Annotated in this window: 48 protein-coding genes and 1 pseudogene (1 of these 49 only partly in view); 23 read left to right on the top strand and 26 right to left on the bottom strand. The window is 33.1% G+C overall.

The genetic code is table 11. From position 1 onward, the window contains the following. Positions 1–386: 386 nt before the first annotated feature. Genes FYJ80_RS03890 through FYJ80_RS03875 form a run of 4 tightly spaced genes read right to left on the bottom strand, consistent with a single transcriptional unit; the run spans position 387 to position 3,152 of the window. Complete coding sequence (locus FYJ80_RS03890) at positions 387–1,415, bottom strand: hypothetical protein (RefSeq protein ID WP_154424828.1); 1,029 nt, start codon at positions 1,413–1,415, stop codon at positions 387–389. Beyond that, positions 1,416–1,856 carry a hypothetical protein gene (locus FYJ80_RS03885; protein ID WP_154424826.1) on the bottom strand — a complete coding sequence of 147 codons (441 nt, stop codon included), beginning with the start codon at positions 1,854–1,856 and terminating at the stop codon, positions 1,416–1,418. Then, on the bottom strand, positions 1,849–2,895 hold the full coding sequence (locus FYJ80_RS03880) for a hypothetical protein (RefSeq protein WP_154424824.1): 1,047 nt from the start codon (positions 2,893–2,895) through the stop codon (positions 1,849–1,851). Before FYJ80_RS03880 ends, FYJ80_RS03885 begins: the two co-directional genes overlap by 8 nt. Positions 2,896–2,906: 11 nt before the next feature. Beyond that, positions 2,907–3,152 (bottom strand): hypothetical protein, encoded by a 246-nt coding sequence (locus FYJ80_RS03875; RefSeq protein ID WP_154424823.1) that lies wholly within the window; start codon positions 3,150–3,152, stop codon positions 2,907–2,909. A gap of 320 nt (positions 3,153–3,472) precedes the next feature. Between FYJ80_RS03875 and FYJ80_RS03870 the strand changes: the two genes are divergently transcribed. The 15 genes from FYJ80_RS03870 to FYJ80_RS03805 all read left to right on the top strand — a co-directional run bounded on the left by FYJ80_RS03870 (position 3,473) and on the right by FYJ80_RS03805 (position 18,527). Next, the gene (locus FYJ80_RS03870) at positions 3,473–4,444 is read left to right on the top strand and encodes an ATP synthase subunit B family protein (protein WP_154424822.1); all 972 of its coding nucleotides are present in this window, start codon (positions 3,473–3,475) and stop codon (positions 4,442–4,444) included. A gap of 2 nt (positions 4,445–4,446) precedes the next feature. Further along, positions 4,447–5,028, top strand: a complete 582-nt coding sequence (locus tag FYJ80_RS03865) for a DUF4230 domain-containing protein (protein ID WP_154424820.1) — start codon at positions 4,447–4,449, stop codon at positions 5,026–5,028. Between the two features lie 77 nt (positions 5,029–5,105). Continuing rightward, on the top strand, positions 5,106–6,002 hold the full coding sequence (gene cas6, locus FYJ80_RS03860) for a CRISPR system precrRNA processing endoribonuclease RAMP protein Cas6 (protein WP_154424818.1): 897 nt from the start codon (positions 5,106–5,108) through the stop codon (positions 6,000–6,002). Then, positions 5,995–8,292 carry a type III-A CRISPR-associated protein Cas10/Csm1 gene (gene cas10 / locus FYJ80_RS03855; protein ID WP_206360954.1) on the top strand — a complete coding sequence of 766 codons (2,298 nt, stop codon included), beginning with the start codon at positions 5,995–5,997 and terminating at the stop codon, positions 8,290–8,292. Before cas6 ends, cas10 begins: the two co-directional genes overlap by 8 nt. A 2-nt stretch (positions 8,293–8,294) precedes the next feature. Continuing rightward, the gene (gene csm2, locus FYJ80_RS03850) at positions 8,295–8,732 is read left to right on the top strand and encodes a type III-A CRISPR-associated protein Csm2 (protein WP_154424814.1); all 438 of its coding nucleotides are present in this window, start codon (positions 8,295–8,297) and stop codon (positions 8,730–8,732) included. Between the two features lie 3 nt (positions 8,733–8,735). Further along, positions 8,736–9,365, top strand: a complete 630-nt coding sequence (csm3, locus tag FYJ80_RS03845; RefSeq protein ID WP_154424812.1) for a type III-A CRISPR-associated RAMP protein Csm3 — start codon at positions 8,736–8,738, stop codon at positions 9,363–9,365. Then, positions 9,358–10,245: a type III-A CRISPR-associated RAMP protein Csm4 gene (gene csm4 / locus FYJ80_RS03840; protein ID WP_154424810.1), complete on the top strand. Its 888-nt coding sequence runs from the start codon at positions 9,358–9,360 to the stop codon at positions 10,243–10,245. Before csm3 ends, csm4 begins: the two co-directional genes overlap by 8 nt. A gap of 85 nt (positions 10,246–10,330) precedes the next feature. Continuing rightward, on the top strand, positions 10,331–11,278 hold the full coding sequence (locus FYJ80_RS03835) for an RAMP superfamily CRISPR-associated protein (protein WP_206360953.1): 948 nt from the start codon (positions 10,331–10,333) through the stop codon (positions 11,276–11,278). Beyond that, positions 11,262–12,878 carry a type 2 periplasmic-binding domain-containing protein gene (locus tag FYJ80_RS03830; protein WP_154424807.1) on the top strand — a complete coding sequence of 539 codons (1,617 nt, stop codon included), beginning with the start codon at positions 11,262–11,264 and terminating at the stop codon, positions 12,876–12,878. The genes FYJ80_RS03835 and FYJ80_RS03830 overlap by 17 nt, the downstream gene beginning before the upstream one ends. Before the next feature lie 80 nt (positions 12,879–12,958). After that, positions 12,959–13,960: a CRISPR-associated endonuclease Cas1 gene (gene cas1 / locus FYJ80_RS03825; protein ID WP_154424806.1), complete on the top strand. Its 1,002-nt coding sequence runs from the start codon at positions 12,959–12,961 to the stop codon at positions 13,958–13,960. Then, positions 13,960–14,235, top strand: coding sequence for a CRISPR-associated endonuclease Cas2 (cas2, locus tag FYJ80_RS12225; RefSeq protein ID WP_154424805.1), 276 nt, complete (start codon positions 13,960–13,962; stop codon positions 14,233–14,235). The genes cas1 and cas2 overlap by 1 nt, the downstream gene beginning before the upstream one ends. Positions 14,236–14,334: 99 nt before the next feature. Then, entirely contained in the window at positions 14,335–14,532 is a 198-nt protein-coding gene (locus tag FYJ80_RS12220) for a hypothetical protein (protein WP_407921431.1), read from the top strand. Between the two features lie 1,015 nt (positions 14,533–15,547). Further along, complete coding sequence (locus tag FYJ80_RS03815; RefSeq protein ID WP_154424804.1) at positions 15,548–16,792, top strand: WYL domain-containing protein; 1,245 nt, start codon at positions 15,548–15,550, stop codon at positions 16,790–16,792. Further along, complete coding sequence (locus tag FYJ80_RS03810) at positions 16,782–17,714, top strand: WYL domain-containing protein (protein WP_154424803.1); 933 nt, start codon at positions 16,782–16,784, stop codon at positions 17,712–17,714. The genes FYJ80_RS03815 and FYJ80_RS03810 overlap by 11 nt, the downstream gene beginning before the upstream one ends. A 336-nt stretch (positions 17,715–18,050) precedes the next feature. Next, complete coding sequence (locus tag FYJ80_RS03805) at positions 18,051–18,527, top strand: hypothetical protein (protein WP_154424802.1); 477 nt, start codon at positions 18,051–18,053, stop codon at positions 18,525–18,527. A gap of 15 nt (positions 18,528–18,542) precedes the next feature. Here the strand turns inward: FYJ80_RS03805 and FYJ80_RS03800 are convergent, their stop codons facing one another. Together FYJ80_RS03800 and FYJ80_RS03795 are read right to left on the bottom strand one after the other, a co-directional pair. Next, positions 18,543–18,692, bottom strand: a complete 150-nt coding sequence (locus tag FYJ80_RS03800) for a J domain-containing protein (protein WP_154424801.1) — start codon at positions 18,690–18,692, stop codon at positions 18,543–18,545. Between the two features lie 495 nt (positions 18,693–19,187). Then, on the bottom strand, positions 19,188–20,561 hold the full coding sequence (locus tag FYJ80_RS03795; RefSeq protein ID WP_154424800.1) for a hypothetical protein: 1,374 nt from the start codon (positions 20,559–20,561) through the stop codon (positions 19,188–19,190). Positions 20,562–20,662: 101 nt separating this feature from the next. On the opposite strand from FYJ80_RS03795, the gene FYJ80_RS03790 reads away from it, so the two are divergent. Then, a complete protein-coding gene (locus FYJ80_RS03790) occupies positions 20,663–21,256 on the top strand; it encodes a hypothetical protein (RefSeq protein WP_154424799.1) in 594 nt (197 codons plus the stop codon). Here FYJ80_RS03790 and FYJ80_RS03785 read toward each other — a convergent pair. The 3 genes from FYJ80_RS03785 to FYJ80_RS03775 form a co-directional block, all read right to left on the bottom strand. Continuing rightward, positions 21,249–22,301, bottom strand: coding sequence for a helix-turn-helix transcriptional regulator (locus FYJ80_RS03785; RefSeq protein WP_154424798.1), 1,053 nt, complete (start codon positions 22,299–22,301; stop codon positions 21,249–21,251). The two genes, FYJ80_RS03790 and FYJ80_RS03785, sit on opposite strands and share 8 nt — an antisense overlap. 147 nt (positions 22,302–22,448) lie before the next feature. Then, complete coding sequence (locus FYJ80_RS03780; RefSeq protein ID WP_154424797.1) at positions 22,449–23,630, bottom strand: iron-containing alcohol dehydrogenase; 1,182 nt, start codon at positions 23,628–23,630, stop codon at positions 22,449–22,451. Further along, positions 23,621–26,560: a PEP/pyruvate-binding domain-containing protein gene (locus FYJ80_RS03775; protein ID WP_154424796.1), complete on the bottom strand. Its 2,940-nt coding sequence runs from the start codon at positions 26,558–26,560 to the stop codon at positions 23,621–23,623. Before FYJ80_RS03775 ends, FYJ80_RS03780 begins: the two co-directional genes overlap by 10 nt. 186 nt (positions 26,561–26,746) lie before the next feature. Between FYJ80_RS03775 and gdhA the strand changes: the two genes are divergently transcribed. Next, entirely contained in the window at positions 26,747–28,084 is a 1,338-nt protein-coding gene (gdhA, locus tag FYJ80_RS03770) for an NADP-specific glutamate dehydrogenase (protein ID WP_154424795.1), read from the top strand. Positions 28,085–28,144: 60 nt separating this feature from the next. Here gdhA and FYJ80_RS03765 read toward each other — a convergent pair whose 3' ends face one another. The 11 genes from FYJ80_RS03765 to FYJ80_RS03720 all read right to left on the bottom strand — a co-directional run bounded on the left by FYJ80_RS03765 (position 28,145) and on the right by FYJ80_RS03720 (position 39,678). After that, a complete protein-coding gene (locus tag FYJ80_RS03765) occupies positions 28,145–29,080 on the bottom strand; it encodes an ABC transporter permease (RefSeq protein ID WP_154424794.1) in 936 nt (311 codons plus the stop codon). Beyond that, entirely contained in the window at positions 29,073–30,380 is a 1,308-nt protein-coding gene (locus FYJ80_RS03760) for an ATP-binding cassette domain-containing protein (RefSeq protein WP_154424793.1), read from the bottom strand. Before FYJ80_RS03760 ends, FYJ80_RS03765 begins: the two co-directional genes overlap by 8 nt. Before the next feature lie 158 nt (positions 30,381–30,538). Then, complete coding sequence (locus tag FYJ80_RS03755) at positions 30,539–31,282, bottom strand: 6-phosphogluconolactonase (RefSeq protein ID WP_154424792.1); 744 nt, start codon at positions 31,280–31,282, stop codon at positions 30,539–30,541. After that, positions 31,279–32,508: an AGE family epimerase/isomerase gene (locus tag FYJ80_RS03750; protein ID WP_154424791.1), complete on the bottom strand. Its 1,230-nt coding sequence runs from the start codon at positions 32,506–32,508 to the stop codon at positions 31,279–31,281. The genes FYJ80_RS03755 and FYJ80_RS03750 overlap by 4 nt, the downstream gene beginning before the upstream one ends. A 2-nt stretch (positions 32,509–32,510) precedes the next feature. Further along, positions 32,511–33,602: an ABC transporter permease gene (locus FYJ80_RS11725; RefSeq protein ID WP_206360952.1), complete on the bottom strand. Its 1,092-nt coding sequence runs from the start codon at positions 33,600–33,602 to the stop codon at positions 32,511–32,513. Next, a complete protein-coding gene (locus FYJ80_RS11720; protein WP_206360951.1) occupies positions 33,602–34,243 on the bottom strand; it encodes an ABC transporter permease in 642 nt (213 codons plus the stop codon). The genes FYJ80_RS11725 and FYJ80_RS11720 overlap by 1 nt, the downstream gene beginning before the upstream one ends. Continuing rightward, a complete protein-coding gene (locus FYJ80_RS03740; protein WP_154424790.1) occupies positions 34,240–35,361 on the bottom strand; it encodes an ABC transporter ATP-binding protein in 1,122 nt (373 codons plus the stop codon). The genes FYJ80_RS11720 and FYJ80_RS03740 overlap by 4 nt, the downstream gene beginning before the upstream one ends. 71 nt (positions 35,362–35,432) lie before the next feature. Further along, positions 35,433–36,419, bottom strand: coding sequence for an extracellular solute-binding protein (locus FYJ80_RS03735; protein ID WP_154424789.1), 987 nt, complete (start codon positions 36,417–36,419; stop codon positions 35,433–35,435). Between the two features lie 101 nt (positions 36,420–36,520). Then, the gene (locus FYJ80_RS03730; RefSeq protein ID WP_154424788.1) at positions 36,521–37,393 is read right to left on the bottom strand and encodes an apurinic/apyrimidinic endonuclease family protein; all 873 of its coding nucleotides are present in this window, start codon (positions 37,391–37,393) and stop codon (positions 36,521–36,523) included. Next, a complete protein-coding gene (locus FYJ80_RS03725; RefSeq protein ID WP_154424787.1) occupies positions 37,386–38,144 on the bottom strand; it encodes a DeoR/GlpR family DNA-binding transcription regulator in 759 nt (252 codons plus the stop codon). Before FYJ80_RS03725 ends, FYJ80_RS03730 begins: the two co-directional genes overlap by 8 nt. A 1-nt stretch (position 38,145) precedes the next feature. Continuing rightward, positions 38,146–39,678, bottom strand: coding sequence for a phosphoglucomutase (locus FYJ80_RS03720; protein WP_154424786.1), 1,533 nt, complete (start codon positions 39,676–39,678; stop codon positions 38,146–38,148). 395 nt (positions 39,679–40,073) lie between these two features. Here FYJ80_RS03720 and FYJ80_RS03715 point away from each other — a divergent pair, with 395 nt between their 5' ends. The 5 genes and pseudogenes from FYJ80_RS03715 (at position 40,074) to FYJ80_RS03695 (ending at position 47,026) form a co-directional block, all read left to right on the top strand. Beyond that, positions 40,074–40,427, top strand: coding sequence for a hypothetical protein (locus tag FYJ80_RS03715; RefSeq protein WP_154424785.1), 354 nt, complete (start codon positions 40,074–40,076; stop codon positions 40,425–40,427). Between the two features lie 227 nt (positions 40,428–40,654). Then, positions 40,655–44,194, top strand: a complete 3,540-nt coding sequence (nifJ, locus tag FYJ80_RS03710; RefSeq protein WP_154424784.1) for a pyruvate:ferredoxin (flavodoxin) oxidoreductase — start codon at positions 40,655–40,657, stop codon at positions 44,192–44,194. Positions 44,195–44,259: 65 nt separating this feature from the next. Continuing rightward, a complete protein-coding gene (locus FYJ80_RS03705) occupies positions 44,260–44,694 on the top strand; it encodes a GNAT family N-acetyltransferase (RefSeq protein WP_154424783.1) in 435 nt (144 codons plus the stop codon). 593 nt (positions 44,695–45,287) lie between these two features. After that, positions 45,288–46,325, top strand: coding sequence for a M42 family metallopeptidase (locus FYJ80_RS03700; RefSeq protein ID WP_154424782.1), 1,038 nt, complete (start codon positions 45,288–45,290; stop codon positions 46,323–46,325). 34 nt (positions 46,326–46,359) lie between these two features. After that, positions 46,360–47,026, top strand: a pseudogene (locus FYJ80_RS03695) (CatA-like O-acetyltransferase). A 21-nt stretch (positions 47,027–47,047) separates the two neighbouring features. Here FYJ80_RS03695 and FYJ80_RS03690 read toward each other — a convergent pair. Then, a complete protein-coding gene (locus FYJ80_RS03690; protein ID WP_154424781.1) occupies positions 47,048–48,007 on the bottom strand; it encodes a helix-turn-helix transcriptional regulator in 960 nt (319 codons plus the stop codon). 101 nt (positions 48,008–48,108) lie between these two features. Here FYJ80_RS03690 and FYJ80_RS03685 point away from each other — a divergent pair, with 101 nt between their 5' ends. Further along, on the top strand, positions 48,109–48,312 hold the full coding sequence (locus FYJ80_RS03685) for a SlyX family protein (RefSeq protein ID WP_154424780.1): 204 nt from the start codon (positions 48,109–48,111) through the stop codon (positions 48,310–48,312). Here the strand turns inward: FYJ80_RS03685 and FYJ80_RS03680 are convergent. The 5 genes in view from FYJ80_RS03680 to dnaE are tightly spaced (at most 8 nt apart) and all read right to left on the bottom strand, a layout consistent with a single transcriptional unit that may run on beyond the window. Beyond that, positions 48,309–49,121, bottom strand: a complete 813-nt coding sequence (locus FYJ80_RS03680; RefSeq protein ID WP_154424779.1) for an acyl-[acyl-carrier-protein] thioesterase — start codon at positions 49,119–49,121, stop codon at positions 48,309–48,311. The genes FYJ80_RS03685 and FYJ80_RS03680 overlap by 4 nt on opposite strands. Continuing rightward, positions 49,118–49,657 (bottom strand): 16S rRNA (guanine(966)-N(2))-methyltransferase RsmD, encoded by a 540-nt coding sequence (rsmD, locus tag FYJ80_RS03675; RefSeq protein WP_154424778.1) that lies wholly within the window; start codon positions 49,655–49,657, stop codon positions 49,118–49,120. The genes FYJ80_RS03680 and rsmD overlap by 4 nt, the downstream gene beginning before the upstream one ends. Before the next feature lies 1 nt (position 49,658). Continuing rightward, a complete protein-coding gene (gene recG / locus FYJ80_RS03670) occupies positions 49,659–51,695 on the bottom strand; it encodes an ATP-dependent DNA helicase RecG (RefSeq protein ID WP_154424777.1) in 2,037 nt (678 codons plus the stop codon). Next, positions 51,695–52,285, bottom strand: coding sequence for a YggT family protein (locus FYJ80_RS03665; RefSeq protein WP_154424776.1), 591 nt, complete (start codon positions 52,283–52,285; stop codon positions 51,695–51,697). The genes recG and FYJ80_RS03665 overlap by 1 nt, the downstream gene beginning before the upstream one ends. A gap of 8 nt (positions 52,286–52,293) precedes the next feature. Then, positions 52,294–53,905, bottom strand: partial view of a DNA polymerase III subunit alpha gene (gene dnaE / locus FYJ80_RS03660; protein ID WP_154424775.1) — the final stretch only. 1,841 nt of this gene lie beyond the right edge of the window; 1,612 of the gene's 3,453 nt are visible here — the last part of the coding sequence; its start codon lies beyond the right edge, outside the window; the stop codon is at positions 52,294–52,296.

The raw sequence follows: 53,905 nt of genomic DNA, 5'->3' as shown, positions 1-53,905 counted from the left end.
CAGCACCTTTATATGCATCTAGAATTCTGATAGCTGGAAAAGGTAGCAGTCTGCCACCTCAGCTACAGATTATTTTTCTTCTTCTGCCTAGCTAAGAGGAAATGTCCACAAAATGAATTACACTCCCTTTCCTTGTGGCGATTCTGTATTTTGCAATTAATAACATTTCCCCAAAATGGACCAGGCCTGTCTAAAATAGGGATGTAATAATTAACCAATTGTCAAGAATATTTGGAGATAGAGAAAAATAATGATTGTAACACTATTTGCAAAAAACTATTTATAATCTCCTACACATTCGATGAGGCAATATAATGAAACTCTTCTAATTATTGTAACAGGTGCTCCAATATGGAGCACTGATTCTTTCCTGTAGTTTGAAATAATCATTCATAATAATCACTATCCTCTGTTAATAAAGCAGTATTATTACCCTCATCATTTTCTTCTTGATTTATGTATTTTCTATTTGCAATCGAATTAAAAGTATCACAAATATTCTTTAGATTAGTTATTACGATAGGAGAAACTGAAATTTTTGATCCTGAAAATGCTTCTTTTGGGTAAATGAAAAAGTCTGATTGTTTAACATTTTCTATTACGATATTGAAGTATTCATTTGTTAAATTTCTCATCCTTTCAACATCATGAATTTTATCAACAGCAGAATATAAATATTCAATATTCTTAGTAATTACATCTACATTTTTTTTCATGCAGGATACTATTTCAGAACATTGGTCTTTTATTTCATGTCCCTTTTCGATAGTTGATAATATTGCAGTACCAACAGCAATGATACCAGTTGCTACTGCGACAGCACTTTTTGCTTTACTACTAGAAAATAAGGTACTAATACCTAATCCACCCATAACGATATCAGTAACTAGCTCATAATCATTTAAACTATCAATTGCTTTTAGCATATCTTGGCTATTGTAACCAGGCGGTAGGGTAATTGAGTTAATTTGTTCTAATTCAATAGGTTTTAGTTCAACCTCACCAGCATCAATATAAGAAATAAACTCATTAATTTGTATTATCTCTGAAACAGCATTTTTTACATTTTTTGTTAGAGAATTATTTATTTTTATTCTTAATGAATCTAAGATAGTTAACTTTTCTAAAACTTGTTTATGAAGGTTTACCACTTGTTTTGCAGCCTCTTCAAAAACCATGCGTTTATTAATGATTTGGGTAGCTTCTTTAAGATAGTTTGCTACATCTTCTTGGATGCAAGTAGTATTATCTAATAATTCTCTGTTTAATTCTTCGTAATCATTTTCTTTATTGATAGATGTAAAATTGCAAAAAATATCCTCTGCATAAGTTCCTTCTATATCAATAAAAGATGGTGCATGACAGCTATTACTACCAATTCCAAATTTATTAATAATTAACTGAGAATTATACATCTAATTAATCTCCTTATAATCTTCTTCATTAAGAATTGCGTCATTACTATGTTTTCTTAACTTTAATTTGCTTTTTTTATTTTTGTTTGAATAAGCTTTTGAAATAGCCTCAGACTCATGATCTAGAGATGCTAGAAGATTGTTTAGATTATCACTATCTAGAAGCAATCCAGATGAAAGTGCTGAATCTACAATTGTATCAGTTTGATCTTGTAATCTAGTTATTTCTTCATGAATTTGGTTAAGCTTTACATTCTCATTTACAAAATCATAATGTAATTTAACTAAATTTTCCTGATGCTTATTCTGTACCTTTGTTAATACTTTTTCTTGAAAGTTAACAACTATATCTGACGACAGAATAGAATTAACACCTATCTTTGTTTGAATTTCTAGATCTTTATATTCATCCTGATTATTTGGGATAATATTATTACTCATGATTTTTTACCTCCAAGTAACATCTAGCTAATATGTCGCTTTTCATCAGATATATATTGTTGTTTATCGAGTAAATAAGATTCTTATAATAACTAAGATTGCACTTTCTTTGTTTTATATCTTCGAGAACTTCATAATACTTATTAATTGCAAAATAAATATCCTCTATATTAGTCTCCTCATCATCTTGTAATAACATAGTTTGATACTTATCATATATTGAAAGAATCTCTCCAACTGGCCATGAGCTTATAGGAAACAAAAGAAGTAATTCTTTATCAATATTAGTAATACGAGAGTTTGGTAAAAAATAGTAATTTTCTAGGAATTTTTGTTCTACATTGTTTAAAAAATCAGATAGATACTTTGTATATAAACCACAATTTTCCTCTGTAATTTTATTTTTTATTTCTTTTATTTTATTTGCAGTATCTTCATGAGATTGAATAGTAACAAAAGAATATGGTTTCAAGTGTCGTATTTCGTTAACAATTTCTATTATTTCAATAGAAAAAGGGTTTCTAGATACTATATGATTTATTTGATTTATTATTTCATCATTAGAGGTACTGATTCTACTAATAATATTACAGTCTGAAATATAATCTTTTTGAAGTTGATTTATATTTGAGTAAATTAAATCAATATTATTTAACCTACTTTCCCAAGTTTCCAAACACAATTTATTATATGATGTTAAAAAGCCACAATTTAAGCATATTCCATCTACAATAGTGGTTGGGTCCTTTTTGCCAAAAACAGGACATCTATAAAGATATTCCCTTTCACTACTTTTTCTAAATTTAGAACAAGGAGTAGGCTCATAAGTTGTACTGTCAACCATTGTACAAACCTTTAAAAAATCATAAAAAATACAATTAGGAGAAGAAGGTAATTGAATGAAATTAGTTGATAATTTCATTTCAGTATTTAAGGTTATAAATTTCTTTTTCGCTTGACGTCTATATATGTGTTTTAATATAGACAATATTAAGAATAATAAAACTAAAAGAATAGCTATAAGTAAGTATGTGTTCATTAATAATACTCCTATACAAAAGTACCTTTTCTTGGATTATTTCTGTTGTTTGCTTCTCGAAGCAGTTCAAAAAGCAATAAAATTCCTATTATTGTGATAATTGGAGCAAAAAAGCCAATAATAGCGCCAATAATTACAAATACAATGGATATTTCTTCGGTTAAATCCTGATTTCCTATAAACACAATAAGCATATATAGAGCATATCCTTCGATACCACCAAGGATTGCACCTCCAATCCTTTTCCATAATTCCATATAAAACTCCAAACCTAGATTTGGCTTGATTTTATTATGTATGTGTCTCAAATATTGAGACTGATAATTCATTTCTCTTAAAAAAAGGGGAAAATGCTACTTTTTTTCCACGATTCGCATTTTGCTATGACTCATTATTTGAATGTCAAAAGACAAAAGCCAAAGCCAGTTTTATCCAGGGAATCCCACAGCGGGTAAAAAAGGCTAGATGCTTACGGGACATCAAGGCGTTAAGAAAGAATAAAGCCATCATTGGAAATCTTTTTTAGAGGGTTCGATTCCCTCATGTTCCATAAAACTATTTAAAGGAGATATTCAAAATGAGAAAGCAAGGAATTATTTCATTAGTTTTTATCCTCGTTTTTAGCATCCTAATTTTAATAATTGGATGTGAAAGTGATTTTTCCATTGCACTTGAAGAAAAAACATCAAATGTTGATTCTTCAAATACTCATTCTTTGGATAATCCTAAGCTACAAGAAGTTGTAGATGACGTAGCATTACACCATAAGAAGTACATAGCAGAATATAATCAATTTGCTACTGATCTTGAATTTATCTTTTCTGAATACCAAAAAGATATTACTACAGCGTATCTAAATGCATGCACTAAAATTGATAGACTTTTTGCTGGTTATCAAGAATCTATTCCAAATTTTGCAAAGGATATTACAAGTCTTTCTAGTACCTGCAATATTTTTTTAAGAAAAATAGTCAATGTTTTTTCTTCAAATAATAGTGTTGAAAACTATGTAAAAGATTCATTTTCAAAAAATGTATTTGATGAAAAAGATCTAGAAAGAGAAATTGATTGTATCATTAAAACAATGCAAGCATATATGTGTAATGCTAGAACTAGATTCTGGACAGATGTTGCATCATATCTTAATCAGCAAACTACATTTTCTAAGATAGATATAAAGATATTAGAATCTGAAATAAAAATATCAGGACTCTCATCCCTCAATAATTCTTTAGGTAACAAAATAGGAGATTATGAGGCATGCGTTTTTACCTTTGGCGGAGTAACTCTTGCTGTACTCACAGTTACAACAGCCTTACCAGGATTGGTTGATGATGCAATCGTTATGGTTGGAATGATTGGTGCTTCTCTAATTCAGAATAATGAACGTCAAAAAGAAATAATATCTTGTTATTCTGAAGAGCTAGAAAACATTAAAAATATGATTCTTAACGATGAAAATAAAGGTCTTCTTGCTATATATGAAAAAGCTATAGCTGAAGCAGAAAAAGAAAAAAATTGCCTTATAGATGCAATAAAGGAGAATTAAGTATGAATAATATTATCAAAATATTAATTGCTATTATTTGTATTTTAATTATTGCTTCATTACTTTTTGCATCCATCTATAAGAAAGAAGTAAAAGTAGGAGATATTATTACTGATTTTACTCAACTAAATAAATTAGAAGTTTATAAAGCAACAATGAGCACTATTATTGATATTGAACAAGGAAAAAATAGTGTTAAAGCAGAAATTATTGGGGATGTTATTATTACTGTCGATTTTAATAAAGCGCTAATTAAATCTATGGATAATGGAAGAAAAATCTTCTTTAGTTTACCAACTCCTGAAGCTAATAAGTGTTTAATTCATGAGGAGCTTTCTTCTCCTAAAAGTTATAAAATCACAAATATTTCAAAAATTAAAGATTTATTTAGTGAGAATTCTTTAGGAGCTGATTTATACAAAGTAGCATTAGAAGAGGCACAAATAGAAATAAAGAATAAAGTCATGGATGATAATATTATTATCAATGAGGCAAAAAGGATAACAGAGAATATCATTTCTAATTTATGTGCTAATTTAGGTGTTGTTCCGTTGATACATTGGAAAGCTGATATTTTAATTTGATAATTAAGACCTATGCATCATTATTTTTTGTCTAGTAAAATCTTGAATGGATAGAATAATAGGTTATCATATTTTATATGAATTACTTGGAAATACAATGCCATTTACAATTTGAAAAAGAGATTACATGGTTCGGATATCCAGAAACAATATTGCGCAGTGTATTAGGTGCTAATTTGCATAGGATGTGTTGTATTGTAAAAAATCAAAGTAAATGTTCTGATTGTGTTTTAAAGGACAATTGTGTATATTCTTGGATTTTCGAGTCACACATCAATAAAGATAGTTTATCATTAACAGGTCGTGATAAAGCCCCTCACCCTTTCATTTTAGAATATGATCAAATTAATCCTTATGAAGGAATTATTAATATTACCCTTTTAGGTAAGTCAATGTATTTCTCTCCATTTATTATAAATGCTTTTATTAAAGCAGGAGAAAATGGAATCGGAAAGGAAAGGATAAAATATACTATTACTTCATTAACTAGTGATAGTGTAGAGTTTTTTGGAAACCGAACAGAAATAGAAGCACATACAAAGAAATGGGATATTAACGAAGATAATTCTGATAGCAGAAAAATAGTAGGTATAGAGTTATTAACACCATGCAGAATAAAAAGTAATGGGAAATATATAAATAGAATTTTGATTCAAGACGTTTTAAAATCAATATTAAGAAGAGTTATTACTTTAGAAGAATTGTATGGACAGCCTATAAAAATAAACACTTTAGATAATTTTCCTTATTCTATAGAAAGAGATCAAAGGTGGGTTGAAAGAAGGTATGTTTCATCAAGAACTTCTACTGTTATGTCATTGGGTGGAGTAGTTGGAAAAATTCATTTTTCAGGAGCCTTAACTAATGAACAAAAAAACTTGTTAAGAGCAGGGGAGCTTTTTCATATTGGAAAAAATGTTGCTTTTGGTTTAGGCCGGATAAAACTACTATATGGGGAGGAAAATGATGATTAGTATTAAAGAACAGTATGAACTTTTATTCACTACGTTGTTCCGAGACATTGGTATATTTAAAAGATTAGCATTTGTAACTGAAGAAACAACAATAGAAAACTATTCTGATTATTCCTATTCTTTTATAAAAGAAGATTTTATTCCTAATTTGGCTAATAGCCCAATGAGGGAATATTTAGATTGGGAGAAAATAGCTGAAGACGGTTTAAATCCTACTTCTTATAACTATAATATTATTAAAGAAGCATCAAAAATTGTAATGGGAGGCTTAGATGTAATAGAGAATAATAAGCCAACTACAATATCCCCGGTTTTTACAAAAGTGTATCTCAATAATAATGGTATAAATAGTGTATTTAAATATCCCCTAAGGAATCTTACTTCTGCTGAAAGTTTTCCATTTCCTGTGAGAGGTGATAGTGGTTCAATTGATATTAAAGGTTACTGGAATAAATTTGTATCATCATTAGTTGTAATTAAAAATATTCAATCTCCTCTTGCTCTACTATCAAAGATGAAGGACCTCATTTTTGAATGGTGTTGGTGCATACCTTATTCTCAAAATAATGGCAACGAAGATATATCAATTTATGATCATTGTAGTGCTACAATGGCTATGGCTTTATCTTTAGCAATTGCCGGAGAAATTGAAAAGCCATTTAGAATAATAGTTGGAGACCTATCAGGTATTCAGAAATTTATTTTCCAATCGAAAAATCAAGTTTTCCATGGTGCAGCTAGAACCTTTAGGGGCAGATCTTTTATTATCAGTGCATTAAGTACAGCCTTTAAATTAGGCTTATGCAACAAAATAGGAATAATTCCATTTGTTGATTTAATTGATGCAGGTGGAAGATTTACCTTTATATTGCCAAATATTGAAGGTGTTGAAGATATAATATCTGCTTATCAAGAAGAAATTGAAATTTTCCTTTTTAAGAAATACTTAGGTACTCTTTGTCTTGTAATGGATTATAGTTTAGCTGTGGGGAGAGATGTCCTTGAAATAAGTGACAACCCTCAAAATACTCCTTTTAAGAACTTGCTTGCAGAGACTGCTCGACTATTGTCTGTTCAAAAAATAAGAAAATTTAGTAAGGCTTTAGCTAAAGTAGGATATGTATTTGAGGATGAGATAATAGAAGGAAAGAGATGTGAAGCTTGTGGAATACGCACAGAAAGAGATAATGGGCTTTGCCATGAATGTCATGAGCAAATGACTTTTGGTGGAAAATTACCAAATGAAAGTATTATTTCTTTTTCTCTATCACAGAAAGAAAATGAAATAGAAATTCTTCCTGGAGTAAAAATGTTTTTAGGACAAGGTGATAGAGAAGATTTATCTTTTGCTTTGCCTTTCAAGAAAAAACAAAGTACTCAATATCCAGTATGGCGCATTAATATGCATATTCCTAATATGGAGTTTTCTGATATAGCAAAAAAATCTTTGCAGGAAGTGAAGATAAATGATGAAGTGAAGCTCTATGGTAATCCTCTCCTTTCTTATATAAAGATAGATGTTGATAATTTAGGCGAAATATTTATTAATGGAATGGGTAATAATGCTTATACACTTACAAGATATACTACTCTTTCAAGAATGTTAAGCCAATTTTTCAGTATGCATATTGCTTCTATTTTAGATGAAGAACAATTCAAGTATGCTTATACAATTATTAATGGTGGTGATGATATTTTTATCGTTCTCCCTTGGAATAAAACCATTCCATTTTTATTGAGATTAAAAAAGGATTTCTCTTTATTTTGCTGTGATAATAAAAAAATACATTTCTCAGCAGGTGTTGCAATAGAAGATAGTAATACTCCTTTTTCTAAATGTAATAGAAATGCAGAAGATGCTGAGCATCAAGCTAAAAATCATGAGGATAAAAATTGCGTTTCCTTGTGGAACCATGTATACAATTTTGGCCAATTATCATTATTAAATGAAAGTATTAATAAATTACTTTCATTTTGTGATTACACCAATCCTGTTATTTCAAAATCATTTATATATAGGAATTTAATGTATATGAATGATTGGATAAATGAAAAAAATAAAGGTAATGCAAAGAAATATGAAATAATACCTAAATTCAAATATGATTTAGCAAGAACGTATGAAAGAAATAAAAAAAATGAAAAAATAAATGAAGTTGTATATTTCTTTATGGATGGCTTTAATAAATCTGTTGCTTCACCAAATGAGATTGATGCTGAAATATATAGAGATACATTAGTTACAGTAATTTATGAAAGAAGAATATTCAATGAAATAAGGGAGGATTAATTATGGGTTTAGAAATGAACGAGGAATTATTATTAAAAGAACCTGAAAAGATTGCAGATTCTATTTATAAGAATAAGAGTCCAAGTGATACACAATTGAGAAAGTTTTTTGATGACTTTATGGTTTTAAAGAAGCATGCGGATGCTATTTGTTCTTCTTCCGATGAAGAAAAAGATAATAAGTTTAAAAAAGAAATCTTACCTTTAATAAAATTTTCTAAAATAAAAATTGCTTATGCTGTAAGTAGATGCGATAAAAGAGAGTTTTCTAGTTATAATGATTTTTATAAAAAAATGGAAGAATATATAAATAAAATAGAAACAATGAGTGATTTTGTTGTTTTCTTAAAATTTTATGAGGCAATTATTGCTTTTGTTAAATATAAAAGAACTTTTGATTCAATGGAGAAAGATAACTCAAAAGGAAATAAAAGGAGGTAAGTTATGTCAATGAGGATAAATAAAATTACAGGTCAAATTAAAATAGTTACAGGATTACATATTGGCGCTGGAAATGATGAAGTCCATATTGGTGGTGTTGATTCTGAAGTAGTTAGGGATCCATTGACTGAACTTCCATATATTCCAGGTTCCTCTATCAAAGGAAAGATGAGAACTTTGCTCGAGTTAAGCGAAGGCTCTATAACAAGTGATGGAAAACCATCAAGTATTAAACAATTTCCAAATAGCCTTATTCCAATACTATTTGGCGATATGACAAGTGATGAGCTTACAAGGTTGCTTTTTAGAGATGCAAAACTTTCTAGTGAAAGTATTAATACCTTAAATAGTTTAAATATTCTTCCAACAGAAGAAAAACATGAAAATACTATAAATAGGTTAAATGGTGTAGCTAATCCGAGAAATATTGAAAGAGTTATCTCGGGATTAGTTTTTGATTTTGAAATCATTCTTAGGGTTTTCAATGAAGATGATGAGAACAAGTTTTTAGAAATGATAAAGATGGGAATCACACTCTTGCAGCTCGATGCTTTAGGAGGGCATGGTAGTAGAGGCTATGGAAAAGTAGAGTTTATTAACTTAAAATACAATGGAGAGAGTTTCAGTGTATAAAAAAATTAGAATTGAATATTTTTCTCCTTTTTCTTCTATTCCAACTGCAGACCAGTTATTTGGACAAATTGTTTGGGGTTTATCAGATATAAAAGGAGAAGATATTGCAAGTGAATTTGTAAAAAATTCTCCGATTAGAATATCTTCTGCTTTACCTGAAGGATTTTTTCCAATTCCTATAATACCTACTAAACGTAAAGAAAATGTAGATGCTGCAGAATTGAGAAAAAAGGTAAAGAAGAATAAAGATCTTCATTGGATTGGTCTTGAAGATTTTAAACTCATGCAATTAGGTATTAAGCAGCTATCTGATTTAGATTTATTTTTGAGGCAACCTTCCATTAAATCTGTTGAGGAGACTAGAGTATCAATTGATCGCATATCAATGAAAGCTGCAGAAGGACAATTATATACAGACAGTTATTTGTGTCCAATAACACTGGTTGCATATGTAGAATTTTTAAATATTGAGAGATTTTCTCCTAACAATTTATTAGAAATATTAGATTTACTTTCTACATATGGATTGGGAGGAAATAAGAATATAGGAAGAGGAAACTGTCGAATTTCACTAGTCGACTTGAGTGAAATTGAAAATCAAATTTTCTCTTTTAAATGCGATGAAAGTATATTCATGACATTGAGTAAGTGTGCTGGAAATAATCTAAATCCATTATCATACAAAATAGAAGTTTATTCTGGAATTGTAGGAAGATTATATTCCAATAAAGGCTTTTTCAATAAGCGTCCAATAGCACTATTTGATATTGGTTCTACTTTTTACGCAGGAGAAGGAGAAATTATCAATAATGTAAGTACAGATTCAAAGATTTCTACTTATGCTTATGCTTTTCCTGTGAGGTTAAAATATGTCGGATGAAAACATTGTTTATACTAAGGTTTATGATGTAAAGATAAATATTATTTCTCCTGTTGTAATTATCTCAGGTGATAGTTATGGCCTTATGGAGGTTTTCCCTATAAACAGAAATGACTTAACTGGAAAAATCTTAGATATGAATAAATTACTCTCAAAATTAGATAATTATAGTATTAATAAGCTAATTGATAGTTTTACTGCAAAAAATTTCAAAGTAGCAAGAAATCTTATTGAGAGTAACTTAAAAACAAATGAATCTTCTGTTTTATTTACTAAATTAGCATGGGAGCGTTTATATAACCATCCGGAGCAAGAGGTTGGAAAGGTTGTTACCGATATTATAACAGGAAAGCCTTATATCCCTGGATCAAGTATAAAGGGGGCACTTAGAACAGCCTTTTTAGAGAAAAAAAGAAGACTAGGAAATATTATTAAACCAGAAAAAAACGATAAGGTATTTGAATGGTCAATAGTAGGAAATACAAATGGTATTTTAGGTGATCCATTTAAGAATATAATGATATCAGATTTTTTTATTGAAAATTCCAATTTGGTAATTGGTGATTTAAAAGTAGGAACTGGTATTCCATCATATTCTGGTATGACTGACGCATGGTGCCTTCATAATAAAAACTCTCAGAAATCAAAAGATGTAATTGCAAAAGGCTCAATAGTTGTTAAATATCCTAACGGTGTTGCGAAAGTATCGATGAATGGATTGTTAAAGAGCTTATCATTTTATGATGATAAATTCCTAAAAAAAGAGGTTTGGAAAAAGGATGTAGGTGCACAAGAATTATGGCAAAGGTGTAAAAAAGAGAGTAGAAACGAGGGAGAATATTTTATTCGATTAGGACACTATACAGGTATTGAGAATAAAACATTTGATTTACCTATAGAGACTAGGAATGGTTTAGTTAATACAATTAACATAACAGGTGGAAAATCTCGTCCTAAAACAATGGATAATACTTATCCTCTTGGTTTTTGCCTGATTTCAGTAAAGGAGAGAAAAGATGAGGCTAATAATTAATTTGGGAAATTCTGATTTAATAGTTCGAGAAAGTGGAAATGGTAATAAGTATTTGCCATGTAAAGAAAATAACAATTGTTTTGTACAAAGAGTTCAAACTATTGTTGAGGCTTTAAATGGAAATGATTCCCTAGACATTAATGAAGATGGTCGTTTAAATTCTCCTATTTATGTAAAAGTAGCTGATGATAATGATCATACTTTTACAGTAATAGATTTTCCTATCTTGAAAAAGGAGATTCAAAAAGCATTTGAACTGTCTGATGAAAGACCTTTAAATGTTACTGTTTTTGTTACTGAACAAGAAGATGAATCAAATAATAATCTAGATACAAAAGATTTAGCTAAAATACTTAGTGGAATATATGGAAAAACAATGTTTCCAGAAGTAAACTTTGAATTTAAAGTCATTTCATGTAATCCATCTGATTATTCTGCAGTTCATAATGAATATAGCCAATTTTTTATAGAACAAAAGTTTGAAAATGTTATGGTTGCAATAGCTTCAGGTACACCAGCAATGAATCTTGCATTGGCAACCTGTTCTATTAGATATTGTAAGAATGTTAAGCAATTTTACTCTTCAAAAGAGAATGAAGGCAAAGATACAAATCTTTTCAAATTAAATTATTTTTCTGACTCAGAATTTTTAGTCGCTAAAGAAAAATTAATTAAAATATTTGAAGGTGGTGATTATTCTGCTGCAAAAATTCTTGTTTCAGAGCCACCTTTATCATACATTGATGGGATTGATAAATTTATTGACTATTTTGATAAAAGAAGAAACTACCAATTTAAAGATGCTTATGAAGCATATTTAGAATTAACTAAAATTAGTAGTAATACATATGGAATGTTGAAGAATTGTTCAGAATCTCTTAATAAAATGGATTATTGCATTAATAGCGACAATAAAGAATTGGATATTAAAAAAGATGAATCAGTATTAGTCCTTTATGAATCTCTTCAAAATGCTAAATTCTTCTATTTAAAAGAACAATACTTCACTGCTGTGGCATTTCTAAATGCTTTTCTTGATATGATGACAAGTTATATTATTGGAAAAGCTCTAGATTTTAATTTAATTTATAATGGTGTTTGGTATAAAGGTTTAGACTCTTTATTAGAAAAAAAAGTTTTTATTAATGAATTAGTAAAAACAAATTTTTCAAATGAAATTTCTCAATGGTACAAAAATGAAGGAAAACCTGAAATATCATTTAAAGAAAAAAAATATTTAGTTATAAGAATGTTAAGTAAATTACCAAAAGAATCTATAAATATTAATCGTGAAACATTAATTAATTTCGGTAATTTATATAATTGCCAAAAACAATTTAAAGCATTCAGTAATATTAGAAATTCTTTACCAATTGCACATAGCCCAAAAAGTATAAGTAAAAAAACTATAGAGAATAGTTTAAGTGATTATTATGGAAATAATTATACAATATCTGGGGATAATAAATTTTTAAGTGTAATTGATGTATTTAAAAGTATACTTATTAAATCTGCTAACGGGTCTTTTGATAACCAATTTAATGATTATAGAGATATTGGGTTAGATATATTAAAATCACTATCACTAAATAATGATTAAAGAAATGTAACAATATTTCCATATTAGTATTTCATTGATATGTTAAACCTCTTTATGAAAAGCGTCATAAGGAGGTTTATATGTTAACAGCATATATAACAAAAGAAGCAGGAAAAATAAAAGCAAGCAATAAAACATTAATTTTTGAAGGGATTGATGGTAATAAAACAACAATATACCCAGATAAAGTAGATAGAATGTTAGTAATGGGTAATATTGGTTTAACAGGTGCTGCTATTTCTTTAATATTATCTTCTGATACTGAAGTTTTCTTTATGAAGGGAAAGGAAGTATTAGGCTTGTATTCTGCATCAAGTTCAAAAGATTGCATTACACGGCATAATCAACATCTTTTGATAGAAGATCAAGAATGGGTTTGTAAAACATCAAAGGCAATTGTCAAGGGTAAGATTATCAATGAAAGACATTTTATACAAAGACTCATTAGAAATGGAAATATCGATAGTAATTTAGGTAATTATGCAACTACATTCCTGAAAAAGCTAATAAACAATGTTGATTATGCTTGCACCGTTGATTCCATTAGAGGAATAGAGGGACTGGCTGCTGAATCTTATTTTGAAATATTAGGACAGAACTTCAAATATCCCTGGGCTAGTTTTTCAAAAAGAACAAAAAATCCACCTAAGGATTGTGTTAATACAACATTAAGTTTTCTGTATACAATATTAACTAATAAGATTTCATCTTTTATTAAATCTCATGGTTTGGATATCAGTATAGGAAGTCTCCATTCAATACAATATGGTAGAGATTCTCTTAGCTGTGATTTAGTTGAAGAATTTAGAACTCCAATTGTTGATCAGTTAGTATGTTCAATGATAAACCTTGGGCAATTAAAAGAGGATAATTTTATTTATGATGATGAAAGTGTCCTATTAAATGAAGAAGGTCGAAAGATTGTTATTTCTGCATTTGAGAATAAATTACAGCAAAAACACTTTTATCCTAACAAAGATAAAGTTCTAACATATGAAAAGATACTAGAGGAACAGGTAATGATGTATAAACATTACATTAACAAAGAGATAGAATCTTATATTCCTTTTGAGGTTAAATAATGTTTTGGTTATTTTGTTATGATATATGTGATAATAGAGTGCGACAAAAGGTTTCAAAGTATTTATCACAGCATGGAATGAGAATACAAAAATCAGTTTTTGGTATTGATTGTGATGATACAAAGATAATGGAGATATTGCATAGCGTTAATGCAATATGTAAACATAATGAAATATTGTCTATATATCCTTTATACAATGAATCGATTGATAAAACACTATATCTAGGTTGTCAAAATAGAATAAATAAATTTAAACAATTTATTTTAATATGAGGGCTTATGGAAAAAAGATATATTGTAAATTTATGATTTATCTTCTAAAATTGGTAGCAGAAAAATACCTCAAATACTAAAACGTTTCCAAATAGAAGAATTCAAAAATCTGTAATTGAGGTAGTTGTAAATGAAGTAGAAGAAAGTAAATTAGTTAATAAATGCTTTAAGTTTATCGATGATAAAATAGATAAACTTTTAATAATACCAATCGGAGAAGAACAAGTAAAAAGATCCATACATGTTGGATTTAAATATATTTCAATAAGCAAAACTGGTCCTTTTCAAATAATATAGTGCTAAACTATTACTCCCTTATTTTTCCCAATAATAAACTCTGATTGGCACTTTATTCTAATTCATTAACTGATAATTAAATATATGAACCAAATAATATGGGATTATTAAAATTTTAGGTTAATCTTTATCACGTCTGCACTTTCAATATAATAATTAGTTTTGACGAAAGGAAAAGTAAATGGTAGAGTTATTAATAGCTGACCTGTATAAAGGGATTTAGACCAGATAATACTCTGAGACTTCCGCTTCGTAACCATGTTATTAATAGTTGACCTGTATAAAGGAATTTAGAAAGTGGTGCAGTTACATCAATCTGTACATGAATCATTCTCAGTTATTAATAGCTGACCTGTATAAAGGGATTTAGACTCATTTGAAACGTCTCAGATAGAAATATCTCCATTAAGTTATCAATAATTGACCTGTATAAAGGGATTTTGACGCTCGTAGTACAAGAAGAACTTCTCTGCGTCTACTTTGTAGTTATTAATAGCTGACCTGTATAAAGGGATTTAGACAGTTTCCCGAGAAAGTCTTCATACTTTAAAATCATTGTTATTAATAGCTGACCTGTATAAAGGGATTTAGACAATTTTTCAAAGGCTATCTCTAATACTTTCTTGAACATATTGTTATTAATAGCTGACCTGTATAAAGGGATTTAGACTGTGTGTCGAATCTTACTAGATTTGTACCGGCATTGTCGTTATTAATAGTTGACCTGGATAAAGGGATTTAGACCAATGTAATTGCATCTTTTTTACTCCAATTTCAGTATACAAGTTATTATTAGTTGACCTGGATAAAGGGATTTAGACAGTTTCCCGAGAAAGTCTTCATACTTTAAAATCATTGTTATTAATAGCTGACCTGTATAAAGGGATTTAGACTTCATTGGCTTGTTCTTACCAACTGTCCATCCACACTGGTTATTAATAGACGACCTGTATAAAGGGATTTTTAAATATTAATAATCTCTATATGGTATATTTATAAGAAAAAGAGAGATAATATGGCATACTCTGAGAGTATTAGAGACTTAGAAAGACTTAGAGAAATAATTCTAAATTTCTATGTCGATGGTAGTAAAACTAAAGATGAATATCTTGCTTCTTTTTATAGAGGAGCAAGTATAATAATTGAGAATGCGTTATGTGAGAATATTCAAATTATTAGGAAAGCAGGAAAAACTAGGAAGTTTATATCTGTTGATGCAAGAAAGCATCAAAATAATCCATTACATAAAATTTTTTTTATAAAAAGTTATAGTAGTAATGATATTAGTTTTTATTTTCACATAATTGATATACTTCATGATAATAAGACAAAGAAAATATCTGAAATAACAGAAGAATTAAGACAAAGATATTACAATTTCTATGAGGATTCTGATGGTAATATAACTCAAAAAAAATATTTCCCAGATACAGTAAGAAATAAACTTGAAGAGCTTGTGTCTTTAGGTATAGTTTCAACCATTATTATTGGAAATAGGTTTGAGTATTATATTGAAAAAAATGAAATAAATTTAAATTACTTGAAGGATTCTTTATCATTCTTTTCAAATGCTTTTCCTGCTGGTTTTATTGGGGAAATAATACAGAGAGATTATCAAAAATCGAAAGAAGATTTATTTGTATTTAAACATAATTATCTAAATCATGTACTTGATGCTGATATTTTATGTGTTACTTTAGATGCTATTAGAACATCAAGAAAAATAGAATTTGATTATAATTCGTTGACTCAGCATGAGAGTAATGATCATTTTTTAGTATACCCATTAAAAATATATTCTAGCGTTAGTGAAGGAAGACAATATTTATTTTGTTTTAACTATAAAAATAATCTATATGCTTTCTTTAGATTAGATAAAATGCATAATATTAAAACAGAAAATATCGATGATAAGGCATTAATACATAAGCAATTCTATCTAGATAATCATGATAAAATGTGGGGCACTAGTATAAAAAAAGAATGGAAGACTGAACATGTGGAATTTGTTGTAAAGATTAATTCAAATGAAGATTATATATTAAAAAGGATCAATAGAGAAAAAAGAAATTGTGTTATCAAAAAGATTGATGAAACGTTATATTTAATAACAAATGATGTATTAAGTCCTTATAGCATGATTCCATGGATACGTACATTCTATGGAAAAATTATCTCAATATCCTCTTCTGATTCTTTATTCTTAAAAGAAATAAAAGAAGATATTTCTGCCCTTAAGGAGTATTATAATGCTTTTTGATAGTGTTTTTTCTTCTGACTTTAGAACTGTAGGGTTAATAATAAATGCTTCTCTTGAAAAAAAAGGTCTTACAAGAGGTGAAATAAAAGATATTATAAATCAATATTCTATAGGTGATGCCAATGCAGAAAGAATATATGATAGTTTGGTAGCTAACAAATCCTGGCCACTAATAGAAAAAGAAGAATCGGGTAAATATATTTCTACATTAGAAAATAGATTTAATAGGTCTATGACAGTTATAGAGAAAAAATGGCTTAATTCTATTATAGCTGACAAAAGGATGAAACTATTTATAGATAGTATCAAACCAATTGATGAGAGTGGAACATTATTTAATTTTGAAGATATTGTGTTTTTTGATCAAAATAATGATGGTGATCCATATGATGATAAGAATTATATTACCTGTTTTAGGAAGGTTTTATCAGCAATCAAAGAGAAAAGATATATAAAATTAAAATATCACTCTACAGGTGGAAAGATAAGTATTTTTTCTTGTGTCCCAATTAAGCTTGAATACTCAATAAAAAATGATAAGTTTAGAATATTTGAAGGATTTATTGATGATGTTTCAAAAACTGGGTATTTAAGAATGTCTGGTATTGAAGATGTAGAAATTGGAGATTACTGTTCGAATTTTGATCAGTATAATATGCAAATAAATCAGAAGAGCGTAGTACTTGAGGTTACTGATGAAAGAGCAACCAAAGAACGATTATTACTCCACTTTTCCCCACTTAAGAGAGAGGCTGAACAAATATCTGATAATCAATGGAGAATAAAAATATATTATGATGAAGATATGGAGGAGGAAATTGTAATTGATATTCTTTCTTTTGGTAGGTTTGTTAAAGTTGTAGAGCCACAAAGCTTTATTGAACTTGTCAAGAAGAGACTAATAAAACAAATTATTATATAGATAACTAAATAGTGTCTTAAACTTTAAAGCAGGAGTTTAAATAATGTCTCAAGACTGGAATGAGCAATTTGATAATTATAAGAATAGCCATATTGATAGTGCTTTTATAGAAAAAGAATCAGGATTTAAAAATTAATTACTCAAAAAGGTTTTGAAGGAATCGTTGATTTTGAAAGCTATAATAAAGCAAATTATAAAATTCTTTTTATAGCTCATGAACCATATTGTAAAACAGAACAAGATTTATCTATATATAAAGAAACAGGTCTTATTGGTGCTATTAAAACTTTCGGTAGTAATCCTAAAGGAAATTCAGCATTATCATATAATGCTAAAATGACAAAAGAGCTTTTAGGCTTTCAAAATGTGGAAAATGCTTTGAATTCGGTTGCATGGATAAATCTAAAAAAATATCCAAGACTTAAAACTTCAAAAGAGAATTTGAAAGAAATTCATTGGGCAACAGTTCTCAACTATAAATTTATTTTTAATCAAATCAAAGAAATAAACCCTCAGATTATCATAGCAGAAAGTATTTTTGAGGGGAGATATAGTTTATGGAATCCTTGGTCTAGCTTAAGAGAAGAAATTAAATTCTTTTGTATAGATAGATACTCAGAAAATATTGATTCCTTATATGAACCCAAATCAAAAACTATTATTTTTGATATTCCGCATCCTACTGCTAGGGGAAAATGTAAATTTAACGAGGGAATAATAAGTTATATGAAAGAATGCTTACAAGCAATTAATAGCGATTCTTTCTCTCTATTGGATGAATGGGATTCAAGAAGAAAACGTTGTAAACAGTAAATGAGTTTTCTGTGGCTATAAATTTATTAGGAAATTATAAGCCTCATTAATCTCTCTGAACTTCTGAGAAGCAAATTCTATAAATGCTTCATCTAGATTCTTACCAAGGATTGTATCTGGATGGAATTTTCTAGATAAAACTTTATAAGCATGTTTTATTTGCATATGGCGTAAGCTAACAGCCTACTTTGTAGAGCCAAACGGTCGAAATGCGAAGCCAAACGGTCGCCTATTCTTTTATTAATAGCAATGTCTCCATGATAATAGATGTATTTATTCTAAAGGATGAAAATACATTTATTAAGGAGGATAATGTATGCTGGATTACAAGGATATCATTATCAAACACTATGCACTTTCACTATCTAGAAGTGAAATAATTTAACAGTTTATAGTAAGTAATAAATAGCAAGATTACGATAAAAATTACCGCAAGATGAAAAAGTATCTCAAGTGGAACTGATTATTCTAGACGATTTCTTGATTCACACAATCAAGGACGAGAGTGAGATTAAGATACTTTTCAAGATACTAGAAAATCATAACGAATAGAAAAAGAGCACACTATTGTTTGTTCATAGCTCAATCTAGATAGCAGGAAGGTAATGATACTTAACAATGAGGTTCCTCAAACTCCATTATGAAGCGAGCTACAAAGCACTACACAATCAAAATCAAAACCCGATAGGTTATGGTCAAATAACAAAAATGAGCGGCTGTTATGCTCTGCAAAACGGCCGTTATAAAACGCATTTGCGACCGCCAAAAGATGCAAACTGCATTTATTTCATCCTTAGTTGCATCTGCTGAGAGTCCTAATATTTCTAAGGATTCAGTAATTTTACCTTTATAATCTTTGCTGTATTTTTTAAACTCATCTATTTGGTTAAAGTCTATACCGTCATATGCTACACTATTGTTGCATATTTCATTCATCTCTTCAGTTGAGTAGCCAAAGATTTGGAAAAAAACATTAAAACACTGAATATTAATTTTTGGTCCCAATAACAAAGCAAAGAATGGAATGGCAGTTCTAAGTGTTTCTTGTTTATCCAAATAATCCTTGATTTTATATAGAATTATATTTATCTGATTACGCTTCTTATAAACTGCATCAATAGTAGCTTTGATGAATGCTGGTGAAAAGGTATTAATGTTTATTCCGCCATCTAATAGAATTTGTAGATATTCTTTATCATAACTATAGTGCTCTATATCAGACATAACCCATAAACAAGAGGCTAAAGCAGGAACAACACGGCTGCAATATAGATGTTCTTTACGTAAATAATAGATGAAAAAAGGATCTTCATTGAAATCTAAAATGTCATTAAGATCTGATGGTTTCAATGGTAATTTAGGGAACGATATGCTACTTTCTTTATAGCCTCCTTCAATTGCAATATTAGTAAAATCTTTTTTAGTCATTCCCCATTTCTTTGCCACATTAAAGCTATATGAATAAGCTGCTGGAACCATTCTGGTTGTGAGCATAAGTGCATATTTGATTATAATTTCATTTAAAAGATCTTTATCATTATAGTTATCATGAATTGAACAAAATTGGTCTTTAAGAAATTTAATGGTGCTCCCTCTTTCTTTTTGATTCATTAATAAATCATTTACCTGGTTGATAGTCTCAGTTATGAATAAACCAGCATATTCTGTTTGTTCATTTTCTTTTTCTAACCATTCTGATATTACTATTTGCTCATATTCAGTGATACAGTCTGTATTCTCAGAAATATCTATCGCTGCCATTGAGGAAAAATATGTAGCGAAAGCAGGAATAAATCTACAGAATAAAGTATGAAATGCACCTATATAGTCTTCACTAAAATCAAGTAAATTATCATAGTCTGATGGAGTATATGTTTTATTTGTTTGTGTATAAGTTATCTGCTTACTTGCATATTTAGCTTCTTGATTTTCTTTATACTTTGAATAAGCATATGAACCAAGCCCTATTAGTGCACCAATACCTAAACCAATAAGCCCTAATCCTAAATCACCATCATCATCGTCTCTGTACATATTTTTCTCCATTATTTGAAGATTAGTAATAGATTAAAAGGTATGTGTCTCAAATATTGAGACTATTAGATGATAAATATTAGGTATTGGAGAAAATTTTTATGGGTTTAAAACTATTATCATATGAAGGCTTTAATATTAACTTAGATAGCAAAACACCTCATTGCCTTATTACAGGAAGTAATATCGATGAAATACTTAAACTTGAAAATGAGATGCTTGAATCAATAAAAGAGAGTGGTGGTGATAACGTAAATATCCATTATATCAATAATCCTTCATGTAAAGCAGTTGATATGCTTAAACATGGAATAAATGGTTTTTATAGAAGTAGGTATGAAGAGCTAGTAAGATTTGGTGCAGAAAATATAGAAAAATATAATGTGGGAAGGAATAAAATGCCTTATGAAGTATTTATTTTTCCTATCATTTCAACAGATGAAGAACTCCTTTCTATATTGAAGAGTGCAACTATGCTGATACAAGTAGGAGTACATATTATTTGCGGGTTAACTACTAGATATAATCAAGAAATTGATAAATACCTATCTGGATATACAACACGCTTTGCTTTCCCTTTTAAAGAGCAAATAATAAACCAAGCTTTCTTTGTTGCGGATGAAAAGGAACTACCTAAAATAGGAAAGCTTTGGTATAAACTTGGAATAAATGGCGAAGTAAAGGTCCTTAATTAAGGCCGTAGGTATTACTTAAATCTCTTATTGATTCTTTTAATTTTTCAACAAGCTCAGGTGGTGATATTAATTTAGCACCACTTCCTAAGTATCTTAACCATCTAAGTACTTCAAATTCTCCTGATGTTATACAAGAGAATATGACGTTACCATTCTCGTCTGGTTCTGAGAAATTAACTCTATCCTTAGGCCATTCACGGTCCATTAGATATTGAGCATTGTTTTTATCAACTTGAACTTTAATTTCAAACTGGTCACATTGGATTATTCCAAAAGGATCAGTTAAGGTGTACTCAACATCTAATTTAGTTTTTCTAGTAAAACGCTCATTTTTGACCTCTAAATCTTCAATTCTTTCAATAGCTAATTTACACCAATAATCATAAGATTTTGTCTCTGCAATAGTATATATACCGCCCTGAAATGAAAAAACAATTAAAGGCATAATATCATAAGTTTTAACTGTATCAGCCTTTGATCTGTATGTAACGGTGCATACTTTATGTGAAAAAGAAGCATCACAAAGAGCAGTGATAATATCCATCTTATCGCCTTCCTTTTTCTTAGGGAGGTCAACAAAAGAGTGAACTATACTAACACCCCTTCTATCGATTTTTATAGGGATTATTTTTTCACTATCTGATACATGTCCCGCAAAAGATAGTAGCGTTTGCATTTTTTCATGTAAATCATTAATTCGATTTGAAAGGATGGGAAATGTAGCATCTGTATTGGAGAACAGTAATTCAATTAATAATTTCTCATCCTTATCAAATACGAAATCATCTTTAAGAAATGGAAGACTCTCAAAAATATTTTTCCCAACAAGAGGATTATTCATGTCGAAGAAATAATAAACTTCTCTCCCTCTATTTTCTGAAGTTAAAGGAAGTCCCATCTCCTGAATTGTAACCAAGTATCTGTAAATAGTAGCTCTTGACACCCCCATATCTTCTACTAACTGAGGTACTGTTCTTCCTAAAGGAGATTGCAGATATCTAATAAGTGCTAGAATTTGTGTGTTCACAATTTTTCCTTTTCCCATTTCGCTTATCTGCTCCAATTTCTTATCTTTCGAGAGCAGAATAAGGTATATGTGTCTCAATCTTTGATACAGATTATAACGTATTTGAGATTTAAGCTACTTTTATTTAAAAAAATAGCCACAGCTTTTTTGCTATGGCCTATAAACTTATCTTGCTAGAGTGTATATATCTTTAATTCTATCATGGTCTAATGTCATGAAGGATCCAAGAGTACGTTTACCATAGAAGGTTGCTTTTGTTGCAAGCTCTTCAAGCTGGTCATCTGTAAGAGTAATACCAAAATCAGATATTCTTATTGGCATTCCAAGACTCTTAAAGAACTCTTCAGTTTTATCGATTGCAGCATTTGCATCCTTATCATCATCACCAGTTAATTCAAGGCCAAATACTTCGTGACCGAAGAAAGCAAAGCGTTTTGGATTTTCCTTATAAACATAGCGAGCCCAAGTAGACCAAATAGCAGAAAGACCTGCACCATGTGCTACATCGAACATTCCAGATAGCTCATGCTCCATTTGGTGACATGCCCAGTCTCCACGCCATGAGTTACCAAATCCAGTGAACCCATTGTGTGAAACACTAGATGCCCACATGATATTCTCTCTTGCTTCATAGTTTGTTGGATCAGTTAATGCAATTGGGCCAAATTTAACCATAGTTCTTAAAAGTGCTGTTGCCATATTATCTGTAAATGCAAGAGTAGTGCCCTTAATAAAGAAACGCTCTATTGTATGCATCATGATATCAACAACGGCACAAGCTGTTTGGTACTTTGGAAGAGAGTAGGTATACTCTGGGTCTAAAAGAGCAAACTTAAGTCTGCAGTAATCTGTATTACAACCTCTCTTTAAGCCACCTTCATCATTTGTGATAACAGAGGAGTCACTCATCTCAGAGCCAGCAGCAGCCATAGTAAGGATACAGCCGATACTCATACATGCTGTAGGAGTTGCTTTTTGTGAGTAGAAGTCCCAAACATCGCCATCATATAAGCTTCCATATCCAATTGCTTTACAGCTATCGATTACTGAGCCTCCACCAATTGCAAGGATAAAATCGATGTTTTCCTTTTTAACTAACTCAACACCCTTTCTTACTAAGCTAACTCTAGGATTTGGAACAACACCACCAAGAGTAAAGGTTTTTATTCCACTTTCTTCAATAAGGCTTACTACTTCATCAAGTAAACCATTTTTCTTAATTCTATCTGAACCATAGTGAATGAGTACCTTTGTAGCATTTTGCTTCTTTAACTCATTTACTACCTCTTTATATGCACCCTTACCCATGAGTACATGAGTTGGTGTATAGTAGCTAGCTATTGCCATTCTTCTATCTCCTTATGCTCTTTTATTATTGCTCTTTGCTCTAATCCATTTGCTTTTACAACTAAGCCATCTTTCGCTCTTAAATGTATAAAATATTTACTTTCTTCTACAACCTCAAGCTTCATAAGCTTATCGTAATCAAGGATACCTTCATTATAAACAGGATTTATTGTGAGATAAACACAGCCAAGAGAGGTCATATTTTGGAAGAAGTGAGTTCCTTGGCTAGGCTCTACCTGGAAATCAGGGAGACCTGTTTCAATAATAACTCTAGCTCTTGAGATATCTGACCAAGCACAAGGGATTCCTAGCCATCTATCTGTTGAACCAAGTCTACCTGCTGCTATTAGGATGTAATCACAATCGATAGTTGAATTAAAGCTAGATAGCTCATTTGCCATCTCAACTGTCTTAGATTTATCAAAAGCATTAGGCTTTATCGTAATGATATCCTTTAGCTCTGAGATGTAACCATTACCCATTACTCTTTCTGCATAGATTATCGCATCGTTTTTCTCATAATCATCAATTTCGATATCACTTTCGTTATAGGTCGATGCAATTGGTCTTATCTGTAGAATTGAGAAGTCTGGCTTTTTCTCACCACTACGTTCTGTATTAACTGCTATTTCAATTTCAACAGGAGTACCCATGCTCCTTTCACCAAGCTTTAAAATAGTATCTACTACCTCGGCTAGAGGGAACATATCGTACTTTAACATTCCATTGAATGTGATAAGCTTAACTCCTTCTGCAAATGTTGATTCACTTAAAGCTCCAGTTGTTAAATCAAGAGTTGAAGCTATGTACTTTAACGATTTTGGCCAAGCAGATGCTTCTTTAATATTTAATAGGACTAGGTTGTCTATATTGTTAATTGGATCAAATGGAATAGTTAAATCAAGGGCATAGAAGGTATCCTGTGAGGCCGCATTACCATTTAAGGATTGAGATGGCTTTTTAGGCTTTGCAGGGCAGAATCTAAAAGCAGAACCGTCATCAACAACACTCTTTCCAAAGCCAAAGGATAGCATACCAACGCCATCCTCACTGCTTTGTCCATCGACAGGATAGTAATTAAGGCTTCTAGCAACACCACTTACATTAGGGAACCACCATTTACCATGCTTAGAGCCAGTAACCTGCTGAAGTATTACAGCCATCTTCTCTTCCTCAACCATGTGTCCTGTGATCTTCATATATTCACGTGCTCTTTGGAAGAATACAGATGCATAGACAGTTTTAACTGCTAGACTTAACTCTGCTAAGCGCTTTTCATCGCTACCTTCATTTGAAAGCATACAGGTTTGGTATACACCTGCAAAAGGCTCAGAGTGGCTATCCTCTAATAGAGATGATGATCTAACAGAGAGTGGTTGTTTTACAAACTTTAAAAACTCTGTTAGCGCAGTTTCTAATTCCTGTGGAATAGGAAGTGATAAAAATAGCTTTAAAATATCCTCATCGTTTTTCTCTACAAGTTCACTAACATTAAGCTTATTTAATTCAATAAAAGCATCATATAGTGATGTGGAAATAACTACTGTCTTTGGAATTGATAGATAAATAGATGGGAATTTCTGTTGAACTCCATTAGCCTTCATCTCAGCTGCAATAAAAGCAAGACCTCTACCTTTACCACCTAAGCTACCATTACCGATACGAGAGAAGAAGGAGGTATCATCATAGCTATCCGGGGAGAATTCTGCAATTACACCACGTGTACGTTGCATTCTATATTCTCTTATAGTGTTATATACATCCTCTCTAATTTTTTCACAGTGCTCCTCATCCTTAAAGGTCATTGCCTTAATAGTAGAAGCAAGTGTAAATAACCCCTTTGCTCTAAGCCAACGAGAGAAGTCATTACGCTTTCCATGGTAAACAAGTGATGAAGCAGGAACACTCATAAATGCATTTTGAAGCTCTTTCATAGTTTCTACTGTCTCAATTATTTCACCTGTTTTAGGATCGATAAAGTTAAATGGTCCAAAGCAGTAGAACTTAATAAAGTGCTCTTCAAGCTCAGACAAAAGTGTAGGTGAGGATTTATATAGGAATTCAGAAGCAACCTTTAAGGCTTCACCCTTTTGAGTAATATCGGAGGATTGAATTAATATTGGAACTTCACTATTATCCTTTCTAATCTCACGAGCAAGCTCAAGGCCGGAGCCTGTTTTATTACCTTTATATGGAAAGTTTACATCACTAATGATTCCTAAAACATTCTTTCTATATTTGTTGTAGTAATATAAGCCCTCTTCACCTGTGCGTGCGAGTACAATCTTAGGGCGTCCACGCATTCTAAGAGTTTTACCCCATTCATTTAAAGCCTCTAAAATTGAGTTTCTTGCTTGATGAATTAAGCAGGTATACATCTTAGGTAGGTAGGATGAGATAAATCTTACAGAGTCCTCAATTAGGATAATGACCTGTACATCTGCCTCAGAGGTATCATGCTCAAGATTTAATGAGTCCTCAATTAGCTTAACCATTGCTAAAAATAACGATGGATTACCCTGCCAATAGAATAGATAATCGATATTTTTCTTATTATCTTCCTTTAAGTTTTTAACTCTTCTATGGTCTGGTGATGGTGCTAATACAATTACCGGCATAGTTGGTTTGATAATCTTAATCTTCTCTGCAAGCTTTTCAACTCTTCCTGTATGAAAGTCTAGCATTGTAATTACAAGATCAAAGGATAGACGATCGAGTAAGGATAGCGCCTCTGCCTCAGATGAGGTATGTGTTATCTTTGGAGGATTACTTAAGCCTAAGGCTGTATACTCCTTATATAGCTCTTCCTCAACTCTTCCATCCTCTTCGAGCATAAACCTGTCATAGTCAGAGCAAATCAATAATACGTTATATATGTGTCTTCTCATTAAATTTGAGAAGGGTAGCCATGTTTGATCGAGATTATACATGATGATATTTTAGCATAAGTGAGCTAAAACGGTTAAGTATTATAAAATTTGCAATATTTTGCATTTTTATTCAGTAAAAATAATTTTTTTAGCAAATATAAAAAAGAAAATTTACAATATACTAAATTTTTGTTGACAGAATAAAAAAAGTGAATGTACTCTGTAATTGTCAAAAGGAGAAAAGCTATGTACGAAATAAACAGCTTTATGGCAGAGCTTGAGAGAAAAAATCCAGCTCAGAGCGAATTTATCCAGGCAGTAAGAGAAGTAGTTGAGAGCGTTATCGATGTTGTTAATGAAAATCCTGTATATCTTAAGAATAAAATTCTTGAAAGAATCACAGAGCCTGATAGAGTAATCTCCTTCAAAGTTGAATGGGAAGATGATAAAGGAGAGATTCAAGTTAATAAGGGATATAGAGTACAGTTTAATAACGCTATTGGTCCTTATAAGGGAGGACTCCGTTTCCATTCATCTGTAACTCTTGGTACATTAAAATTCTTAGGCTTTGAACAGACCTTTAAAAATAGCCTTACAACTCTCCCAATGGGTGGTGGTAAGGGTGGTTCTGATTTCTCACCAAAGGGTAAGAGTGATGCAGAAATCCTACGTTTCTGTCGATCCTTTATGACAGAGCTTCAAAAATATATTGGTCCAGATACAGACGTTCCAGCCGGTGATATCGGTGTTGGTGCTAGAGAAATTGGATTCTTATATGGCCAATATAAGAGATTAAGAGACGAAAATACTGGTGTATTAACAGGAAAGGGCCTTAACTTTGGTGGTTCATTAGTACGTCCTGAGGCTACAGGCTTTGGTACAATGTATTTTGCAAATGAGATGCTTAAAGCTCATGGCGATTCCTTTGAGGGTAAGAGAGTTGCAATCTCTGGCTTTGGCAATGTAGCTTGGGGTGCTGTTATGAAGGCTTCTCAGCTAGGAGCTAAGGTTGTTACTATCTCAGGTCCAGATGGATATATTCTCGATGAGGATGGTATTAATACTCCAGAAAAGTGGGCTTATATGCTACAGCTCAGAGCTAGTAATAATGATGTAGTTAGACCTTATGCAGAGAAATTTGGTGCTAAGTTTATCCCTGGAAAGAAGCCTTGGGAAGTAAAAGTTGATATGGCATTCCCATGTGCAATTCAAAATGAACTTAACTTAGACGATGCTAAGGCATTAGTGAATAATGGTGTTAAATATGTAGTTGAAACCTCTAATATGGGTGTTACTGCAGATGCAGCTACATTCTTAATTGAATCAAGAGTTCCTTTTGCTCCAGGAAAAGCAGCTAATGCTGGTGGCGTTGCAGTATCAGGACTTGAAATGACTCAAAATGCACAGCACCTTGCTTGGAGAGCAGAAGAAGTAGATGAAAAACTTAAGCACATTATGACCTCTATCCATGAATCATGTGTTAGAGAGGGTAGATGTGAAGATGGTTACATCAACTATGTAAAGGGTGCTAATATCGCAGGCTTTAAAAAAGTTGCTGATGCAATGTGTCAGTTAGGCTATTGAAATATTTTCTTCCTTGTGTTTTTCCTGCAGTTTCTTCCTTTGGGGACTGCAGGATTTTTATTACCTCTTATCCTTATCAATTCTTCTTAATACTATGATAGATAGGAAAGCAAAAAATAATGCAAATAATAGTAAAACTACCCAACACCCAACTACATTACTATTTGTTGATTCATAAGCAATATTAAAATTACTCTCTGCAGTTTTCAGACAAAACTCTTCAACCTTGCCATCTCTTTCTAGCTCTTCGATAAATATTTTGACAGGATGAAGACCTTCATATTCATAGTTCTGTAGTTTTACAACTTGCTTCCAAATAGAGGTCATTGGTAATGAGTTATATCCTCCAATTGCACAAACAGCGCATAGGCCATATTTTGCAATTGTAAGGAATGAGAGACTATTACTAACACCCTCTAATGCAAATACACCACCTGAAAAAAGAAGCTCAAAGATAAGTACAAATGGCATTACAGTCATTGCAATTGTAGTGTTTTTTGCTAAACAGGAAATGAATAAAGACATAGCATCAGCAGAATAGGTGATAAAAAAGAAGGTGAGTAATATATCTGTATAGAAAAATGGTGTTACTAACCCTGCTATTGGCATTTTGATTCCGCTTATTACACAAACAATTAATGTAACTATTGCTTGAATTAAGCATAAGAATGCTTGATAAATCATCTGTGCTGTAATGTACGAGGATATTCTCATGCCTGCTCTATGTTCTCTTTTTATAATTTGTCTTTCTCGACAAACAGTTTGTATTGAATTAAAAAAGCCATTCCAAATACATACACAGGTAAGAGCTAAGGAGCCCTTTAGGGTACCTTCCATGTTAACAAACAAATCCTTACCAATAGCAAAAGATACTAGAGCAGCTATTAATCCTGCCATTGGAATAATTTTCCATTCATCCATGTATATAAACATTCTGAAGAACTTAAATAGATATATAGGAATTTGTCTAAAATATCCTCTTCTTTTATCACTCATTTCTAAGTCCTCCAAATTTTTCTATTAATTCATCTGCTAAGCCTTCACCACCTTCTTCCTTGCGGTTAATCATTCTAACCATCTCTTCAAGCTTATCAGTATTAAAGAAGGTATTAGCATCATCTATTGATCCATAGAATACTAAGCGACCAGTACGCTCGGCATCCTTTGCAAGTATTATTACATCATCAAAAAGATCTTTTACTCTATCTGGTGAGTGTGTGATAACAATTACAATTCTTCCTGTTCTTGAGATTGCATGAAGTCTTTCCATTAAGTTTCTTGCAAGTACACCATCAAGACCAGAATCTGGCTCATCGAGGATAAAGAGGTATGGGTTTGAGATAAACTCTGAGGCAATAGAAATCCTTTTCTTTTGGCCACCAGATTGTTTTCCAACTAGATTTTGACATACTGCCTTAAGGCCAAAAATATCCATTACTTCATTAATTTTTTTCTTTTCCTCTTGTTTGCTTATAGAGAGCGGAAGACGTAGGTCTGCTGAATCAGAAATAGTTTTTTCAACTGTATCGTTATATCTTATTAAATCTTGCTGAGGTACAAACCCAATTTCATATTTAAGTGATTCAAAATCCTTATAAACATCACGTCCATTTAATAGAACTGTAGCATCTGCCTTCTCAAACCCTGTAATTGCATTTAAAAAAGTTGTTTTACCAGCTCCTGAACCACCTAATAGCATTACCATCCTACCTTGAGGGATATGCATATGAATATCTCTTAGTAATACTTTTTTGCCCTTTGTTAAGGAAGAGACAGTTCTACTCTTAATATTAATTGTTAACCCTTCATTTGATTCCTTTTCTTCATATTCAGATAATGAAGCAGCTCTTACTTCTCTTTCTTGAATTGTAGAGGTTGGTTGGAAACGATTCATTACACCCCAAAAGAAATAAATAGGGATTTCCAACATCATTAGAGCTGACCACCATTTATTTTGTTTAAATAGAACACAAAGAGCGGAATATATCTTTATTGTGTATAATATGGTTGAAATTGAAACAATTAAACTTAAGATTACAATAATTCTATAAGAAATAGCTGATACATTACTTAATTTAATATTAATAGCAGATACTGAAAAGGATAAGATATTGTTAAATAGATCAAGGATTAACAATACTCGTCCTTCATCTTTTTTATCTGCACATTTTGAGAGTATGTAGGTTCTGTAAAATGGAATTAGTGCTTTCCAACTCTTTTCTCCACATTTTCTAAATATTCCCCACATTCCAAATATGGAGAGGATTAAAAATATAAATTGTACTATTTCAAACATATAATTAATTATTAAAAAAATAGAATCATGGGTCTATAAAAATTATTGTAAAAAATTAACTTTTTATTATTGAAACAAAAATATAGATAGGTGTCATATATTGCTAATAAACATAGTTTGAGCTGTCAAATTTTTAACAGCTCAAATATTAATAATTATTAAACCATACTAAATAGCTTTGAAGCTGAAGCATCATCAATAAATAGATGCCAATCAGGGTGGGTTTTAAGAAGAGTTGCAGGGACCATTGGCGAAATTGGAGTTGTAATAGTTTTATATATTGCATCTGCTTTAACACTATGTGGTGCAACTGTAACAATGTGCTTTGCTTTCATAATTTCTTTAGGAGTCATTGAAATAGCTTGAGTTGGAACATCCTCTATACTCTTAAACCATCCTTCTCCAACCTGTTGAGCTCTACACTTTTGATCTAAAGTTACGACCTTGTAAGCTTCATCAGTTTCAAAATCTGCAGGAGGATCATTAAATGCTATGTGACCATTTTCACCTATACCAATAATACCGACATCGATAATATCTTTTCTTAGTTCTTTTGTTAGATAACTTATATTTTCTTCTATATTACCTTCACCTGAGACAAAATATGCAGCTTTTAAATTTACTTTTGAAACAAATCTTTCTTTTAAGTACTTTCTAAATGAAGCAATATGTGACTCAGGTAAATTTACATATTCATCAAGGTGAAACATCTCAACCTTACTCCAATCAACATCAAGCTTTATCAAGGCTTCAAACATTTCAAATTGACTTGATCCAGTTGAAACAACGATTCTTGCCTTTCCTCTTTCCTTTATCGCTTCATTAATTAAGTTTGCAATTAACTCAGCTGCTCTTTTGCCATTTAATTTTGCATCTTTAGAAATAGTTAAATTAATATTCATTTCTCCTCCAATTTTATTATTTTCAAAAAATCTCTCATTATATGAAAAGGATCCTTAACAGGAAGTGCAACTACCTTATCAATAGGCTCTCCTTTTCTGTCACGGATTTGAACCCATTCACCATTATTAGTAGATGGGAAGGTTGAAAAGGAATAATCAAAGGCCATTTCGTAGTAGTTTTCAAAGGTTTTATCTTTAGTAAGTACATAAAGCTTTCTATATAGATATAGCATCTCACTATGAGGCCACCAAAGCTTCATATCCCAAGTAGATGAAATCAGGTTTTCATAATCACTTTTATTATCTATTCCTTTTGGTCTTCCTCCATCTATATCTACAAAACGAAGAAGTCCACCATATTCTTTATCCCACCCTAAGGCTGTTACAGCTTTTGTTATTTCACATATTAGTGATAGCTTTTGATTTAATATGCAATTGTGTTCAAAGCACTCTATCATGAACCACATATCTTCAAGAGTGTGCCCTGGATTAATGTGTCGATCTAATAGAAGATTATCATTAAAAGAGGATGAAACATATTCTCTAATTAGTAATCTATTATTATCTAAGTGCTTTGAAAGAATTGTGTCTACACACCACATTTGCTTCTCTCTTAAAGACGCTGAATCTAAGTTGAAGGCTTCCAGCATAGACGAAGTGACTTCAAGAAGATTTGTTAAGATCATATATATTCCATGACTTGAGTAGCCATCAGGAATAGGGTATGGCTCTGTGTTATATTTTCCATCATCAATTCTTTTAAGAATAGAGTTTGTTATTTTTAATGCAATTGCGCTATAAGCTTTATTATTAGTTACCTTAGAGTACTCACTTAACCCAATAGCGACAAAGCAATCAGCATATATTGATGAAAAGTATTCACCCCTTTCATCCTTTAACCACATTCCCTTTTGATTACTTTTGAAGGTAACGTGATAAGCTTCATTGTATGAATATTTAGTTAAGAAGCTTGCTGTCTTTTCAGCAGCTTCTTCTATTTGCGAGTAGTTGATTGATGAAAACACATCCTTCATTTCTAAAAGAAGGGAGAGAATATACAACCATCTTCCTTGTGACCAAGAAAATTTATCATTAGAGATGAGTCTTTCTCCATCGTTAGTAATACAGTTAAGAATTCCTCCATACTCTTTATCGATGAATTTAAGCCAGTAGGGGACAAACCTGTCCTCTATCTGGCTAATGTAGAAATTAGATAAATTACTCATCCTTACATCTTGAGTGAAGATGATAAATCTCCACCCTTTCTGCTATTCATGGAGTAGATAATAGCAAATACTACTACAAGAAGAACGACTGAAAGAGCACTTGCTTCTCCAAGCTTACCATCTTGAACAGCTCCATATATTTGAATAGGAACTGTTCTAGTCTTTCCTGAGTATAGTAGAATAGTTGTACTTAACTCCTGCAAGAGAGTTGTAAGAGTCATTATAGAACCTGAAATAATTGCAGGGGTGATTAATGGTACACTTACCTTTCTAAATGTGTAAAACCAAGTAGCACCACTTATTGTACTTGCTTCCTCTAGTGATGGATTTAGCTGAGTAAGCTGTGCACTTACAGATCTATAGACATAAGGAGTTCTTCTAATCATGTAGGAAATAATAATGATTATATATGTTCCTGTAAGTCTAATAGCACTGTTACCACTAAATGCTGAAAGTAGTGCAATTGATACTACTGTACCTGGCAATATAAATGGAGCCATTACAGACAAATCGAGTAGGGCTGCACCCTTTGGCTTCTTTCTTTCTGTAATATATGCAATTACAGAACCAAGTATTGCACACAAAAGTGTTGCAGTAATAGACAAGAAGAATGAATTAAAGAGTTCCTTAGATGAGTATTTTGGGATTCTTAAATAGTTATTTAGTGTGAAGCCCTCAGGGAAAAGGCCAACCCACTTTGTAAAGAAACTCATTACAATAATTGTGAACTGTGGAAGTAAAGATACAATAAGAATAATTAAGCAATAAATAGTTGCTACAATTCTTATTCCCTTACCTTCATGTTGCTTCAGTTCTTTGTGTGTTGCTGAAATAGTTTCATATTCATGTCTTGCTACAACATATTTCTGTATGTATAAAACTAATGCAGTAATTGCTACGTTTACAACTGCGATAGAGGCAGCGCCATTAATATTAAAGAAGCCATTTACTTCGAAGTAAATTAGTGTTGGAAGAACATAATTGCTACCACCTATTACTGCAGGAATACCAAAGTTACCAATTGCTCTTACAAATACTAATAGGGCAGCAGCTCCGAGGGATGGAAGAATAAGAGGAAGAGTAATAGTTCTCATTATTCTACCTCCCTTTGAACCATAAGCATTGCAGACTCTTCAAGAAGAGAGTTTGCTCCGGCAAATGCTCCATAGCTTAGCTGGAATACAAAAGGATAGTAGGTAAGAGTCATACATAATATCATTCCAAACATTCCGTATATCGATGGAACGGTAATTCCTAATGGACCAAGTAACCAGTTTAAGAAAACTCTAATAACACCCTTGTTTCCCAAAAGAATAACCCAAGTATATGCTCCAACAAAGCTTGGCATGATGATAGGAAGTATTCCAAGTGAAAGAATTAGCTTTTTGCATGGGATTTTTACTCTTGCAACGAAGTATCCCATTGGGATTCCTATTAGCAAAGAGAAAAATGTGACACTAATACTTACTATAAAGGAGTTCTTTAAGCTCTTCATATATAGGTTACTAGTAAAGAATTGCTTAAAGCCCTCAAGTGACCATCCTGAGAATTCTAGTCCCTCTGTTGGTGTCCAAAAGGCTCTTAAAAGAGTCATAAATAGTGGATACAGAAGAAAAACAGCTAAAAAAAGCATAGGAATAGCAAAGATTATTGCCTGAGAAAAATCCTTTTGGAAGAATTTCTTTACCTTGCTCTTTTCATTACCGTTTTCTGTTATTGAAAACTTTTTCTTCATAGCTCACGTCCTTCTGGAGAAAATAAGCTAATCTTATCTTCCTTAAAGCCTACATAAACTCTATCACCTTCATGAATATCCTTTTGAAGTGAATCCATATCAATCTCAAGAGCTACAGGGGATATTGAGCTATCGATTGTTACTTCATAACGAATAAAGGAACCAAGGTGTTGGATAATATGAACATTACCTTCAATACACTTATTAAGAGGAGCTGCTGATACAATAAGCTGTTCTGGTCTTCCGCCAATTAGTACGCTATCACCTTTCTTAGCTTGAGTGCGACACTTTGCTTTTGGAATTGCAAATCTTATTCCCTTACCCTTTATCTCAACATCGATGCTATCCTTTGAGCTATCTATGACTGTAGATTCAAAGAAGTTCATCTTTCCGATAAAGTTTGCAACAAAAGCATTCTTAGGCTCATTATAAAGCTCATCAGAGGTACCAATTTGCTCTACAATTCCTTTTCGTAGTACTGCAAGTCTATCGCCAACAGCCATAGCCTCCTCTTGGTCATGAGTAACAAAGATAGTAGTAATATTTGTAGCCTTCTGTATTCTTCTAATCTCTGCTCTCATATAACGCCTGAGTTTAGCATCAAGGTTTGCTAAAGGTTCATCAAGAAGTAGAATATCAGGATCATATACAAGCGCTCGTGCAATAGCAACTCTTTGCTGTTGACCGCCACTTAAAGCAGTAGGACTTGGGTTTCTTTTTAATTCCTCTTGAAGTCCTACAAGCTCCATAACCTGTGTAACTTTTTTCTTTACCTCATCATTTGGGACTTTTCTAACACGTAAGCCATAAGCAACATTCTCGAAAATAGACATATGTGGGTAGAGTGCAAAGCTTTGGAAAACCATTCCAATATTTCTTTTATATGGAGGAATAGTAGAGATATCTACATCGCCATAATACATCTTTCCTGATGAGATCTCTTCAAGGCCTGCTGTTGATCTGAGTAGAGTAGTTTTACCACAGCCAGAAGGACCAAGTAGACAGAATAATTCACCTGGATTAATAGTAAAAGATACATCCTTTAATGCATGAACTGGGTTCTTGCTTCCTTCTCCGTAGATTTTATTGACATTTTCGTAGGTAACGTTGTTGCTCATGTTATTTTCCTTTTAAAAAATGGCCGGGAGACAAAGTCCCTCAGCCACCAAAATTTTTAGATTTTTCTTAATTAAAGAAGAGCGTTGAATTCTGCAACAAGTGCTTTCTTTGTAGCTGCTGCTTCTTTAGCATTGTATTCGAAGAACTTCATTTCTGAGAGAGCTGGAAGACCTTCTGGTCCAGGAATCTCTGTTGATACAGCTCTTCTATAGCACTCTGTTCTTACGATTTCATAAGCATCCGTTGTTGTCATAAAGTCGATAAACTTCTTTGCAGCTTCAGGGTTCTTACAGTTTGCAAGGATAGCAGAACCCTCAATTCTAAATCCTGTTCCTTCTTCTGCGAGTACATAAGCAACTGGGTCGCCTGCACTTATCTTCTTACCGATGTTTGCTTCACCTGTTACTGTAATTGCATATTCACCACGTGCAACAGAATCTGGACCAGCTGTTGAAGATGCTACATATGTTGTATTTGCTACAACCTGTTTTACGAAATCCATACCATAAAGCTTGTTCATCATGAAAAGCTGAGCATATGCTGAGCCGGAGGAAGCTGGGTTAGCAAGAACAATCTTACCCTTATATTTAGGATCAGCGAGGTCCTTCCATGACTTTGGAGCTTCGTCTGCTGATAATAAATCTGTGTTGTACATAATTGCCTGAAGAGGCATTGAGGTTGCATAGTACTTTGGCTCTTCGGATTTATTATCTTTATATTCTGGAGCTATCTTTGCATCGTTAGCACACTTATAAGGCATTAGCATGTCATAAATCTGGTCAAGGTTTTCACTTCCCATAAGGAGAATGACATCACCTTCTGGCTTAGGCCATTCAGTTTTAACTCTTGTTACTAGGTCTCCTGAACCAGCTCTAATAATGGTAACATCGATATTTGGATAAAGCTTATTAAATTCTTCTGTGAGCTTATCAGCTTCACCTTCTGATGCAGCACTGTAAATAACGAGACTTTCTTTTTGTGCACTTTCACTTGCTCCTTGAGCAAAAAGACCGAATGCTAAAAGAAAGATTAAACCTAATACGATAGTTTTTTTCATAGTGTTCTCCCTTTTTTCGTAATATCGAATTCAAATACTATAGTACCACGTATTTTCGAGAATGCAAGTTATTTTATAAATTTACTTTCGTTTATGAAAGTTTAGTTAAAAAGTAAGCCAACATTTCTTTCTGGCTCTTCTATTGATTCCAATATAAGGTTTGCACCCTTACTACTCGCATATGAGATAATTTCTTTATAGTATGGCATATATTTATCGAAGCTTAGGTGTGAATCCTTGTAATATCCAACGTGTGATGGGTTGGAGTGCAGATGCATTGTTTTTACTCTTCCTGTATCAAGAAGTAGCTTCGTTTGTGAAAGACAATCGAAACCAAAAATAATAGAATTTATAAAAAGATGTCCTACATCGATACATAAATTTAACCCCAAAGAGGCAAGATAAATTGATTCCTCTGGAAGTAGATTCATATAACCAACTCTTGGGTTCAGGTTTTCTAACGTAAGATTAAGACCAAGGTTGTTAATTTTTTTATTTAATTTTAAAGCATTTTCAACCATGATCTTAAATGCCTTTTTATATTTCTCTGATTTAATGTAGGAAGGTGCTGCAACAGATTCTTCCTTTTGTAGCATATATTCTTCCATATTTAAGTTTTTTAGCTGAGTTAATCTTGTTTGATAATCTCTTGAAACAAGACCATCTACTAAATAGCCAGGATGAAGCACCAGATTTTCTGCTCCAATTTCAATTGCAAGCTCTGCATTTTCAAGTATTGCCTTTTCAGACCATTCATAGCTAGAAAAGGATGCTAGATTAGGAAAATAATCTTTAACTGGGGCAAGCAGGTGTATACTTGCAACCCTATCTTTTACGATAGGAAGTATTTCCTTTAATGATGAAGGAGTTGATAAATAAGAAAGCTCAAAGTAGCAATCAGGATAGCTTTCTCTAATTCTATTAATAGTATCTATATCCTTAATTCCAACAAGTGAAATACCTTTTTTATTCATTAGATAAAATTACCTCGACTCCTAATTCTTCAAGCTTTTCTCTAAAGTCATTATCGATTTTATCTGTGATAAAGGTATCAATTAAATCCCAAGAGGATATAGTCGAAAAGGCTTTTTTCCCATATTTTGAAGAGTCTGCTAATAAAACTACCTTGTCAGCAGAGTGAATCATGTTTTTCTTTAGTTCTACCTCAATAACATCATATGAAGATATTATTTCTTGGTTATATGCCGCTGCTCCTAAAAAGAAGATATCGACATTCATGGACTTTACTGCATTATTTGCTATAGGACCAATTGTTCCCATCGAAGCTCTTCTAAGAGTTCCACCTAGTACTATTAAATTTACGCTCTCTTCATTTTTTAATATATCTTGAGCTAATATATTATTCGTTACTACAGTAATTTTTTTATCTTTTAGGTTTTCAGCTAAATGAATAGTAGTAGAACCTGAGTCAATTATTATAGTGCTACCATCTTTTATTAAGCTTGAAGCCTTTAAAGCAATTTCTTTCTTTTCTAATTCATTTTCGCTCATGGTGTTAGAAATAAATCGCTGTTTACTCTTTTTTTCGCTTTTCATAGCACCACCATGTGTTCTAATTAGTGAGCCTTCACTCTCAAGAGCACTTAAATCGGTTCTTATTGTAACAGTGCTTACGCCAAGAACCTTAGAAAATTCCTCAACAGTAACATATTCTCTATCTTTGAGAATATTAATAATTTCCTTTCTTCTATCTGTAATATCCATATTAGTACTTTGCTAAATTAGCTCTTACATACTCATCTGTGATTTGCTTTACCTCATTATTTAGTCTTTCGCATTCCTCTTTTGAATTTGAAACAACCTCCCAACGACACATTGCATCCTCACTACGACTTATTCTTTGAGCTACCTGTGCCCATATAGTGTTATCTAGATTAGTTGTTTTGTCAAATTCTGATGGAAGATTAAATCTCATAAGAGTTGCATCTAAGTCACTACCATCATCCATATCCTTTATAATTGTTGCACCAAGTTCAACCATTCTTGCTTCAACTCTATCCATTATTTCAGGCATCTTCTCTGGAGCTGCTTCACAATGTAATGGCCATTCTCTTTCTCTATAGAGATTATCCACTAGATCAAGAGCTTTCTTATATTGCTCTGGGTTTTCTTTATAAGCCTTAGCTGTTACAAGAGCAAAGAAGAGAGTATTTTCGATAGCTGCATATCCCTTTGATCTATCATTGATATCATATGGGAAATTCATATAGTAATGAGCAGATTCCTCTTCACATGCAAAATAGCCTTTATCACAATTCTCTCTTAATTTTGCTTTGATGAAGGAGTGTCCATTCCTAATAATATGTATTCTTGCACCGCTTTTTGCTATTTCAACTAGCGAAGTAGGGATAGCTTTTACATCTGCATAAAATTCTTTCTTTTCCCCATTATATATGTCCATTAGCTTACTTGCTATTATCGCCATATTTAACCCAGGAACTATTTGCTTACCATTTTTATACATTAAATCTAATCTATCGCCATCACCATCAAAGCAAAAGCCAATATCATAGTCTCCATTTTTCATCTCTTCTCTTGCTGGAGCAATAGATGATTCAATAATTGGATTTGGGTCTCCATATGGAAAAAGGCCATTAGGAACAAGATGCATTGACTCAACTTGGGCTCCCAATCTTTGAAATGCGGTAGTAATTTCTGTTCCTGCACTTCCATTTAAGAATTCAATTAAAATCTTCATACCTTTAAGGCTGTTTTCTTCAAGACCAGCAAGCTTTATAGAGTATGAAATAAAGTCATCAAGGTAGTTAATTGTTTTACATTCACCTTTTTCTTCTTCAATAATGCTTTCTTCTGAAAGATATATTTCTCTTATTTTTGCAATTCCACCTTCAGGTCCACATCCATCTGCAAGTGGAAATAGCTTTGGAGCCATAAGCTTAAGGCCTATATATGACCCTGGATTATGAGAAGCAGTGACCATTATTCCTCCAAATTCTGGGTGCTTCATACAGCTATAATAAAACTGACAAGTGGAAATTGGCAGCGGATTTAGAAATACATCTAAGCCAGCTCTTCTTAGCTCGTAGCATAAACTTTCAACTACCATTGGCGCATATAATCTTGCATCTCTACCAATAACCACAGCTGGAGCTTTTAATATAGTTTTATAATAAATAGCAACTGCTTCTGAGAGTCGTTTAAGGTTTTCTTGACTTAGCTTTTCAATCTTTGTTCTAATATCATATGGTTTGAACATACCTAAATTTAAATCTTTCATATTATTTCCCACTTTTGTGTTATTATAGCTATAAACGAAAGAAAAGCAAAATAAAATTTTTCGTTTTCGAAAGAAATTGTATATATTTTACTTTCATTTATGACAAAAATAATGGCTTTAAGAGAAAGTAGTGTTGATTTTAGGTAAATAAATTGAAAAACTTATTATTAATAAGGATATGTGAGCTTTAATTTCTTCTTTTAGCCTGAGCGCTATCAACCTTTTGGCTTTCCTCTATAGTGATAAGCAAATTATTAGATTACAAGTGAGAGAAATCGTTGAGAAAATTAAAACTAGAATTTAATCATTTATTTATAATTATCCAAAATACATAAAAAATATATAGTTTTGGATGATTATAATTGTTTTTCCAACTTTTTTACCAAAATATATATATGAAAAGGTTCAGTGCAAATTTTGTTGGTAGAGAAAATGAGATAAAAGAATTAGAGAAATACTACAATAGTGGGAGAAGTAGCAGAGAATCCCGTGGAGCTCAGCTTGATATTGTAGTAGACAGAGCTGATAACATTATTACATTATGTGAGGTTAAGTATTCTAGAGGTCTTTATCATTTAACGAAGGAAGAGTATTTAAAACTACAAAATAGGATAGAAATGTTCCAAGCAGAAGAGAAGGGTAAGATTAAAAAGGGTATTCAGTATGTGCTGATAACCAACTATGGCCTTTCTCAGTCTCAATATAATTCTGTTTTTTCTAAAGTTATTACCTTTTATAGTTTATTTTAATATATGTAATTTTTTTAGAAATTTTAAATTATCATTGACTATTTAAAATAATATGTCGGAATTATTCAAAAGAAAAAAACGACATTACATATATCCGTTTTTATGGGACTTAAGCTTGAAATGTGGTTCCTACTGCGTTATTATTTAAATTGGCTTAAGGGGACTTAAGCTGATTAATTAATCTTATCTGCGGGTAACCGCAAATCCAAATGCAAATGGAGAAAACAATGGCAAAAAAGTTCGTTACTATCGATGGTAACACCGCTGCTGCTCATATCGCTTATGCATTCAGCGATGTTGCAGCTATCTATCCTATCACACCATCATCACCAATGGCTGAGTATTCAGAACAGTGGGCTTCAATGGGCAGAGAAAATCTCTGGGGTAGAAAGGTTGATGTTATGGAGATGCAGTCAGAAGCTGGTGCTGCAGGTGCAGTTCACGGTTCTCTCGTAGCAGGTGCTCTTACAACAACATTTACAGCATCTCAGGGTCTCTTACTCATGATCCCTAATATGTACAAGATTGCAGGTGAGATGATTCCTTGTGTATTCCACGTTTCAGCTCGTTCACTTGCTGCACAGTCACTTTCTATCTTTGGTGACCATTCAGACGTAATGGCATGTCGCCAGACAGGTTTCGCAATGACTTGTGCTTCATCTATCCAGGAAACAATGGATATGGCTTTAGTTGCTCACCTTTCAACTCTTAAGGCTGATGTTCCATTCCTCAACTTCTTCGATGGTTTCAGAACATCTCACGAAATCCAGAAGGTTGAAGAGATCTCTTATGAAGATATTAAGACTCTTGTTGATGAGAAGCTCATTGCTAAATTCCGCTCACGCGCTCAGCGCCCAGAGCATCCAATGATTCACGTTGCAGCTCAGAACGAAGACGTTTACTTCCAGGGTCGTGAATCTTCTAACAAGTACTATGATGCAGTTCCAGGTATTGTTCAGGAATACATGGATAAGGTTGCTACTATTACAGGTCGTCAGTACCACCTCTTTGATTATGTTGGTGCTCCAGATGCTACAGACGTTGTTATCGTAATGGGTTCAGCAGCAGATACATTTGAGTGGGCTGTTAAGTACATTAATGCTAAAGGTGGTAAGGTTGGTCTTATCAAGGTTAGACTCTATCGCCCATTCAGCGCAGAAGCATTTGTTAACGCTATCCCAGCTTCAGTTGAAAGAATTGCAGTTATGGATAGAACTAAGGAACCAGGCTCACTTGGTGAACCACTTTACCTCGATGTTGTTGCAGCTCTTGACAACCAGGGTAGAAAGGGTATCAAGGTTATCGGTGGTCGCTATGGTCTCTCTTCTAAGGACTTTACACCTTCTCACGCTAAGGCAGTATTTGATTTCCTTGCTACTAAGGATGCTTTCCATGGTTTCACAGTTGGTATCAACGATGATGTTACTCATAAGTCAATCCCAGTTAACGAATCAATCAACGTTACACCAGCAGGTGTAGTAAGCTGCATGTTCTATGGTCTTGGTTCTGATGGTACAGTTGGTGCTAACAAGAACTCTATTAAGATCATCGGTGATAATACTAACCAGAACGCTCAGGCATACTTCGCTTATGACTCAAAGAAGTCTGGTGGTATCACAATTTCTCACCTCAGATTCGGTGAAGGTAACCTCGATATGCCATGGCTTATCGACCATGCTGACTTTGTAGCATGTCATAACCCAGCATATATCGGTCGTTACGATATGCTCGATACACTCAAGGAAGGCGGTGTATTCCTCCTCAACTCTCAGATTCCATCTGATGAAGTATTTGAGCACCTCCCAAGACACGATCAGGAGATCATCATCAATAGAAAGATTAGATTCTTCAATATCGATGCTCTCTCAATTGCTAAGGCAGCTGGTCTTGGAACAAGAATTAACACAGTAATGCAGGCTGCATTCTTCAAGATTTGTGGTGTTCTTCCTGAAGAAGAAGCTATTGAGCTTATCAAGAAGTACATCAAGAAGACCTTCCTCAAGAAGGGTGAAGATGTTGTTAATAAGAACTGGGCAGCAGTTGATGGCGCTTCAGCAGCACTTGTTGAGGTTAAGATTCCTGCTACTATCACAAAGAGCTTAGAGCCTAAGAAGCTTATCCCAGATGATGCTTCAGACTTTGCTAAGAACAACATTGAGCCTATCATGCACCTCAAGGGTAATGATATCCCTGTATCATGCATGAGCTATGATGGTACACTCCCATCAGGTACAACAAAGCTTGAGAAGCGTGGTGTTGCAGCATTCATTCCTCACTGGGATAGCACAAAGTGTATCCAGTGTAACCAGTGTGTACAGTCATGTCCACACGCAGCTATCAGAGCTAAGCAGATCACTCCAGAAGATGCAGCTAAGGCTCCAGAGACATTCGTAACAATTAAGTCTAACACAAAGAATGATCGTGACCTCAGATTCAAGATTCAGGTTTACACAGAAGACTGTCAGGGTTGTGGTGTTTGTGTTGAAACTTGTCCTGCTAAGGAGAAGGCTCTCGAGATGAGACCTGTTGAGGAAGAAAGAGCAGCTGGTGAAGTTGCTAACTTCGAGTACTTCGAAAGCCTCACATATGACAACCTCGATGGACTTAACATGGCTACAGTTAAGGGTCTCCAGTTCAAGCAGCCTCTCTTCGAGTTCAGTGGTGCATGTGCTGGTTGTGGTGAAACTCCATATGTTAAGATGCTTTCTCAGATTTGTGGTGAAAGAGCAGTAATTGCTAACGCTACAGGTTGTTCATCAATCTACTCAGGTACATATCCTACTATCCCATACACAAAGCGTGCTGACGGTAGAGGACCAGCTTGGGGTAACTCACTCTTCGAAGATAACGCAGAGTATGGTCTTGGTATGAGACTCGCTATCGATGCTAACAGAGGCCTCTTAAGAAGCAAGTGTGATGCATACATTGCTAAGGGTTGTTCAGCTGAGCTTAAGGCTGCTATCGAGAAGTGCTATGGTCTTTGGGATGATATGACTGAAGCTTCTATCCAGGCTCAGAAGGATCTCCAGGCAGTTCTTGCTAACGAGAAGGCAGCTGATGCAGAAGCACAGGCTCTCCTCGATAAGATTGTAGAGCTCCAGGATTACTTCGCTGAGAAGAACGTTCTCATCATCGGTGGTGATGGTTGGGCATACGATATTGGTTACGGTGGTGTTGACCATGTTGTTGCTTCTGGTAAGAACGTTACAATCCTCGTACTCGATACAGAAGTTTACTCTAACACAGGTGGACAGGCTTCTAAGTCAACTCCTATCTCAGCAGTTGCTAAGTTCGCTAACTCTGGTAAGAAGCTTGGTAAGAAGAACATGGGCTTCATGTGCATGAGCTATGGTTATGTATATGTTGCATCTTGTGCTCTTGGTTATAACAGACAGCAGGCTCAGAAGTGCCTCCAGGAAGCAGTTGCTTACAATGGTCCTTCAATCGTATTCTGCTATGCTCCATGTATCAACCACGGTATCAACATGCGCTTCAGCCAGGTTGAGGCTAAGAAGGCTGTTGAGGCTGGTTACTGGCCACTCTACCGCTTCAATCCAAAAGGCGAAGCAGGTAAGAAGTTCACATGGGAAACAAAGCCAGCTACAAGCGACTATGTTGACTTCATTAAGGGCGAAGTTCGTTACTCATCACTCTACAAGACTAACCCAAGCGAAGCTGATGAACTCTTCTCAAAGGCAGCAGCTGATGCTAAGGAAAGACTTGCATTCTACGAGAAGTGTGGTGCAGTTATGGGTGAAATTCTCTAATAGAGATTTTTACCTAGCTATAAAGGGAGTTCTTCGGAGCTCCCTTTTTTATAGATATATGTTTTATGAAAATTGATTTTGCATCTTATTTAGATATTGATTCCTGGATGATTCTTGTTGATAAGGTAAAGGATTTATTTCCTGGCCTTGTGATGGATGAGCATAGAAAAACTGTAATTGAATTTATAGAAAGAAAAGAAGCTATCTGTGCTAAGGATGAAGAAAAAATAGTAGGAACACTATTGTTTTCTAAAGAATTAAATATGATTTGCTTTTTAGCAGTTGATCCGTCTTATAGAAGAAAGCATATTGCAAAAGAAATGATTGAATATATGCTTCCTCTTCTTGATAGAAATCGTGAAGTAATTGTTACAACCTATAGAGAAGGTGATAGCAAGGGTTTTTCAGCTAGAGCCTTTTATAAGAATATTGGATTTAAGGAAGGTAAACTAACTGAAGAATTTGGATACCCTGTGCAAGAATTTCTCCTAAAATTATAGAAAAGTCATGCTTTCCTCCCTAAAAATATATGGAAAAGTCATGATTTTTGAGCTTAAAATATATGGAAAAGTCATTTCAGCTATGAAAATATTTTCTTGTATGGAGTAATAAATGCTTGCAAGGAAAATATATAACGTAATAGAACAACATTTTGTAAATAAAGAACAAGAAATAATATTAGTTGATGGAAGTAGACAGGTAGGAAAACATATATAATAAGAAAGGTTGGTGAAAGCCTTTTTGCAGTTGTTAATGATATTAATGACTTATATTTAAAGCTTAGCTTAGTAGCTGGAAATAAGTTAGATTCATATGAAAACACATTAATTTTCTTGGCTCAATCATAAATTTTGTGGGATTTAGGGTTTCTGACATATTCTCGTGGTTGTAATTACACTATTCATAGTGCTCTTAGTAATTTTACTAGTAAAGAAGAATATAATATCGAATATGCATATGTTCTTTGTTCAGGACGAGAGATAAAGCAAAAGAATAAAATAATTTATCTTCCAATTTATTTTGTAATGTTTATAAAAAAGAATAATTTTTCAGAGGAAGAGCTATTATTATAACTGTGTGATATACTACTCTTATGGATAAAGAATACTCATTAAGATTAATTGAAAAGCTTTCTCAAGCAACTGGCTTACCAGGCTATGAGGATGATGTTAGGAAAATAATAAAAGAAGAATTAAAGGACTTTGAGTATAGTCAAGATAATATAGGAAACTTAGTATATACCTTTAAGGGTAAAGAGGATGGTAAAACTATTTTATTTTGTGCTCATATGGATGAAATTGGCTTTATGGTCTCAGATATCCTTGAAACAGGATATTTGAGATTAATTAGTCTTGGAGGTTGGTCAACGTTAACACTTCCTTCATCACCTGTTGAGGTAATAAATCAAAAAGGTGAGCGTCACTATGGAATTATTGGTCAAATCTCTCCTCATTTTATTAAGAAGAACCAAAGTGTTAATGTTCCGGATTTATCAGAGCTATTTGTTGATATTGGTGCAAATGATGATAAAGATGTAAAAGAGAGCTTTGGTATTGCTATTGGGGACTTGGTAGTTCCTGTTGCACCTTTTAAATATATTAAAGAAACAGATAGAGTATTTTCTAAAGCCTTTGATGATAGAATAGGGTGTGCTGTTTTAGTTGAATTAATAAGGACCTTTAAAGAGTGCAATAATACTGTTATTTTTGCTTTCACAACTCAAGAGGAGGTAGGAGAAAGAGGCTCTGCTGTTTTAAAAAATTATATCCATCCTGATATCACAATTGTTGTTGAAGGTGCTCCTGCAGATGATATGCCATCAGGTCCAGCTCATCCATTAACAAGAGAAGGAAAAGGTGCTCACATAAGAATATTTGATCCATCTCACATTGGTTCAAGGGATGTACTTGATAGCTTAAGAAGGGTTGCTTCCTCAAATGGTATTATTATACAAGAGGCAATAAGAACTGGTGGTGGAACAGATGCTGTTACTATGTCTCAATCTGGAAGAGGATCAAAGTGTGTAGTAACAGGGGTTGCAACTCGCCATGCTCATTCTCATAATTCATCTATTTCTCTTTTTGATTATTATGAGCTAATTAAGCTACTTATGGGATTCTACCAAGAGTAGAGCTTAGCTATTAATATTTGGTATTACGATAGGTGTGAAGGAGAAAATAAACTTTACACCTATCGATTTTAATGATTGGAATGGAAGAGAAATTTTCTATTATTTTTCATCAATTGCACCAACAGGGTACTCGTTAACCTTTAAAATTAATGTGACTAAGCTTAAAAGAGCAATGGAAGATAAAAAGTTAAAATTCTTTCTTGCTTATTCGTATGTAGTTACAAAGAGCTTAAATAAACAAAAAGAGTTTAAGATTGCAAAGGAGAATGGAGTACTTGGTTATTACGATACCTTAACGCCACTATATGCAACCTTTCATGACGATGATAAAACCTTTTCTCTTATGTGGTGTGAGTATTCAGATGATTTTTTAACTTTTTATCAAAGCTATATCACGAACCAAAAGAAATATGGTGATGTACATGGAATATTATGTAATGGAATTCCTCCTAAAAATGCATATACCGTTTCTACTATTCCATGGGTTGAGTTTAATCATTTTGCTATGCATTCATTTGAGAATAAAGAGTATTATTTTTCCATCTGTAGAAGCAGGTAAGATAGTAAATAGAAATGGAGAGTTAATCATGCCTCTTTCTATGACATGTCATCACGCAACAACAGATGGATACCACATAAAATGCTTTATTGACACATTGAATATAGAGATGGATGAACTAAGTAAAAAAAATTGTGGGTAAATAAGATACCCACAACGATAATTAGTTATAAATCGAAATAATTTCTTTAAGGTAATTTAGATATTTTTCTCTGTAGCTGTCAGGTGAGATAATTCTTACAGATTTTCCACATTGGAAAATTTTCATCATTACTTCAATTGAGTTTTCAACCTCAAAGGAACACTTTATCTTATTGTTTTCATCCTTAACGATATTAATATCACCATGAATAATATTTCTAAAGGCATTTAATGCAGATTTCTCTTGAAGCTCAAGTACAAGTGGAACCATATCAATAGCATCGTATGACTCTTCCTTTTCCTTATCCATCTTAAATGGCTTTAGGTTATCAGGGATAGTGTAGGTTTCATCAAGAAGAGTAGCACTTACTATCTTTGTAATATCGAGTGTAATAATTTCTTTAGTATGTCTAAGACGACCTGTTACACTAATTGGCTGTCTAGTTTTATTTTCATCTCTAAAGCCAATAAAGTATGGTGCAAGCTCGATCTCATCGTTATCTGATAGCTCTATACGTACAATTCTACCAGTTACCCAAGCATCGATTAAAACCTCTAATATAGCGTTATATTTAGTATTTTTATTTCTATTCTTCTGCACCTCTTGGTCTATCTTTTCTGCAACCATTAGCATGTTGTCACTAATCTTTGGTGCATAGGAGCGCATGTTCATTGCTATCTTTCTTAAACCTGAGGCTAGGTGTGGTGATTGAATCTCACTATTATTTATAAGAACCTCTGCACTAAGGTTGAAGGCTAGAGACTCATATATTGAGAGAGCAATATTTTCATCCTCTTCCTTTTGCTTAATTTTAATTAGATTATTCTCTTCATAAACATCGATATGCTCAGAGAGGTCCTCAACATATCGTGATATAGTTGATCTATGAACACCAAGTCTTCTTGCTATTTCTGCTCTTCTTAAACCCTCTGGGTGAGAGCGTAGTAATAGCTCTAATTGTGCAACTCTTTCACCTTTCATAAAATACTCCGATAAAAATTAGTATATCATATTTTTTTAATACAACAAGAAGCAACAAGGTTTGTTGCATAATAAAAGAAGTAGTAATAAAATTGTTTTATATGAACGAAGAATTGGAACAGGTTGAGATAAAGGTATCGTACCTTGAAGCACAGGTTGCAGAATTAAATGAAGTTGTAATTGAGCAACAGAAAAATATAGATGCTATGAATATCAAGCTTTTACAGGTTACAAAGAAGCTTGAAGAGCTAATAGAGGAGGTGGGCTCTCCATCAAGACCTAATAGAAAGCCCCCACATTATTAGAATGAATCTCTACTTTTCCACTCTGTGATGGCGTCAAAGACATCCTCTCTTGAGCCATCCTCCTTAATTCTTTCTATTTTAAAATAAAGCTCAGGCTTTTGCTTTGATAGCTCATTACTATCCTTTGCAAATATTGTAACAATTAGCTTATCCTTTCTGAAGGTTTGCCTTATCCACCTAACATCAATTAAGGATGGTTTAAATTGGTCCATGAACTCCTCAGGAAGGGATTCTAATATCCAATTTATATAGGATAAATTATTAACATGATGGTTTAAGTCTGTATCTAGAAAGTGAATTGTAGGTACATACTCTTTAATAAATACATTTGAAGACTCTATTAGCTCTAGGTTATTTGGAAGAGTTGCATCGATTTGTAATTCCTTTGGAGGTAGCATTAAAGCATCTGTTACTTCCTTGGGTCTTAATGGTCTACCCTTAATAGTATCAATGATAGCCCACTTAGTGTTTGCAAAAAATAGAGGTCTGTTACTATTTTTATCCTTTGCTCTTACTATTCTAGGGCAGTTTAAGCCAATTGGGTCCTGTGGCCAGGTTTCAACCTCAATTTCATCCTTCCAGGAGCCATAGTAATACACTTCCATTCTAGAGCGTGCAATAACCCAAGTCTTACCATTAGATTGTAAATCTGGAATACCTACACCTCTTTTATCTGCATGTAGGCCTGCAATTTCTTGTACAAGAGCTTGGTAAAGAGAAAGTCTAGTAGTGTTGTATGAATCAGATTCACTTGTCATAACAGTGTGATCTAGATGCCCGATATTATCATCAGTGATGTAAAAACTCATCTTCTCACCTCATAAAAGCGTACCATTGAACGGCCATATTTTCTCTCATCCTTAAAGCTAAAGCCCTCGATCTCCTCAGGCCAAAGCTTCTTTTCCTCCTCAGGATAGTGGATGATAAAAAGTCCATGATCTTTTAACATCTCTCTTGAAGCAATCTTCTTCGCTAGCTCTACCTTACCTTCCATATTAAAAGGTGGATCGGCATATATAATGTCATATTTATAGCTAGATGTAAGAATATATCTTGTTACATCCATCATAAATAGATGCTTTTCTTCATCAACAAATGATAAGTTTTTCTCAATAGTTTCTCTTTTCCCTCTATCCATCTCAACGAGATGAATTGGTTCTGCACCACGTGAGGCTGCTTCAATAGCAACGCAGCCACTACCTGAAAAGAGATCTAGAAAAGAGAGACCTGAGAGATCACCTAAGATTGAGAATAGTGACTCTCTCATTCTATCCATAGCAGGTCTAATAACACCTGGTGGACATACAACATTTCTTCTACAATACTTTCCGCCTGTGATTCTCATCTCATCCTTCCTGTTCAATATTAATTCTCAGCATATAGTTCTCTGTGCTGATTAAGCCCTTATCTGTTCTTATTATCTCAAGTGCTTCCTTTTTTGCAATCTCTATTAGGTCAATATCATTTACTAGGGAAGCATATCTTAGCTTTAAGAACCCCGATTGCTTAGCACCTGCTATTTCACCAGGACCTCTAATCTCGAGATCCTTTTCAGCAATATAGAAGCCATCTGTGCTTTCCTTCATTACCCTTAGTCTTGCTTTTGAGTCATCACTTAATGAAGAGGAATATACTAAGAAGCAATAGCTTTGTAAATCACTTCTACCTACACGACCTCTCAGCTGATGAAGAGCTGCAAGTCCAAAGCGCTCTGCATGCTCTATAACCATGCAGGTAGCCATTGGGATATCAATACCAACCTCAATAACAGAGGTCGCAACAAGATAGCTTATTTTCTTAGCTCTAAAATCTGTTAGGATTTGCATCTTCTCATCCTCAGGAACCTTTGAGTGTATGAGGGCAGATGGAATATTTGGGTACTCCTTCTGTAGGTATGTAAACATATTTTTTACATCTCTAAGGCCACTATCACCCTCATCCTCAATACGGGGATATACAAAGTAAGCTTGGTGACCTCTTTTAAACTCTACAGCAATAGTTTGATACATCTTCTCTCGGTTTTCTTCCTTAACAAGATATGTCGTAATTGGCTTTCTACCTTGAGGCATTGTATGTATAGATGATACCTGTAGGTCCGAAAACATTGTTAGTGCTAACGTTCTTGGTATAGGAGTGGCAGTCATTAAAAGTAGGTGAGGGATCTCACCCTTGGAGGTTAATGCAAGTCTTTGCTCAACACCAAAGCGATGCTGCTCATCTATTATTACATATCTTAGGTTCTTAAATACTACATCCTTGGAAAAGAGAGCATGAGTACCGATGGCTATATCGACTTCCCCATTTTTTAGAGCCTCTAATAAATATTTTCTTCCCTTGCCCTTTACGTCCCCTGTAATAAAAGCAATTTTAACTCCAAGTGGTTCTAAAAGCTCTGCAGCCTTTTCAGCATGCTGCCTTGCAAGAAGCTCGGTAGGAGCCATAAAGGCTACCTGATGACCTTTCGCGATCTCATGAAGACTACTAATCCATGCTATTAATGTTTTTCCTGAGCCTACATCACCCTGTAAAAGTCTATTCATAGATTTTTGATTATCAAGGTCGTTTCTAATTTCACTTAGACTCTTTATCTGGTCTTTAGTTAAAGAGAATGGAAGTGTTGATATTAGCTTCTTCTCAATATCACTAATTGTACTTTTTTTATTACTTTTTTCATAAGAACTTTGGCGCATTAGAGCTATTTCCATTAATAAAAGCTCTGTGAGAGCAAGAGTCCTCTTACTAGCTCTTACCTCCTCCATACTCCTTGGCATATGCATAAGACGAATAGCACTATCTGTGTGCATTAATCCATATTTTTCATATAGTCTAGCTGGGAGTTCATCATCAAAGGTTAAATATTTATTTGAAAGTATAGTGTTAATATCCTTTCTAATTGATTTCTGAGTTAATGAGCCACCCATTGGATATATTGGAATTACTCTTCCAAGACCCGCTTCCTCTTGTGTTCTATACACAGAAAAGGCAGATGATTGCCACTCTCCATTCCATTGGTTAACAGTTGCATTAATAAACCATACAGAACCTGCTTGAAGAGTTTTTTCTAAGAAGCTTCTTCCAAAGCAAAGAAGGGAAATCCTAGTTCCTGATAAATCTTGAACTATTACCTTGAGTGTTCTCTCATTCTTCTTAAAGCCACCAAAATATGTGTGTGATTGAACCTTTATCTTAGTATTAATAACATTTTCACCAGCTTTTAAATCTTTAACTGATGTGAGCTTTGTCCTATCCTCATAGGCTCTTGGGCTAAGAGCTAGGAGGTCTTTAAAGGTATCGACACCAAGCTTTGTGTGATAGTCGTTAGCACGTACCTTTCCAACACCCTGTAGCCGTTCGATAGGAGTTGTTAGCTCAGATAAAAACATCAGAATGGAATCCTCATAGCATAAGAAATAAGGTATGATAATATGAAGCTAAGCATTCCATAGATTGCAATTAATATTGCTAAGGTTAGTAAAGCAAGGGTTGTATCCTTTACTAAGCGTCTAGAGAAAAAGGTTTCTCTAACCTGTTTCATTAATGGGTCAGCAAGAGTTGCAATCCTTGAAAGCGCAAATGAACCTGTAAATGTTGCAATAGTTCTTACTATCATGATGATAATTGCAAACATTAAAAAGATTTGAATTCCATATGACCATAGGTATTGCAGAAGTAAGCTAAGAATCCAACCGAATCTTAGAGTTCCATATACAGAAAATAGCTTAAGAAGGCTTTGAAGTAGGGAAAGTACTGCAATTGCAAATATAGGAGAGATATCTAATATTCCTACTCTAAAGTGCTTTGAGCGAAATAGATTCAAAAAAGGATCTACTATTAAAGCAAAGTAATAGGTTAGAGAGCCTTCTCTAGGATAAGGATTTACCCAAGAGAGGAATATTCTTATCCAAATAAAAAAGGAATATAGAGATATCAAGCGAGCAAAAAAGGCTGCCATATCGAGCAAAAAAGTATTCATATCAAACCTCACTCAAACCAAGCTGAATTGACCAATGGATATCCCGCTAATTCTTTTTTCAGCTCCTTAGAGAAGCTAACAGAATACTCTCTTCCGAATCTAATCTTTTCCTTTCTATTTTCACCAAGATATGCAAATACAGGAAGGGAACCACTATGGTCAACAAAATAGCTCTTTAAATCATTTGCGAGCATCTCAAAGTTTTCTCCAGCAGACTCCTCCTCATTAAGCTCTATAACTAATGAGGAAATAGCCTCTGTCTTTAGCTCTGAAGGCTCACATATTTCTTTAACGATAAATTGTGGATTTGTAGGATCCTTTTTATTATCAAAATAACCTACAAAGCCATAAATACCATCTAAAGCTACCTTATCTTCAAATTTATCATAATCCTTAGGAAAGGCAACTGCTTCAAAGGTTCCTTGGTAATTAACGAGTGAATAGGTAGCCATCTTTGCACCAGTTTTAGTCTTAATAACCCTAAAGTTCATTACCTGGCAAATTAAAGAGACATTTCTATTAATTGGTAGCTCCTCTGGCTTTGAGATATCGACCCATACACAGCGCTCAATATCTTCCTTGAAACTATCAAGAGGATGGCCAGAAACATAGAAGCCAAGATATTCCTTCTCAAGCTCAAGCATCTCTCTCTTTGGCCACTCCTCAACAACCTTCATCTCATAGCTACCTAATGATATATCGTCTCCAAAGAGTGAAATCTGGCCATAGGCGGTAGTTTCACGAGATGATTTTTCATATGCAATAGCATCCTCAAGGTTAGCAATTAATGTAGCTCTATTAATATTTAGAGAATCGAAGGTACCAGCCTTAATTAATGCTTCGATCGCTCTAGAATTTAAATCAGGCTGTCTTGATAAGAAATCTGTAAATGACTTGTATGGTCCATTTTTTTCTCTTTCCTCAACAATAATACCTGTTAAAGCCTCACCTACATTCTTAATGCCAGAAAGTCCATATACGATATTATTATCAACAACATTGAAGTGCTTATCTGAGTTGTTGATATCAGGTGGTAGTAATTTAATTCCCATTGTATCAGCGAGTGCAAGGTACTCCTTGAATTTCTCAGGGTTACTCATTTCGTTTGTAAGGTTTGCTGCTAAGAACTCACTAGGGTAGTTAGCCTTTAAGAAGGCTGTTTGGTATGCAACAATTGAGTAAGCAACCGCATGTGACTTGTTAAAGCCATATTGAGCAAATGGCTCTAGCATTTCAAAGATATCCTCTGCATGCTTTGGGTCTCTTCCAAGCTTTTGGGCACCTGCAACAAATTTGACCTTTTCCTCTGCAAGCTTTTCAACCTTCTTCTTACCCATGATACGTCTAAGGATATCTGCTTGACCAAGTGTGTAGCCTGCAATAATTTGGGCAACCTGCATTACCTGCTCCTGGTAAACAATAACTCCATAGGTATTCTTTAGAATTGGCTCAAGCTCAGGGTCTGCATATTCAATTTCCTGAACTCCATTTTTACATGCAACATAACGATCGATATATTGCATTGGACCTGGACGATATAGAGCATTCAAGGCAACTAAATCTTCAATATTATTAGGCTGAGCATCCTTTAAAATCTTCTGCATACCAGCAGATTCAAAC

Origin of the sequence: Bullifex porci, from assembly GCF_009695635.1 — a bacterium.
Classification (GTDB): domain Bacteria; phylum Spirochaetota; class Spirochaetia; order Sphaerochaetales; family Sphaerochaetaceae; genus Bullifex; species Bullifex porci.
The sequence above is the reverse complement of the archived record's forward strand: the minus strand, read 5'-3'. Positions and strand labels throughout refer to the sequence as shown.

Coding starts and splice junctions, on each gene's coding strand:
- FYJ80_RS03775 (WP_154424796.1), bottom strand. CDS start 26,560: ATGTATAATCTCGATCAAACATGGCTACCCTTCTCAAATTTAATGAGA.
- FYJ80_RS03715 (WP_154424785.1), top strand. CDS start 40,074: ATGAAAAGGTTCAGTGCAAATTTTGTTGGTAGAGAAAATGAGATAAAA.
- FYJ80_RS03735 (WP_154424789.1), bottom strand. CDS start 36,419: ATGAAAAAAACTATCGTATTAGGTTTAATCTTTCTTTTAGCATTCGGT.
- FYJ80_RS03765 (WP_154424794.1), bottom strand. CDS start 29,080: ATGAGTGATAAAAGAAGAGGATATTTTAGACAAATTCCTATATATCTA.
- FYJ80_RS03665 (WP_154424776.1), bottom strand. CDS start 52,285: ATGAATACTTTTTTGCTCGATATGGCAGCCTTTTTTGCTCGCTTGATA.
- FYJ80_RS03740 (WP_154424790.1), bottom strand. CDS start 35,361: ATGAGCAACAACGTTACCTACGAAAATGTCAATAAAATCTACGGAGAA.
- FYJ80_RS03890 (WP_154424828.1), bottom strand. CDS start 1,415: ATGTATAATTCTCAGTTAATTATTAATAAATTTGGAATTGGTAGTAAT.
- FYJ80_RS03700 (WP_154424782.1), top strand. CDS start 45,288: ATGGATAAAGAATACTCATTAAGATTAATTGAAAAGCTTTCTCAAGCA.
- FYJ80_RS03835 (WP_206360953.1), top strand. CDS start 10,331: ATGGAGGTTTTCCCTATAAACAGAAATGACTTAACTGGAAAAATCTTA.
- FYJ80_RS11720 (WP_206360951.1), bottom strand. CDS start 34,243: ATGAAGAAAAAGTTTTCAATAACAGAAAACGGTAATGAAAAGAGCAAG.
- FYJ80_RS03785 (WP_154424798.1), bottom strand. CDS start 22,301: ATGGGAAAAGGAAAAATTGTGAACACACAAATTCTAGCACTTATTAGA.
- FYJ80_RS03885 (WP_154424826.1), bottom strand. CDS start 1,856: ATGAGTAATAATATTATCCCAAATAATCAGGATGAATATAAAGATCTA.
- FYJ80_RS03725 (WP_154424787.1), bottom strand. CDS start 38,144: ATGGATATTACAGATAGAAGAAAGGAAATTATTAATATTCTCAAAGAT.
- FYJ80_RS03805 (WP_154424802.1), top strand. CDS start 18,051: ATGACAAAAGAGCTTTTAGGCTTTCAAAATGTGGAAAATGCTTTGAAT.
- FYJ80_RS03830 (WP_154424807.1), top strand. CDS start 11,262: ATGAGGCTAATAATTAATTTGGGAAATTCTGATTTAATAGTTCGAGAA.
- FYJ80_RS03720 (WP_154424786.1), bottom strand. CDS start 39,678: ATGAAAGATTTAAATTTAGGTATGTTCAAACCATATGATATTAGAACA.
- cas6 (WP_154424818.1), top strand. CDS start 5,106: ATGAATTACTTGGAAATACAATGCCATTTACAATTTGAAAAAGAGATT.
- FYJ80_RS03755 (WP_154424792.1), bottom strand. CDS start 31,282: ATGAATATTAATTTAACTATTTCTAAAGATGCAAAATTAAATGGCAAA.
- FYJ80_RS03680 (WP_154424779.1), bottom strand. CDS start 49,121: ATGAGTTTTTACATCACTGATGATAATATCGGGCATCTAGATCACACT.
- cas10 (WP_206360954.1), top strand. CDS start 5,995: ATGATTAGTATTAAAGAACAGTATGAACTTTTATTCACTACGTTGTTC.
- cas2 (WP_154424805.1), top strand. CDS start 13,960: ATGTTTTGGTTATTTTGTTATGATATATGTGATAATAGAGTGCGACAA.
- FYJ80_RS03875 (WP_154424823.1), bottom strand. CDS start 3,152: ATGGAATTATGGAAAAGGATTGGAGGTGCAATCCTTGGTGGTATCGAA.
- FYJ80_RS03810 (WP_154424803.1), top strand. CDS start 16,782: ATGCTTTTTGATAGTGTTTTTTCTTCTGACTTTAGAACTGTAGGGTTA.
- cas1 (WP_154424806.1), top strand. CDS start 12,959: ATGTTAACAGCATATATAACAAAAGAAGCAGGAAAAATAAAAGCAAGC.
- FYJ80_RS03750 (WP_154424791.1), bottom strand. CDS start 32,508: ATGAGTAATTTATCTAATTTCTACATTAGCCAGATAGAGGACAGGTTT.
- FYJ80_RS03705 (WP_154424783.1), top strand. CDS start 44,260: ATGAAAATTGATTTTGCATCTTATTTAGATATTGATTCCTGGATGATT.
- nifJ (WP_154424784.1), top strand. CDS start 40,655: ATGGCAAAAAAGTTCGTTACTATCGATGGTAACACCGCTGCTGCTCAT.
- gdhA (WP_154424795.1), top strand. CDS start 26,747: ATGTACGAAATAAACAGCTTTATGGCAGAGCTTGAGAGAAAAAATCCA.
- rsmD (WP_154424778.1), bottom strand. CDS start 49,657: ATGAGAATCACAGGCGGAAAGTATTGTAGAAGAAATGTTGTATGTCCA.
- csm2 (WP_154424814.1), top strand. CDS start 8,295: ATGGGTTTAGAAATGAACGAGGAATTATTATTAAAAGAACCTGAAAAG.
- FYJ80_RS03870 (WP_154424822.1), top strand. CDS start 3,473: ATGAGAAAGCAAGGAATTATTTCATTAGTTTTTATCCTCGTTTTTAGC.
- FYJ80_RS03690 (WP_154424781.1), bottom strand. CDS start 48,007: ATGAAAGGTGAAAGAGTTGCACAATTAGAGCTATTACTACGCTCTCAC.
- FYJ80_RS03730 (WP_154424788.1), bottom strand. CDS start 37,393: ATGAATAAAAAAGGTATTTCACTTGTTGGAATTAAGGATATAGATACT.
- FYJ80_RS03880 (WP_154424824.1), bottom strand. CDS start 2,895: ATGAACACATACTTACTTATAGCTATTCTTTTAGTTTTATTATTCTTA.
- FYJ80_RS03760 (WP_154424793.1), bottom strand. CDS start 30,380: ATGTTTGAAATAGTACAATTTATATTTTTAATCCTCTCCATATTTGGA.
- FYJ80_RS11725 (WP_206360952.1), bottom strand. CDS start 33,602: ATGAGAACTATTACTCTTCCTCTTATTCTTCCATCCCTCGGAGCTGCT.
- recG (WP_154424777.1), bottom strand. CDS start 51,695: ATGTTTTTATCTGAGCTAACAACTCCTATCGAACGGCTACAGGGTGTT.
- FYJ80_RS03685 (WP_154424780.1), top strand. CDS start 48,109: ATGAACGAAGAATTGGAACAGGTTGAGATAAAGGTATCGTACCTTGAA.
- FYJ80_RS03800 (WP_154424801.1), bottom strand. CDS start 18,692: ATGCAAATAAAACATGCTTATAAAGTTTTATCTAGAAAATTCCATCCA.
- FYJ80_RS03795 (WP_154424800.1), bottom strand. CDS start 20,561: ATGTACAGAGACGATGATGATGGTGATTTAGGATTAGGGCTTATTGGT.
- csm3 (WP_154424812.1), top strand. CDS start 8,736: ATGTCAATGAGGATAAATAAAATTACAGGTCAAATTAAAATAGTTACA.
- FYJ80_RS03815 (WP_154424804.1), top strand. CDS start 15,548: ATGGCATACTCTGAGAGTATTAGAGACTTAGAAAGACTTAGAGAAATA.
- FYJ80_RS03790 (WP_154424799.1), top strand. CDS start 20,663: ATGGGTTTAAAACTATTATCATATGAAGGCTTTAATATTAACTTAGAT.
- FYJ80_RS03780 (WP_154424797.1), bottom strand. CDS start 23,630: ATGGCAATAGCTAGCTACTATACACCAACTCATGTACTCATGGGTAAG.
- FYJ80_RS03865 (WP_154424820.1), top strand. CDS start 4,447: ATGAATAATATTATCAAAATATTAATTGCTATTATTTGTATTTTAATT.